Origin of the sequence: Streptomyces sp. NPDC005808 (genome assembly GCF_042871385.1) — a bacterium.
Classification (GTDB): Bacteria; Actinomycetota; Actinomycetes; order Streptomycetales; family Streptomycetaceae; genus Streptomyces.
The window spans coordinates 18116-74888 of sequence record NZ_JBIAIK010000004.1; the positions used below are offsets into that span (position 1 = coordinate 18116).

53 protein-coding genes and 1 pseudogene (1 of these 54 only partly in view) are annotated in these 56773 nt (G+C 70.1%); 24 read left to right on the forward strand and 30 right to left on the reverse strand.

The annotated features are described in order from the left end of the window. Positions 1–231: 231 nt before the first annotated feature. Entirely contained in the window at positions 232–1641 is a 1410-nt protein-coding gene (radA, locus tag ACFYPC_RS10400; protein WP_388673457.1) for a DNA repair protein RadA, read from the forward strand. Positions 1642–1709: 68 nt separating this feature from the next. Further along, positions 1710–2834 (forward strand): DNA integrity scanning diadenylate cyclase DisA, encoded by a 1125-nt coding sequence (gene disA / locus ACFYPC_RS10405; protein WP_388673459.1) that lies wholly within the window; start codon positions 1710–1712, stop codon positions 2832–2834. A gap of 192 nt (positions 2835–3026) precedes the next feature. Here disA and ACFYPC_RS10410 read toward each other — a convergent pair whose 3' ends face one another. Continuing rightward, positions 3027–3863 carry a hypothetical protein gene (locus ACFYPC_RS10410; RefSeq protein ID WP_388673461.1) on the reverse strand — a complete coding sequence of 279 codons (837 nt, stop codon included), beginning with the start codon at positions 3861–3863 and terminating at the stop codon, positions 3027–3029. Between the two features lie 346 nt (positions 3864–4209). Between ACFYPC_RS10410 and ACFYPC_RS10415 the strand changes: the two genes are divergently transcribed. The 5 genes from ACFYPC_RS10415 (at position 4210) to cseC (ending at position 8856) form a co-directional block, all read left to right on the forward strand. After that, complete coding sequence (locus ACFYPC_RS10415; protein ID WP_388673463.1) at positions 4210–5181, forward strand: A/G-specific adenine glycosylase; 972 nt, start codon at positions 4210–4212, stop codon at positions 5179–5181. A gap of 248 nt (positions 5182–5429) precedes the next feature. Further along, positions 5430–5981 carry a SigE family RNA polymerase sigma factor gene (locus ACFYPC_RS10420; RefSeq protein WP_388673465.1) on the forward strand — a complete coding sequence of 184 codons (552 nt, stop codon included), beginning with the start codon at positions 5430–5432 and terminating at the stop codon, positions 5979–5981. 86 nt (positions 5982–6067) lie between these two features. Then, positions 6068–6664, forward strand: a complete 597-nt coding sequence (locus tag ACFYPC_RS10425) for a hypothetical protein (RefSeq protein ID WP_388673467.1) — start codon at positions 6068–6070, stop codon at positions 6662–6664. A 108-nt stretch (positions 6665–6772) separates the two neighbouring features. Next, positions 6773–7489 carry a two-component system response regulator CseB gene (cseB, locus tag ACFYPC_RS10430; protein WP_388673469.1) on the forward strand — a complete coding sequence of 239 codons (717 nt, stop codon included), beginning with the start codon at positions 6773–6775 and terminating at the stop codon, positions 7487–7489. Between the two features lie 68 nt (positions 7490–7557). Next, positions 7558–8856: a two-component system sensor histidine kinase CseC gene (gene cseC, locus ACFYPC_RS10435; RefSeq protein WP_388673471.1), complete on the forward strand. Its 1299-nt coding sequence runs from the start codon at positions 7558–7560 to the stop codon at positions 8854–8856. A gap of 183 nt (positions 8857–9039) precedes the next feature. On the opposite strand, the gene ACFYPC_RS10440 is transcribed toward cseC, so the two are convergent. Then, entirely contained in the window at positions 9040–10629 is a 1590-nt protein-coding gene (locus tag ACFYPC_RS10440) for an MDR family MFS transporter (protein WP_388673473.1), read from the reverse strand. A 175-nt stretch (positions 10630–10804) separates the two neighbouring features. On the opposite strand from ACFYPC_RS10440, the gene ACFYPC_RS10445 reads away from it, so the two are divergent. Beyond that, the gene (locus tag ACFYPC_RS10445) at positions 10805–11401 is read left to right on the forward strand and encodes a TetR/AcrR family transcriptional regulator (protein WP_388673475.1); all 597 of its coding nucleotides are present in this window, start codon (positions 10805–10807) and stop codon (positions 11399–11401) included. 45 nt (positions 11402–11446) lie between these two features. On the opposite strand, the gene ACFYPC_RS10450 is transcribed toward ACFYPC_RS10445, so the two are convergent. Continuing rightward, positions 11447–12055, reverse strand: a complete 609-nt coding sequence (locus ACFYPC_RS10450; RefSeq protein WP_388673477.1) for a M23 family metallopeptidase — start codon at positions 12053–12055, stop codon at positions 11447–11449. A 542-nt stretch (positions 12056–12597) separates the two neighbouring features. Beyond that, positions 12598–15126 (reverse strand): ATP-dependent Clp protease ATP-binding subunit, encoded by a 2529-nt coding sequence (locus ACFYPC_RS10455; protein WP_385738223.1) that lies wholly within the window; start codon positions 15124–15126, stop codon positions 12598–12600. Between the two features lie 430 nt (positions 15127–15556). Between ACFYPC_RS10455 and ACFYPC_RS10460 the strand changes: the two genes are divergently transcribed. Continuing rightward, positions 15557–16312: an SCO3374 family protein gene (locus tag ACFYPC_RS10460; protein ID WP_388673479.1), complete on the forward strand. Its 756-nt coding sequence runs from the start codon at positions 15557–15559 to the stop codon at positions 16310–16312. On the opposite strand, the gene ACFYPC_RS10465 is transcribed toward ACFYPC_RS10460, so the two are convergent. From ACFYPC_RS10465 to ACFYPC_RS10510, 10 genes are all read right to left on the reverse strand, one after another. Next, the gene (locus ACFYPC_RS10465; protein ID WP_365429573.1) at positions 16291–16626 is read right to left on the reverse strand and encodes an Lsr2 family protein; all 336 of its coding nucleotides are present in this window, start codon (positions 16624–16626) and stop codon (positions 16291–16293) included. The genes ACFYPC_RS10460 and ACFYPC_RS10465 overlap by 22 nt on opposite strands. A gap of 227 nt (positions 16627–16853) precedes the next feature. Further along, positions 16854–17429: an amino-acid N-acetyltransferase gene (locus ACFYPC_RS10470; protein WP_388673481.1), complete on the reverse strand. Its 576-nt coding sequence runs from the start codon at positions 17427–17429 to the stop codon at positions 16854–16856. A gap of 9 nt (positions 17430–17438) precedes the next feature. After that, on the reverse strand, positions 17439–17831 hold the full coding sequence (locus tag ACFYPC_RS10475) for a BlaI/MecI/CopY family transcriptional regulator (protein WP_388674297.1): 393 nt from the start codon (positions 17829–17831) through the stop codon (positions 17439–17441). Positions 17832–17975: 144 nt separating this feature from the next. Continuing rightward, positions 17976–18155, reverse strand: a complete 180-nt coding sequence (locus ACFYPC_RS10480; protein WP_388673483.1) for a hypothetical protein — start codon at positions 18153–18155, stop codon at positions 17976–17978. 139 nt (positions 18156–18294) lie between these two features. Then, positions 18295–18894: a hypothetical protein gene (locus tag ACFYPC_RS10485; protein WP_388674299.1), complete on the reverse strand. Its 600-nt coding sequence runs from the start codon at positions 18892–18894 to the stop codon at positions 18295–18297. Positions 18895–19274: 380 nt separating this feature from the next. After that, positions 19275–20072, reverse strand: coding sequence for a type III pantothenate kinase (locus tag ACFYPC_RS10490; protein WP_385738217.1), 798 nt, complete (start codon positions 20070–20072; stop codon positions 19275–19277). Between the two features lie 5 nt (positions 20073–20077). Continuing rightward, on the reverse strand, positions 20078–21070 hold the full coding sequence (gene nadC / locus ACFYPC_RS10495; RefSeq protein WP_388674301.1) for a carboxylating nicotinate-nucleotide diphosphorylase: 993 nt from the start codon (positions 21068–21070) through the stop codon (positions 20078–20080). Between the two features lie 5 nt (positions 21071–21075). Beyond that, entirely contained in the window at positions 21076–22878 is a 1803-nt protein-coding gene (locus ACFYPC_RS10500) for an L-aspartate oxidase (protein ID WP_388673485.1), read from the reverse strand. Further along, positions 22875–23867: a pantoate--beta-alanine ligase gene (gene panC / locus ACFYPC_RS10505; protein WP_388673487.1), complete on the reverse strand. Its 993-nt coding sequence runs from the start codon at positions 23865–23867 to the stop codon at positions 22875–22877. The genes ACFYPC_RS10500 and panC overlap by 4 nt, the downstream gene beginning before the upstream one ends. 169 nt (positions 23868–24036) lie before the next feature. Then, positions 24037–24969: a Rossmann-like and DUF2520 domain-containing protein gene (locus ACFYPC_RS10510; protein WP_388673489.1), complete on the reverse strand. Its 933-nt coding sequence runs from the start codon at positions 24967–24969 to the stop codon at positions 24037–24039. A 185-nt stretch (positions 24970–25154) separates the two neighbouring features. Here ACFYPC_RS10510 and ACFYPC_RS10515 point away from each other — a divergent pair, with 185 nt between their 5' ends. After that, positions 25155–26414, forward strand: a complete 1260-nt coding sequence (locus ACFYPC_RS10515) for a threonine aldolase family protein (RefSeq protein ID WP_388673491.1) — start codon at positions 25155–25157, stop codon at positions 26412–26414. Positions 26415–26422: 8 nt separating this feature from the next. Here the strand turns inward: ACFYPC_RS10515 and ACFYPC_RS10520 are convergent, their stop codons facing one another. Further along, on the reverse strand, positions 26423–26626 hold the full coding sequence (locus tag ACFYPC_RS10520; RefSeq protein WP_388673493.1) for a hypothetical protein: 204 nt from the start codon (positions 26624–26626) through the stop codon (positions 26423–26425). Positions 26627–26845: 219 nt separating this feature from the next. Between ACFYPC_RS10520 and ACFYPC_RS10525 the strand changes: the two are divergent. Continuing rightward, positions 26846–26992: pseudogene (locus ACFYPC_RS10525) on the forward strand (ArsR/SmtB family transcription factor); the annotation flags it as partial. A gap of 93 nt (positions 26993–27085) precedes the next feature. Here the strand turns inward: ACFYPC_RS10525 and ACFYPC_RS10530 are convergent. From ACFYPC_RS10530 to ACFYPC_RS10540, 3 genes are all read right to left on the reverse strand, one after another. Further along, positions 27086–27718, reverse strand: coding sequence for an AAA family ATPase (locus tag ACFYPC_RS10530; protein ID WP_388673495.1), 633 nt, complete (start codon positions 27716–27718; stop codon positions 27086–27088). Between the two features lie 102 nt (positions 27719–27820). Then, positions 27821–28492 carry a response regulator transcription factor gene (locus ACFYPC_RS10535; protein WP_365429598.1) on the reverse strand — a complete coding sequence of 224 codons (672 nt, stop codon included), beginning with the start codon at positions 28490–28492 and terminating at the stop codon, positions 27821–27823. Positions 28493–28635: 143 nt separating this feature from the next. Further along, entirely contained in the window at positions 28636–29844 is a 1209-nt protein-coding gene (locus ACFYPC_RS10540) for a sensor histidine kinase (RefSeq protein ID WP_388673497.1), read from the reverse strand. A gap of 142 nt (positions 29845–29986) precedes the next feature. Here ACFYPC_RS10540 and ACFYPC_RS10545 point away from each other — a divergent pair, with 142 nt between their 5' ends. Continuing rightward, positions 29987–31114 carry an SAM-dependent methyltransferase gene (locus ACFYPC_RS10545; RefSeq protein ID WP_388673499.1) on the forward strand — a complete coding sequence of 376 codons (1128 nt, stop codon included), beginning with the start codon at positions 29987–29989 and terminating at the stop codon, positions 31112–31114. A gap of 57 nt (positions 31115–31171) precedes the next feature. On the opposite strand, the gene ACFYPC_RS10550 is transcribed toward ACFYPC_RS10545, so the two are convergent. Further along, positions 31172–32323: an NADH-quinone oxidoreductase subunit D gene (locus ACFYPC_RS10550; RefSeq protein ID WP_388673501.1), complete on the reverse strand. Its 1152-nt coding sequence runs from the start codon at positions 32321–32323 to the stop codon at positions 31172–31174. A gap of 31 nt (positions 32324–32354) precedes the next feature. On the opposite strand from ACFYPC_RS10550, the gene ACFYPC_RS10555 reads away from it, so the two are divergent. After that, positions 32355–32858: a PH domain-containing protein gene (locus ACFYPC_RS10555; protein WP_388673503.1), complete on the forward strand. Its 504-nt coding sequence runs from the start codon at positions 32355–32357 to the stop codon at positions 32856–32858. Positions 32859–32896: 38 nt separating this feature from the next. Further along, positions 32897–34195, forward strand: a complete 1299-nt coding sequence (locus ACFYPC_RS10560) for a PH domain-containing protein (RefSeq protein ID WP_388674303.1) — start codon at positions 32897–32899, stop codon at positions 34193–34195. 127 nt (positions 34196–34322) lie between these two features. Here ACFYPC_RS10560 and ACFYPC_RS10565 read toward each other — a convergent pair whose 3' ends face one another. Beyond that, positions 34323–35924 (reverse strand): hypothetical protein, encoded by a 1602-nt coding sequence (locus ACFYPC_RS10565; protein WP_388673505.1) that lies wholly within the window; start codon positions 35922–35924, stop codon positions 34323–34325. A 100-nt stretch (positions 35925–36024) separates the two neighbouring features. Then, the gene (locus ACFYPC_RS10570) at positions 36025–36153 is read right to left on the reverse strand and encodes a hypothetical protein (protein WP_388673507.1); all 129 of its coding nucleotides are present in this window, start codon (positions 36151–36153) and stop codon (positions 36025–36027) included. A gap of 182 nt (positions 36154–36335) precedes the next feature. On the opposite strand from ACFYPC_RS10570, the gene ACFYPC_RS10575 reads away from it, so the two are divergent. From ACFYPC_RS10575 to ACFYPC_RS10600, 6 genes are all read left to right on the forward strand, one after another. Beyond that, complete coding sequence (locus ACFYPC_RS10575; protein ID WP_388674305.1) at positions 36336–38336, forward strand: phosphatidylglycerol lysyltransferase domain-containing protein; 2001 nt, start codon at positions 36336–36338, stop codon at positions 38334–38336. 206 nt (positions 38337–38542) lie between these two features. Continuing rightward, the gene (folP, locus tag ACFYPC_RS10580) at positions 38543–39403 is read left to right on the forward strand and encodes a dihydropteroate synthase (protein WP_388673509.1); all 861 of its coding nucleotides are present in this window, start codon (positions 38543–38545) and stop codon (positions 39401–39403) included. Further along, on the forward strand, positions 39400–39906 hold the full coding sequence (locus ACFYPC_RS10585; protein WP_388673511.1) for a nuclear transport factor 2 family protein: 507 nt from the start codon (positions 39400–39402) through the stop codon (positions 39904–39906). Before folP ends, ACFYPC_RS10585 begins: the two co-directional genes overlap by 4 nt. A 396-nt stretch (positions 39907–40302) precedes the next feature. Continuing rightward, the gene (folB, locus tag ACFYPC_RS10590; protein WP_385738188.1) at positions 40303–40662 is read left to right on the forward strand and encodes a dihydroneopterin aldolase; all 360 of its coding nucleotides are present in this window, start codon (positions 40303–40305) and stop codon (positions 40660–40662) included. Further along, positions 40659–41270: a 2-amino-4-hydroxy-6-hydroxymethyldihydropteridine diphosphokinase gene (gene folK, locus ACFYPC_RS10595; protein WP_388673513.1), complete on the forward strand. Its 612-nt coding sequence runs from the start codon at positions 40659–40661 to the stop codon at positions 41268–41270. The genes folB and folK overlap by 4 nt, the downstream gene beginning before the upstream one ends. Before the next feature lie 129 nt (positions 41271–41399). Then, positions 41400–41885, forward strand: a complete 486-nt coding sequence (locus tag ACFYPC_RS10600; RefSeq protein WP_388673515.1) for a DUF3180 domain-containing protein — start codon at positions 41400–41402, stop codon at positions 41883–41885. A gap of 343 nt (positions 41886–42228) precedes the next feature. On the opposite strand, the gene folE is transcribed toward ACFYPC_RS10600, so the two are convergent. The 6 genes from folE to dacB form a co-directional block, all read right to left on the reverse strand. After that, entirely contained in the window at positions 42229–42834 is a 606-nt protein-coding gene (gene folE, locus ACFYPC_RS10605; RefSeq protein WP_388673517.1) for a GTP cyclohydrolase I FolE, read from the reverse strand. Between the two features lie 145 nt (positions 42835–42979). After that, positions 42980–45007 (reverse strand): ATP-dependent zinc metalloprotease FtsH, encoded by a 2028-nt coding sequence (gene ftsH, locus ACFYPC_RS10610; RefSeq protein WP_388674307.1) that lies wholly within the window; start codon positions 45005–45007, stop codon positions 42980–42982. Positions 45008–45194: 187 nt separating this feature from the next. Beyond that, positions 45195–45755 carry a hypoxanthine phosphoribosyltransferase gene (hpt, locus tag ACFYPC_RS10615; RefSeq protein WP_388673519.1) on the reverse strand — a complete coding sequence of 187 codons (561 nt, stop codon included), beginning with the start codon at positions 45753–45755 and terminating at the stop codon, positions 45195–45197. Positions 45756–45864: 109 nt separating this feature from the next. After that, positions 45865–47016 (reverse strand): tRNA lysidine(34) synthetase TilS, encoded by a 1152-nt coding sequence (tilS, locus tag ACFYPC_RS10620; RefSeq protein WP_388673521.1) that lies wholly within the window; start codon positions 47014–47016, stop codon positions 45865–45867. Between the two features lie 191 nt (positions 47017–47207). After that, a complete protein-coding gene (locus ACFYPC_RS10625; RefSeq protein ID WP_388673523.1) occupies positions 47208–48347 on the reverse strand; it encodes a zinc-dependent metalloprotease in 1140 nt (379 codons plus the stop codon). Between the two features lie 248 nt (positions 48348–48595). Continuing rightward, positions 48596–50158: a D-alanyl-D-alanine carboxypeptidase/D-alanyl-D-alanine-endopeptidase gene (gene dacB, locus ACFYPC_RS10630; RefSeq protein ID WP_388673525.1), complete on the reverse strand. Its 1563-nt coding sequence runs from the start codon at positions 50156–50158 to the stop codon at positions 48596–48598. Between the two features lie 79 nt (positions 50159–50237). On the opposite strand from dacB, the gene ACFYPC_RS10635 reads away from it, so the two are divergent. After that, complete coding sequence (locus tag ACFYPC_RS10635) at positions 50238–50729, forward strand: inorganic diphosphatase (protein WP_168529311.1); 492 nt, start codon at positions 50238–50240, stop codon at positions 50727–50729. 198 nt (positions 50730–50927) lie between these two features. Then, on the forward strand, positions 50928–52580 hold the full coding sequence (locus tag ACFYPC_RS10640) for a threonine/serine exporter family protein (RefSeq protein ID WP_388673527.1): 1653 nt from the start codon (positions 50928–50930) through the stop codon (positions 52578–52580). A 50-nt stretch (positions 52581–52630) separates the two neighbouring features. Here ACFYPC_RS10640 and ACFYPC_RS10645 read toward each other — a convergent pair whose 3' ends face one another. Beyond that, complete coding sequence (locus tag ACFYPC_RS10645; protein WP_388673529.1) at positions 52631–53431, reverse strand: DedA family protein; 801 nt, start codon at positions 53429–53431, stop codon at positions 52631–52633. A 158-nt stretch (positions 53432–53589) separates the two neighbouring features. On the opposite strand from ACFYPC_RS10645, the gene ACFYPC_RS10650 reads away from it, so the two are divergent. Next, positions 53590–53955, forward strand: a complete 366-nt coding sequence (locus ACFYPC_RS10650; protein WP_388673531.1) for a YbjQ family protein — start codon at positions 53590–53592, stop codon at positions 53953–53955. A gap of 88 nt (positions 53956–54043) precedes the next feature. Here ACFYPC_RS10650 and ACFYPC_RS10655 read toward each other — a convergent pair whose 3' ends face one another. Further along, a complete protein-coding gene (locus tag ACFYPC_RS10655; protein WP_388673533.1) occupies positions 54044–54811 on the reverse strand; it encodes a MerR family transcriptional regulator in 768 nt (255 codons plus the stop codon). Positions 54812–55160: 349 nt separating this feature from the next. Here ACFYPC_RS10655 and ACFYPC_RS10660 point away from each other — a divergent pair, with 349 nt between their 5' ends. Further along, on the forward strand, positions 55161–56567 hold the full coding sequence (locus ACFYPC_RS10660) for a glutamate decarboxylase (RefSeq protein WP_388673535.1): 1407 nt from the start codon (positions 55161–55163) through the stop codon (positions 56565–56567). Between the two features lie 23 nt (positions 56568–56590). On the opposite strand, the gene ACFYPC_RS10665 is transcribed toward ACFYPC_RS10660, so the two are convergent. Further along, positions 56591–56773, reverse strand: partial view of a WD40/YVTN/BNR-like repeat-containing protein gene (locus ACFYPC_RS10665; protein ID WP_388673537.1) — the end only. 1014 nt of this gene lie beyond the right edge of the window; 183 of the gene's 1197 nt are visible here — the last part of the coding sequence; the start codon falls outside the window, past its right edge; its stop codon occupies positions 56591–56593.

Consider the following 56773-nt stretch of genomic DNA (forward strand, 5'->3'; position numbering starts at 1 on the left):
CCCGGCGGGGGGGGGGGGGGGGGGGCGGGCGGGGGGGGGGGGGGGGGGGGGGGGGGGGGGGGCCCCCGCGGGCCCCCCCCCCGGGCCGGGCTAGACCGGGCTAGACCGGGCTAGACCGGGGACGGGGACCAAGGCGCCGGGCGAGACCCGGACGGGCACCGGGCACGTATCCAAGTACCCCTGTGCACAGCGCCGACCACGCTGTCAGTGGGCTCGGCTACGGTTCGGTGCATGGCTGCCCGTACGAAATCCGCGAAGGACCGGCCGTCCTACCGCTGCACCGAGTGCGGCTGGCAGACGGCCAAGTGGCTCGGCCGTTGCTCCGAGTGCCAGGCGTGGGGGACGGTCGAGGAGTACGGCGCGCCTCCCGTCCGTACGACGGCCCCGGGCCGGGTCACCACGTCCGCGGTGCCCATCGGACAGGTCGACGGCCGCCAGGCCACCGCGCGCAGCACCGGTGTCCCCGAGCTGGACCGTGTCCTCGGCGGCGGTCTGGTCCCCGGCGCGGTCGTCCTCATCGCGGGTGAGCCGGGCGTCGGCAAGTCCACGCTGCTGCTGGACGTGGCGGCGAAGGCGGCGAGCGACGAGCACCGCACGCTGTATGTGACGGGCGAGGAGTCGGCCGGTCAGGTGCGGCTCCGCGCCGACCGGATCAAGGCGATCGACGACCACCTGTACCTGGCCGCCGAGACCGATCTGGCCGCCGTGCTCGGTCACTTGGACGCGGTGAAGCCGTCCCTGCTCATCCTGGACTCCGTACAGACCGTCGCCTCCCCGGAGATCGACGGCGCACCGGGCGGCATGGCCCAGGTCAGGGAGGTCGCCGGCGCGCTCATCCGCGTCTCCAAGGAACGCGGCATGTCCACCCTCCTGGTCGGCCATGTCACCAAGGACGGCGCGATCGCGGGCCCCCGTCTCCTCGAACACCTCGTGGACGTCGTCCTGAGCTTCGAGGGCGACCGGCACGCGCGCCTCAGGCTCGTCCGAGGGGTCAAGAACCGATACGGGACGACGGACGAGGTCGGCTGCTTCGAGCTGCACGACGAGGGCATCACAGGCCTCGCCGACCCGAGCGGCCTCTTCCTGACCCGTCGCGCCGAGGCGGTCCCCGGCACCTGTCTGACGGTCACTCTGGAAGGCCGCCGCCCCTTGGTGGCCGAAGTGCAGGCGCTCACTGTCGACTCACAGATCCCCTCCCCCCGTCGTACCACCTCCGGTCTGGAGACCTCCCGTGTCTCGATGATGCTCGCCGTCCTGGAGCAGCGCGGCCGGATCACCGCCCTCGGGAAGCGGGACATCTACTCGGCGACGGTCGGCGGCGTGAAGCTCTCCGAGCCCGCCGCGGACCTCGCGATCGCGCTCGCCCTCGCCTCCGCGGCGAGCGACACCCCGCTCCCGAAGAACCTCGTGGCGATCGGCGAAGTAGGGCTCGCGGGCGAGGTCAGACGGGTCACGGGCGTGCAGCGCCGGCTCGCGGAAGCCCACCGGCTGGGCTTCACGCACGCCCTCGTCCCGACCGACCCCGGCAAGATCCCTCCCGGCATGAAGGTCCTGGAAGTCGCCGACATGGGGGCCGCGCTGAGCGTCCTCCCGCGCTCTCGTCGTCGAGAGGCCCCACGGGAGGAGGAAGCGCGCCGGTAGACTTTGCCCTGGTCCTGCCCGTCGTGAAGAACTGAGGGCGACCCGAAACCCGCGACCGGAGGAGTGCAGTGGCAGCCAACGACCGGGCGGCAGCTCCCGGAAAGTCCGGTGGGAGCTCCGGTGCCGATGGCCTGATGCGCGCCGCCCTGAGCGCCGTGGCACCCGGCACGGCGCTGCGTGACGGGCTCGAGCGGATCCTCCGCGGCAACACGGGCGGCCTCATCGTGCTCGGCTGGGACAAAACCGTCGAATCGATGTGTACCGGCGGATTCGTCCTGGATGTCGAGTTCACCTCGACACGACTGCGCGAGCTGTGCAAGCTCGACGGCGGCATCGTCATCGACAAGGACATCACCAAGATCCTTCGGGCGGGCGTCCAGCTGGTGCCCGACCCGACGATCCCCACGGAGGAGACGGGCACGCGGCACCGCACCGCGGACCGGGTGAGCAAGCAGGTCGACTACCCCATCGTCTCGGTCTCCCAGTCGATGCGTCTGATCGCCCTCTACGTGGACGGCCAGCGCCGCGTCCTGGAGGACTCCGCGGCGATCCTCTCCCGCGCCAACCAGGCCCTCGCGACCCTGGAGCGCTACAAGCTCCGCCTCGACGAGGTCGCGGGCACCCTGTCGGCCCTGGAGATCGAGGACCTGGTGACGGTCCGCGATGTCTCGGCGGTGGCCCAGCGGCTGGAGATGGTGCGCCGGATCGCCACCGAGATCGCCGAGTACGTGGTCGAGCTGGGCACCGACGGGCGCCTTCTCGCCCTCCAGCTCGACGAGTTGATCGCCGGCGTCGAGCCCGAGCGTGAACTCGTCGTACGGGACTACGTGCCCGAGCCGACCGCCAAGCGCTCCCGCACGGTCGACGAGGCCCTCTTCGAGCTCAACGCGCTCAGTCACGCCGAGCTGCTCGAACTCTCCACCGTGGCGCGGGCGTTGGGCTACACCGGCTCCCCCGAGGCGCTGGACTCGGCCGTCTCCCCGCGCGGTTACCGTCTGCTCGCCAAGGTGCCCCGTCTGCCCGGCGCGATCATCGACCGCCTGGTGGAGCACTTCGGAGGCCTGCAGAAGCTTCTCGCCGCCAGCGTCGACGACCTTCAGACGGTCGACGGTGTGGGTGAGGCGCGGGCGCGCAGTGTCCGGGAAGGTCTCTCCCGGCTGGCGGAGTCGTCGATTCTGGAGCGGTACGTCTGACGAGGCCGGGCCGGGCCTGAGCACCGAGCCGGACCTGAGCACCGAGCCGGACCTGAGCACCGAGCCGGACCTGAGCACCGGGCCGGGCCGGCCGGCTGCCCAGGGGCCGCGCCCGCCCCGCCCTGAGGTGACTTCAGCTCCAGCTGGGCTCTGCGTTCAATCCTTGGAAAGTGTTCAGTCCCTGGAAAGCGTTCAGTCCTTGGAAAGCACGAACGACGTCTGCGCCTTCGTCAGTCCCGGCGCCTGCGCCTCCACCAAGTAGGTGCCCGCGGTCGCCGAAATCGCGGGCGGCGTGGCGCACTCGGGGGCGCTGGCCTTGCGGTCCCACTCCACCGTGTAGGTCACCTGCCCGTTGGCCGAGACACGGAAGAGGAGGCTGCCGGAACCTGTCGGGCAGTCGCCGGAGGACCAGATGTCGTCGTCACTTCCGGCCTGGGTGATCGTCAGGACGGTGCCCTTCGGGCCGAGGTCGACCTTGCAGTCGCTGCCGGACGAGTTCGTGGCGGTGAGCTCGAACGTGGGCTTCTCGCCGGGTGCGTAGCTGTTGCGCACGCTGCTCAGCGTCAACTTGACGGCGCTCGCGGTGCAGTTGGGGAGAGAGGAACCGGCCGGAAGCTGATCTGCCGATCCTCCGGCGCCGTTGGAGCCGTTGGAGCCGTCGTCGGTACCGGTACCGCCGCTTCCACTTGAGTCCCCGGAACCGGCGGTGGACCCGGCGCCGGCGCCGGAACCGGACCCGTCATCGGACCCGTCGTCGGAGCCGCTGCCACCCGTTCCGGCCGTCGACTCCTCGCGCCCGCCCGGGTTTTCACTGATCGCGGGACCTGAACCGGACGGCCCTGGGGTGATCGTCGAGGGCACGGGGTTCTTCCCGTTGGACCCGTCCCCGTTGTTCGACCCGCCCCCGCCGGAGCCGACCACCCACACGATCAGCAGCGCCAACAGGGCAACCAGAGACAGCAGAACGGCCCTCCGACGCCAGTAGATGGTGGAGGGAAGCGGCCCGACCGGATTGCGCAGTGATCCCACGGCGCAAACTGTACGAGAGATCCGCGTCGTCGCTTGCCCCCACCCGCCGCCCTGGGCCAGCTTTTTCCGGATCATCATTCCGGGCTACGTGCTTATGGGGACCGGGGATTGGGCTTTTTCGCCCCCTCCGCCCCTACCCGTCCCGTACCTGGGGGCTGCGCCCCCAGACCCCCGCTTCGGCCTGAACGGCCTTGTCCTCAAACGCCGGACGGGCTGAAACGGGGCGTAGCCCCGCAAGGAAGGGGACGGGAAGGGGCGAAGGGGCGAAGGGGCGAAGAAACCACCCCATCCGACCGGCACCAGCAGACAACCCCGGCCACCCCCACATGGCAGGATCGACCCCGTCATGACTGCACCCACCAAACCCACGCCCCAGTCCGCCACAGCCACCACGGCCGCCACCGGTGCCGGCACCGGCACCGGCACCGGCACCGGCACCGGCACCGGCGAGACCCTGCACACCCCCGTCATCGCCTGGTTCGACGCGCACGCCCGTGACCTTCCGTGGCGCCGTCCGGAGGCCGGGCCCTGGGGAGTGATGGTCAGCGAGTTCATGCTGCAGCAGACTCCGGTGAACCGTGTGCTGCCCGTGTACGAGCAGTGGCTGTCCCGCTGGCCCCGGCCCGCCGACCTGGCCAAGGAGCCGCCGGGCGAAGCGGTTCGCGCCTGGGGCCGCCTCGGCTATCCCCGCCGCGCACTGCGTCTGCACGGCGCCGCGGTGGCCATAACGGAACGGCACGGTGGCGACGTACCGGCGGAGCACGCGCAACTGCTCGCGCTGCCCGGTATCGGGGAGTACACGGCGGCGGCGGTGGCCTCGTTCGCGTACGGCCGGCGTCACGCCGTACTGGACACGAACGTACGGCGGGTCTTCGCGCGCGCGGTCACCGGTGTGCGGTACCCCCCGAACGCGACGACGGCGGCCGAGCGCAAGCTCGCCCGGGCGCTGCTGCCCGACAGTGAGCGGACCGCCTCCCGCTGGGCCGCCGCCTCCATGGAGCTGGGCGCGCTCGTCTGCACGGCGAAGAACGAGACGTGTGACCGCTGCCCGATCGCGGCGCGTTGCGCGTGGCGCCTGGCCGGGAAGCCCGAGCACGAAGGGCCGCCGCGGCGCGGCCAGACGTACGCCGGTACCGACCGCCAGGTCCGCGGCAAGCTTCTCGCCGTACTCAGGGAGGCCGTCACCCCGGTCCCGCAGGCCGCCCTGGACCGCGTATGGGCCGAACCGGTACAGCGGGCCCGCGCCCTCGACGGCCTCGTCGCCGACGGGCTCGTGGAGCCTCTCCCTGGCGGTCTGTACCAGCTCCCCTTGACGTAACCCGCGTTACCCGCGTTACCCGCGGAACCGGCGCGACCAGCACGTCAAAACAGCCTCAACCTGGATATAACAGCACCCCGCCTTACCCATGCCCTACATCCGTTACACAACCGACGGACAGCCGCGCGTTCTCCGCATGCTGGCTCGGACAGGCCCGTGACAACCCTTCCGTAGCTTCTTCTCAGGCAACGGACAACCGGCGCCGGCGACAGCCGGCAGGCCGGAAACGGGGATGGAGGCGGTTGATCATGGCGCACGGCGAGGTGCTCGAATTCGAGGAGTACGTCCGCACCCGGCAGGACGCGCTGCTGCGCAGTGCCCGCCGCCTGGTCCCCGACCCCGTCGACGCCCAGGACCTGCTGCAGACCGCGCTCGTGCGGACGTACGGCCGCTGGGACGGCATCGCGGACAAGCGGCTGGCCGATGCCTACCTGCGGCGCGTGATGATCAACACGCGGACCGAGTGGTGGCGGGCCCGGAAGCTCGAAGAGGTACCGACCGAGCAGCTTCCGGACGCCTGCGTCGAGGACTCCACCGAGCAGCACGCGGACCGCGCCCTGCTGATGGACATCATGAAGGTGCTGGCTCCCAAGCAGCGCAGTGTCGTGGTGCTGCGACACTGGGAGCAGATGTCCACGGAGGAGACGGCCGCCGCCCTCGGCATGTCGGCCGGTACGGTCAAGAGCACGCTGCACCGGGCCCTGGCCAGGCTCCGCGAGGAGCTGGAGAACCGGGACTACGAGGAGCGCGGCGCACGCGCGCTCGAAGCGAGTGAGGGGCGGGAGCGTTGCGCGGCGTAGAAGACGGGGCCAGGCAGGTCGGACGGGCCGGCTCGGTCCGGTCCTCCCGGTCGGCCCGGCGGGCTTTGAAGGCGGGGAGTGCGGCGGTGGCCGAACTCGCCGCCCTCGGCCTTTTCCTGACCGCCTGCGCGACGGGCGGCACAGGAGCCCGTGACGAGGGTCCCGCGGGCAGCGAAGCCGTCGTGCCCAGCACCGCGCAGACACCCGCCGCTTCCGCGACCAAGGCACCCCAGCGCGTGGACGCGGTCAAGCTCGTCAAGAACGATCCGGAGGTCAGCCCGACGGTCAAGAGCGCCCTAAAGCCCTGCGTCGCCGACGAGTACCCGGTCGACGTGTCGTACGGGAAACTGACCGGCGGAACCTCGAACGACGTCGTGGTCAACGTGATGACCTGCGCCGATGCCGTCGGCGTCGGCTCGTATGTGTACCGCGAGAAGGACGGCAGGTACCAGAACGTCTTCAAGGCCGAGGAGCCTCCGGTCTACGCCGAGATCGACCGGGGTGATCTGGTGGTCACTCAGCAGCTGTACGCGAAGGGCGACCCGATGTCGTATCCCTCCAGCGAAGAAGTGATCACCTACGCCTGGTCCGCGAACCACTTCGCGGAGGAGTCCCGGATCCACAACGACTACAGCAAAGCAGTGGGCGGCTCGGAAGCGCCCACCCCCGCGGCGGACAACTGAGAACGACAACTGAGATCGACAGCTCAGAACGACAACGCAGATCAAGGGATGGCAGAGCCTCGGATGGCAGAACACCGGATGTCGGAGCATCGGATGCCGGAGAATCGGTTGACAGAGCAGACCCACGTCCTGTTCGTCGAGGACGACGACGTCATCCGCGAGGCCACACAGCTCGCGCTGGAGCGGGACGGCTTCGCGGTCACCGCGATGCCCGACGGACTGTCGGGCCTGGAGGCGTTCCGCGCGAACCGCCCCGACATCGCGCTCCTGGACGTCATGGTGCCCGGTCTTGACGGCGTCAGTCTGTGCCGCCGTATCCGCGACGAGTCGACCGTCCCCGTGATCATGCTGTCCGCGCGCGCCGACTCGATCGACGTCGTCCTGGGGCTGGAGGCGGGCGCGGACGACTACGTGACCAAACCGTTCGACGGCGCCGTCCTGGTCGCGCGCATCCGCGCGGTGCTGCGCCGCTTCGGGCACGCGAGCGGTCCGTCGAACAGCGCGGGCACGGAGGGGCACTCATCGGCCGCCGGCAGTGTGCTCTCCTTCGGCCACGGCGATCTGGAGATCGACACCGAGGGCATGGAGGTCCGCAGGGGCGGTACGCCGGTGGCACTGACGCCCACCGAGATGCGGCTGCTCCTGGAGTTCTCGTCGGCGCCGGGCACGGTCCTGAGCCGCGACAAGCTGCTCGAACGCGTGTGGGACTACGGCTGGGGTGGTGACACCCGCGTCGTCGACGTCCATGTGCAGCGGCTGCGTACGAAGATCGGCCAGGACCGCATCGAGACGGTCCGCGGCTTCGGCTACAAGTTGAAGGCCTGAGCAGGGGTATGCGGGGGATATTCAGCCGCCGGGTGCGGGAGAGAGCAGCCCGGGCGACGAGCAACGGGATGGGCGTCCGGACCGGCATCCGATGGAAACTCAGCGCCGCGATCGCCCTCGTCGGCGCGTTGGTCGCGATCGCGCTGAGCCTGGTCGTGCACAACGCCGCGCAGGTGTCGATGCTCGACAACTCGCGTGATCTGGCGGATGAGCGCCTCCAGGTCGCGCAGCGCATGTACGAGTCGGGGCGGACGCTGGCCTTCGGGGTCGAGGTCGACGACCCGTCCATCCCGGCGGACCTGCTGGCGAAGGTCGCACAGGGGCGACGGGCGACCTACGTGTCCGACGGCCCGAGCGGCGTGCCGGACATCTGGGCCGCCGTGCCGCTCAAGGACGGCCGCGTCCTCTCGCTCCACACGGGTTTCACGGACCGCAACAGCGACGTGATGACCGACCTCGACAAGGCGCTGCTCATCGGCTCGATCGCGGTCGTCTTCGGCGGCAGCGCACTCGGCGTGCTCATCGGCGGCCAGTTGTCGCACCGGCTGCGCAAGGCCGCCGCCGCGGCGAACCAGGTCGCCTCGGGAGGGACAGAGGTCCGGGTGCGGGACTCCATCGGCGGGTTCCTGCGCGACGAGACCGACGACCTGGCACGGGCGGTGGACGCGATGGCGGACACGCTCCAGCAGCGCATCGAGGCCGAGCGCCGGGTGACCGCCGACATCGCGCACGAGCTGCGTACGCCGGTGACGGGCTTGCTGACGGCGGCGGAACTGCTGCCCCCCGGCCGGCCGACCGAGCTCGTCCGCGACCGCGCCCAGGCCATGCGCACCCTCGTCGAGGACGTCCTGGAGGTCGCGCGGCTGGACGGCGCCTCCGAGCGGGCCGAGCTGCAGGACCTCCTGCTCGGCGAGTTCGTGTCGCGGCGGGTGACGGCCAAGGACGCGGACATCGACGTACGTGTCGTGCACGAGTCGGAGGTCACCACGGACCCGCGCCGCCTGGAGCGCGTGCTGTTCAACCTCCTCGCCAACGCGGCACGGCACGGCAAGCCGCCGGTCCAGGTGACGGTCGAGGGCCGTGTCATCCGCGTACGGGATCACGGTCCCGGCTTCCCGGCGGCGCTCCTCGTCGACGGCCCGCGCCGCTTCCGCACCGGCAGCCCCGACCGAGCCGGCCACGGCCACGGTCTCGGCCTCACCATCGCCGCGGGCCAGGCCCGAGTCCTCGGCGCCCGGCTGACCTTCCGCAACGTCCTGCCCCCCGGCGCCCCGGACGACGTCCCCGCCGAGGGCGCGGTCGCCGTCCTGTGGCTACCGGAACACGCCCCGACGAACACGGGAAGCTACCCGATGCTGCCGGACTAGCACCTTTCAGTCCGCCCGCGGCTGGATACCTCCAGCCCCGGGCGGCGTTCGACGACCAGAACGGGACGGGCAAGGGCGGAGGGGGCGAAGAGACCCGCGACCCCAGCCCCGTACACGAAAAAGCGAAGACCCCCGGGGCGGACAACGCCGGGGGTCTTCGGGCCGAGAAGGAGTGAACGCGCCTCAGACGGCCTCTGCAACCGTCTGCTTCACCCCGGCGGCGTCCCCAGCCGCACCATCCTCGACCGGCTTCGGCGCCCCCGCCCCCTTCAGCGGGACCTCCTTCACGAACAGCGCCGCCAGCAGCGCGACCACGGCCACCGCCGCCCCCAGCAGGAACGCGGAGTGCGTCCCGGAGGACACCGCGTACTGGTACGCCTCCCGTGCCGGCGCCGGCAGCTTCGCCAGGCTCGCCGCGTCGAGCTGTGCGGACTGCTCGGTCACCTGGGACCCGAGCGCCCCGGCCCGCTCGGCCATCACGTCCGTCACCCGCTGGTTGAACAGCGCACCCATGATCGCGACGCCGAAGGAGGAGCCGAGCGTACGGGCGAGGGTGCTCGTCGAGGACGCGACGCCCATGTCCTTCATCTCGACGCTGTTCTGCGCGACCAGCATGGTGATCTGCATCAGGCAGCCCATGCCGGCGCCGACCACGGCCATGTACAGCCCGGACGTCAGCCGGGTCGTCTCGGTGTCCATCTGCGAGAGCAGAAACAGGCCGACCGTCATGAGCGCACCGCCGACGAGCGGAAAGACCTTGTACCGGCCGGTGTTGGTGGTGACCCGTCCGGCCACCATCGAGGTGACGAGCATCGCGCCGAGCATCGGAAGGAGCAGCAGCCCGGAGTTGGTCGCGGACGCACCCTGCACCGACTGCTGGTAGAGCGGAAGGAAGAGCGTCGCACCGAACATCACGAAACCGGTGATGAAGGCGATGACCGACATGAGGGTGAAGTTGCGGCTGCGGAAGATGTGCAGCGGTACGACCGGCGCGACGGCCTTGGTCTGCACGAAGACGAACCCGACGAGCGCGACGACACCGATGGCGATGAGTTCCATGATGCGGGCGGAGCCCCAGGCGTACTCGCTGCCGCCCCAGGTGGTGACGAGCACGATGGACGTGATGCCCAGGGTGAGCAGCCCGGCGCCCAGATAGTCGATCCGTCCCTCCACCCGCTTCTTCGGCAGGTGCAGTACGGCACTGACCGCGAGGAGCGCGACGATGCCGAGCGGCAGGTTGATGTAGAAGGACCAGCGCCAGCCCCAGTGGTCGGTGATGGTGCCGCCGACCAGCGGCCCGGCGATCATGGCAAGCGCCATCACGCCGGCCATCATGCCCTGGTACTTGCCCCGCTCACGCGGCGGAATGAGGTCCCCGATGATCGCCATGACGCCGACCATCAGACCGCCTGCGCCCAGCCCCTGAATCGCCCGGAACCCGATCAGCTGTTCCATGTCCTGCGCCATGCCGCTCAGCGCGGACCCGATCAGGAAGATCACGATCGAGGTCATGAAGGCGCCCTTGCGCCCGTACATGTCGCCGAGCTTGCCCCAGATGGGGGTGGAGGCCGCGGTCGCGAGGGTGTACGCCGTCACCACCCACGACAGGTGTGCAAGTCCCCCCAGGTCGCCCACGATCGTCGGCATCGCGGTGCCCACGATCATGTTGTCGAGCATCGCCAGCATCATCGCGACCATCAGCGCGAACAGGACCACGCGCACGCTGCGTGGCTGCTTCTCGGGTTCTGCCACCACTCCGGCGTTGTCCGCCATCGTTCCCACTCCCCTGTGTCCAGCTACCGCCGGCCGACTACTTACTTGCCGACCGGCAAGTGTTGACTACACTCGGGAAAGTAGACCGCCAACTAGCCGGGCGTCAAGCAAGTTTTGCCGCGCTTTACCAGCCGGGCGACAGGTAAGTTTCCAAGGGAGCGCGAGGAGCACGAGAATGGGCGGCACCATGGATGGCACCAAGCGACAGCGCCGCGGGGACACCCGCCAGCGCATCCAGGACGTGGCCCTCGAACTCTTCTCGGAGCAGGGCTACGAGAAGACCTCGCTGCGCGAGATCGCCGAGCACCTCGACGTCACGAAGGCCGCGCTCTACTACCACTTCAAGACCAAGGAAGAGATCCTCATCAGTCTCTTCCAGGACCTGACGCGCCCTCTCGACGAGCTGATCGAGTGGGGCAGGCGGCAGCCACACACCCTGGACACCAAGAAAGAGGTCCTGCGCCAGTACAGCGAGGCCCTCACCGGCGCCGCCCCGCTCTTCCGCTTCATGCAGGAGAACCAGGCGACGGTACGAGAGCTCAGCATCGGCGAGACGTTCAAGGACCGCATGCTCAGCATGCTCGACATCATCAAGGAGCCCGAGTCGCCGCTGACCGACCAGGTCCGCTGCATCAGCGCGCTCTTCACGATGCACGCCGGGATGTTCGTCCTCAGAGACGTCGAAGGCGACCCCGAGGAGAAGCGCAAGGCAGTCCTGGAGGTCGCTGTCGACCTGGTGACGCAGGCACACGGAGGCGCCGCCACTTCCTGACGGCCTGGCGCTCCCTGACGTTTCCTGGCGCTTGCTGGCGCTCCCTTAGACGGTCACGCCCTTGGAGCGCAGGAAGGCGACGGGGTCGACGGCGGACCCGTAGTTGGCGGTCGTACGGATCTCGAAGTGCAGGTGGGGCCCGCTGGAGTTGCCGGTGTTGCCGGACAGCGCGATGCGCTGACCCGTCTTGACGACCTGGCCGGCCTTCACCTTGACCTTCGATAGGTGGGCGTACTGCGAGTACGTGCCGTTGCCGTGCTTGATGACGATGGCATTGCCGTACGCGGGCCCGTCACCGGCGCCGTTCGGACCGGCCTTGACGACGGTGCCGCCGTGCGCGGCGACGACCGGGGTCCCGGTGACCACCGCGAAGTCCTGCCCGGAATGGGTCGACGACCACATGGTGCCGGCCTGGGCAAAGCTGGCGGACAAGGTGTACTTCTTCACCGGGTCGACCCAGGCGGCCTTGGTGGCTGCCTTGGTAGCGGCCTTCGCCTGCGTGGCGCTCGCGGCGGTGACGGTTCCGCTGCTGTTTGCGGCGGCCGCGACCCCGGCGCCCAGCACGACCGAGGCGCCGAGGCCGACGGCCAGGACAGCCGCCCGCGTGCGGATCAGGGACGTACGGGAGTGACGGGACGTGACGCGCTTCGACATGGGGACCTCACGGAGACGGGGACGGAAAGCCCACCCGACGAAGGGACACCCGCCGGATGGACCACCCCTTGGTAACCCGCACACCCACAGACCCCCAAACACGCCATCTACGATGAAAGGCCGTACTTGACCACAAAACTTACGTGACCTTGACAGACGCCCCACCTCGTACGGAATCTTCCGGATTCTTTCCCTGAAGGGTGGTTTAACCCCACTTCGAGCCGTCGCATCCCAAGGGACTGACCGCGCCCGCCCGCACCCGCCGGGGGCGCCGGACACTTCACTCGACCGCCAACCCAAAGGTCCGTTTTATCCATATAGGGCTTTCCACTATTCCGCCTAGTACCGGACAAAACGCCTGTGTGTCATATCACCGGCTGCCGCGATCCGGGCCCGCGGAAATGTGACGGGGCCTACGCTCGGGTCGAGCCTGATCGGCAACCCCCCGGGCCTACGCGCCGTACGAGACACCGCATGAAAAGGGGCCGCCCCAGGACCGAAGTCCCGGGGCAGCCCCTCCGTTCAGGCGAGCGCCGTAGCGCCTACGCCTCCTTGCTCAGGTTGGGACCCGCCCCACCCGCGGCCTGCTCGATCGGCGGGACGTCGGGGAGAGCGGACTTCTCCTCGCCGCGGAAGGTGAACTTCTTCGCGTCACCCTCGCCCTCCGTGTCGACGACCACGATCTGGCCGGGGCGCAGCTCGCCGAAGAGGATCTTCTCGGAGAGCAGGTCCTCGATCTCTCGCTGGATCGTCCGGCGCAGCGGCCGGGCGCCCATGACGGGGTCGTAACCCTTCTTGGCGAGGAGCGACTTGGCGGTCGGGCTGAGCTCGAGGCCCATGTCCCGGTCCTTCAGCCGCTCGTCCACCTTGGCGATCATGAGGTCGACGATCTGGATGATGTCTTCCTCGGTGAGCTGGTGGAAGACCACCGTGTCGTCGACACGGTTCAGGAACTCGGGGCGGAAGTGCTGCTTCAGCTCCTCGTTGACCTTGACCTTCATGCGCTCGTAGTTGCTCTTGACGTCACCCGAGGCGGCGAAGCCGAGGTTGAAGCCCTTGGAGATGTCCCGGGTGCCGAGGTTGGTCGTCATGATGATGACCGTGTTCTTGAAGTCCACGACCCGGCCCTGGGAGTCGGTCAGACGACCGTCCTCCAGGATCTGGAGAAGCGAGTTGAAGATGTCCGGGTGAGCCTTTTCGACCTCGTCGAAGAGAACCACCGAGAACGGCTTCCGACGGACCTTCTCCGTCAGCTGGCCACCCTCTTCGTAACCCACGTAACCGGGGGGCGAACCGAAGAGACGCGACACCGTGTGCTTCTCGCTGAACTCCGACATGTCGAGGGAGATCAGCGCGTCCTCGTCGCCGAAGAGGAACTCCGCGAGGGTCTTCGACAGCTCGGTCTTACCGACACCCGAGGGGCCGGCGAAGATGAACGAACCACCGGGACGCTTCGGGTCCTTCAGACCCGCTCGCGTACGACGGATCGCCTGCGAGAGCGCCTTGATGGCGTCCTTCTGGCCGATGACCCGCTTGTGGAGCTCGTCCTCCATGCGCAGCAGACGCGAGGACTCCTCCTCGGTGAGCTTGAAGACCGGGATGCCCGTGGCCGTCGCCAGGACCTCGGCGATCAGCTCGCCGTCGACCTCGGCGACGACGTCCATGTCGCCGGCCTTCCACTCCTTCTCCCGCTTGGCCTTGGCGGCCAGGAGCTGCTTCTCCTTGTCGCGGAGGGAGGCGGCCTTCTCGAAGTCCTGCGAGTCGATCGCGGACTCCTTGTCGCGGCGCACGCCCGCGATCTTCTCGTCGAACTCGCGGAGGTCCGGCGGAGCGGTCATCCGGCGGATGCGCATCCGGGAGCCGGCCTCGTCGATCAGGTCGATCGCCTTGTCGGGGAGGAACCGGTCCGAGATGTAACGGTCCGCGAGCGTCGCGGCCTGCACCAGAGCCTCGTCCGTGATGGAGACGCGGTGGTGGGCCTCGTAGCGGTCCCGCAGGCCCTTGAGGATCTCGATCGTGTGGGGGAGGGAAGGCTCCGCCACCTGGATCGGCTGGAAGCGGCGCTCAAGGGCCGCGTCCTTCTCGAGGTGCTTGCGGTACTCGTCCAGAGTCGTCGCACCGATGGTCTGCAGCTCGCCGCGGGCCAGCATCGGCTTCAGGATCGAAGCCGCGTCGATGGCGCCCTCGGCGGCACCCGCACCGACCAGCGTGTGCAGCTCGTCGATGAACAGGATGATGTCGCCGCGGGTGCGGATCTCCTTGAGCACCTTCTTGAGGCGCTCCTCGAAGTCACCGCGGTAGCGGGAGCCGGCGACCAGTGCGCCGAGGTCCAGGGTGTAGAGGTGCTTGTCCTTGAGGGTCTCGGGCACCTCGCCCTTGACGATGGCCTGGGCGAGGCCCTCGACGACGGCGGTCTTGCCGACGCCGGGCTCACCGATCAGGACCGGGTTGTTCTTCGTACGACGGGACAGCACCTGCATGACCCGCTCGATCTCCTTCTCGCGCCCGATGACCGGGTCGAGCTTGGACTCACGAGCGGCCTGGGTGAGGTTCCGGCCGAACTGGTCGAGGACCAGGGACGTCGAGGGAGTGCCCTCGGCGGGACCGCCACTGGCGCCGGCGGTCTCCTTGCCCTGGTAGCCGGAGAGCAACTGGATGACCTGCTGCCGCACCCGGTTGAGGTCTGCGCCCAGCTTGACCAGGACCTGGGCGGCGACGCCCTCGCCCTCACGGATCAGGCCGAGCAGGATGTGCTCCGTGCCGATGTAGTTGTGGCCCAGCTGAAGGGCCTCGCGGAGCGAAAGCTCCAGGACCTTCTTGGCACGGGGGGTGAAGGGAATGTGCCCGGACGGGGCCTGCTGACCCTGCCCGATGATCTCCTCCACCTGCTGGCGGACCGCCTCGAGCGAAATCCCGAGGCTCTCCAGGGCCTTAGCGGCGACACCCTCACCCTCATGGATCAGGCCCAGGAGGATGTGCTCGGTGCCGATGTAGTTGTGGTTGAGCATCCGGGCTTCTTCCTGAGCCAGGACGACAACCCGCCGCGCGCGGTCGGTGAACCTCTCGAACATCGTTAATCGCTCCTCAGAGCGGTCAGGCAGTAAGGGGACGCTCCCCTCCCTGTCCTTCCGCAGCTTAGTCCCGCAAGCAGGGACCGCTCATTCCAACTGCCGACACCGTCCTTGGCCTCCTGACCCCGAACGCCGACATCTGCTCCAACCTGATGGTGCGAGACGATGTTCCCGCAGGCCAGGCAGATACCCTCTCCCGCTGTACGCCGATGGCGAACGTGAGATGCCCGAGCCATGCGTGTCGACCCTCCCACTAGGGATGTCTTACCCGCACGCACTGACACTCCATGCCGCGCGCGCCGGTTCCCTCCGCTACGGGCGAACATCCCTGCGCCGCCGATCACCCCCGCACGCCCCCATTTCCCGCACTCTGTGCGTTCATCGGAACACCCAGCGTAACTCCGGAGCCTTTCCGGCTGTTGCTCTTGGCATGATTCCCACCGTTCCCCACCCCCGCAGGCCGCTCGACCCGAGCGACCCCGTGCGGCAGTGGTACGAGAACGAACTCGGCTGGGCGACAGTGCCCGGGGTGCCGGTACGACTTGTCACGGGCCTGCGCTTCGACGTGCTGGACGTGCCGGCTGAGGCCGGATACGCGGCGCTGCGGCACCTGCGAGCGGGCACAGGGTCTCCGGTGGCACTTCACACGGGGCACGGAGCGCGGGGCGAGCGGATGCGGTTCCTGGTCGCCGCGGGGAGCGCGGACGAGCTGCCGGGGCTGCTCGACTGGCTGGAGTGGGGCGCCCTCACGCTGGACCTCGGGGCGATCGGCGCGGGCGGGAGCATCGAGGCTCCTTGGCCACCGGGGATGCCGGGGACGCCGGGCACCGCACAATTGCTGGGGCCGCAGATTTCAGCGCCGCCGGGGACGCCGCGGATTTCAGCGCCGCCGGGAATGCCGCGGGTTCCACCACCGCCGGGCCCGGCTTCCGCACAGGGGGCGGTCTCACCAGGGGCCGGTTCACCGGTGACCAGTCCACAGGGGGCCGCTGTCTGGCTGCGGCCCCCCGAGCCTGGGTGCGAGGTCGAGTCCTCGCTGCCGGCCATGTCGGCGCTGCCGGCACTTTCGGCCGTGGGGGGCGGTGGGGGCGCCCCCGATCTCGTACGACTCGTCGACACGATGGCGACGCAATGCCATCGGGTACGGCTGCGGCGCGCGTGCGCTCAGCCGTTGGCCTTCTCATAGGCCTCACGAATGGCCGCGGGAACCCGGCCACGGTCATTGACCTCGAAGCCGTTCTCCTTCGCCCACGCACGGATCTGCGCGGTGTCCTGGCTGCCACCGGAAGCGACGCGAGCCTTTCCGCGTGCACCCGAAGCGCGGCCCCCCGTACGGCGGCCACCCTTCACGTAGGCGTCGAGAAGGCCACGGAGCTTGTCCGCATTGGCAGTCGTGAGATCGATTTCGTACGTCTTGCCGTCCAACGCGAACGTCACGGTCTCGTCCGCCTCGCCACCGTCGAGGTCGTCGACAAGAAGGACCTGAACCTTCTGTGCCACCGGATTTCCTTTCATCGATAACTTCAGGGCCGCGGGACTACAGCGTCTGCCGCTGTTTCACGGCCCCTGTTATATGCAGTACTGCAGTACGTCGGAAAGCAAACCGCTTTTGCTGGAAAAACACAAACCCCTGGAGGAGACTCAGTGGGGACTGACAGACCGGAAACGTGCGCGTTTCGGACATAGGGAACCTGGGCAGGGCGTTCAACCGGAATAGTTGTCGGCGATCACAGATGCAGAAGCATCCGGCTGTTGCCCAAGGTGTTCGGTTTCACTCGTTCGAGACCGAGGAACTCCGCCACGCCCTCGTCATAGGAACGCAGGAGCTCGGCGTAGACATCGGTGTCAACGGGTGTCTCACCGATCTCCACGAAGCCGTGCTTCGCGAAGAAGTCGACTTCGAAGGTCAGACAGAAAACACGTCGAACGCCGAGCCAGCGCGCGGTCTGCAGCAACTTCTCCAGCAACTGATGACCGGCACCGACGCCCTTGACCGCCGGGTCCACGGCGAGAGTGCGGACTTCCGCGAGGTCTTCCCACATCACGTGCAACGCACCGCAGCCGACGACCTCGGAACTTGATCCGGCTCCCCGTTCCGCGACCCAGAACTCCTGGATGTCCTCGTAAAGCGTCACCGTCGCTTTGTCGAGCAGGATGCGCTGTCGGACGTTCGCGTCAAGGAGTCGGCGCACGGCCGCGACATCGCTGGTCCTGGCCCGCCGAACGGTGATGGCTTTTGCACTGGCTTCGGGACGCTCTGACGGAAGCTTCGCCGGAAGCTCCGCGGGATGCTCTGCTGGCATGACCGGACGCTATCGCCCGCCGTCGTCGCGGTCGGCGCCGGGGTTCTCGCCGGGCGGCTTCTCCGCCTCGGGGGTTTCCGGCCCTTGGACCATACGTACGGCATCGCGGAGCGCATGTCCCTGTTCCTCGCTCATCATGCCGAAGAACGCGACGAGAGCGGCGGCCGGGTTGTCGCTCTGTGACCAGGCCTCGTTCATGAGCGCGGCCGCGTAGGCGGCACGGGTGGAGACTGCCTCATATCGATAGGCACGGCCTTCGGCTTCCCGGCGCACCCAGCCCTTCTGATGGAGATTGTCCAAAACGGTCATCACCGTGGTGTAGGCGATGGACCGTTCCTGCTGAAGGTCTTCCAGGACTTCTCGAACGGTCACCGGGCGGTTCCACTTCCACACCCGCGTCATGACCGCGTCTTCGAGTTCTCCCAATGGGCGAGGCACAGCTCAGAACAATAGTGGGAGATCACCAACAAAAAGGGCGTACGACTCGAAAAACGTATGAGTCGTACGCCGATGAGTGCCCCGGGGAGGGCCGGAGGCTCCAGATGCTCAGCTCTCGGTGCCCCTTGAGTCCTGTCGGGCGCTCTCCGCGCGCGCGAGGGCGGCGTCGACGACCGCGTCCTCCTTGGCCTTGTTGGCCCCGCCCTGGCTCTTCACGATCGTCACGATCAGCCCGATGAAGAACACGGCCATCACTACCGGGGGAACGAGCGCGGAGACATAGTCCATGGGATCCAGAGTAGCCAGGGCCTCTCCGGCGGACCATGCCGGGGGCGCGGAGTCCGGCAGGTACTCCCCCACCGCCTCGAGGGCGTGGGGAACCCCAGAAGTCGTTGCGTGGAGCCGGTCCGGTCCGCCGAGAGGCGCCCTAACCTGCCGCGAGCTGTTGAGGCGGGTTCGCCGGTGGCGGGGCGGGCTTCCGCTTCGGGGGGAAGACCTCGCCCGGCGTCGGAATGGGGCGCTCCGGGCGCGGGGACTTGGCCGGAGGCCGTGACTGCGGCCGTGCGGCCGGTTTTTCCGCGGGCTTCTTGGCACTCTCGTCGGAGGCCAGACCGCCGGGGAGTGCGTGGAGGCGGATGCGGGACGACGGGACGGCCCGGTCGGCCGGGCGAGCGCGTACGTCCTGCTCGGCGAGCACCCGGCAGCGGTGCAGGAGGGCTGCGGCGGAGGGGTTGCCGCGCAGGGCACGGAGCGCGGCGAGGTCGTCCGGGTTCGGGCGGTAGCCGTTACCGAGCACCTCTTCCAGGAGCAGCAGATAGCCGGCCGCGGTGCCGGGCAGCGCGGCCCGGTAGCGGGCCAGGTCGGCCACAAGGAAGGCCCGGAGCCTGGCTCCCTCCTGGGCCGCCTCGTCGACGCGCTCGGCGAGGCGATAGCAGTCCTGGAGGTCCTCGGCCGAGACGGGGCTGGGGTGGAGGGCGAGGGCGAGAGCGCGACGGAGCACACGCAGCTCCTCCGCACCGAACGCCATGCCGCCGCGGGATCCGTATGGCGTGGGCATGCGCCGACGATACGCGCTAATCAGACAAAACGCGCATAAGGCGACCCCACGGCGCGCCTCCCTCCGGGGGCAATCTCCGTCCCGTCCGCCGCCTGAGGACGAGACGGTGCGGTCCCGATCCCCCACTCGCTCACGGGGGCCGCCGTTTCAGCCGTCCGGCGTTCGACGACCAGCCAGTGCCTTCCCGATCCCCCACCCACCCACGGAGGCGGCTGTTTCAGCCCGTCCGGCGTTTGAGGACGAGGCCGTTCGGGCCGAAGCGGGGGTCTGGGGGCGGCAGCCCCCAGGGCAAGGGAAGGGTAGGGGCGGAGGGGGCGAAGAAACCCCCTCCAGCGGCACAGCCGCAGGCACTACGTGCGGGACACGTTCCGCTCGTACACCAGCCGCAGCCCGATCAGCGTCAGCCACGGCTCGTGCTCGTCGATGACCGACGCCTCGCCGAGAACCATCGGCGCGAGACCACCCGTGGCGATGACGGTGACGTCGTCGGGATCGTCGGCGAGCTCGCGCGCCATCCGGTTGACGACACCGTCGACCTGGCCGGCGAACCCGTAGATGATGCCGGACTGCATGGCTTCGACGGTGTTCTTGCCGATGACCGTCCGCGGCCTGGCGATCTCGATCTTCCGGAGCTGGGCGCCCTTGACGCCGAGGGCCTCGACGGAGATCTCGATGCCCGGAGCGATCACCCCGCCCGCGTACTCCCCGCGCGCGGACACCGCGTCGAACGTCGTCGCCGTACCGAAGTCCACGACGATCGCCGGCCCCCCGTAGAGCTCGACCGCCGCCACCGCGTTGATGATGCGGTCGGCGCCGACCTCCTTGGGGTTGTCCATCAGGATCGGCACGCCGGTCTTGATGCCGGGCTCGACCAGCACGGCGGGCACGTCCCCGTAGTAGCGGCGTGTCACCTCGCGCAGCTCGTGCAGCACGGACGGGACCGTGGAGCAGATGGCGATGCCGTCGATGCCGTCGCCGAGTTCGTCGCCCAGGAGCGGGTGCATGCCCATCAGGCCCTGGAGGAGCACGGCGAGCTCGTCGGCGGTGCGGCGGGCGTCCGTGGAGATGCGCCAGTGCTCGACGATCTCCTCCCCGTCGAAGAGGCCGAGGACAGTGTGCGTGTTACCGACGTCGATCGTGAGCAGCATGGGTCCTACGCCGCCTCGTCCGTCGACGCCTCGCGCAGGTCGAGGCCGATGTCCAGGATCGGCGAGGAGTGCGTGAGCGCGCCCACCGCCAGGAAATCGACGCCCGTCCTCGCGTACGCCTCGGCGTTGTCGAGGGTGAGGCGGCCCGAAGCCTCCAGGAGCGCGCGGCCGTCGACGAGGGCGACGGCCTCCTGGCACTGGCCGGGCGTGAAGTTGTCCAGAAGGATCAGGTCGGCGCCCTCGTCGAGGACCTCCCGCAGCTGGTGCAGGGTGTCGACCTCGACCTCGATCGGCACGTCCGGGAAGGCCTCGCGTACGGCCTTGAATGCCTGGGCCACGCCGCCCGCGGAGACCACGTGGTTGTCCTTGACCAGCGCCGCGTCCGAGAGGGACATGCGGTGGTTGACGCCCCCGCCGCAGCGCACCGCGAACTTCTCCAGGGAGCGCAGGCCCGGCGTCGTCTTGCGGGTGTCACGTACGCGGGTCGTGGTGCCCTCCAGGGCGTCCGCCCACGCGCGCGTGGCGGTCGCGATGCCGGAGAGGCGGCACAGCAGGTTCAGCGCGCTGCGCTCGGCCGTCAGGAGGTCACGGGTGAGCGTGGTGACGGACAGGAGCTTCTGGCCGGCCTCCACCCGGTCACCGTCCTCGACGTGCCGCTCGACCGCGAACTCGTCCGTGCAGACCACGGAGATGACCGCCTCGGCCACCCGCAGCCCCGCGACAACACCGGCGTCACGGGCGACGAAGTCGGCGGTGGAGACGGCGTCCTCGGGGATGGTCGCGACGGTCGTCACGTCCACGCCGTGGCCGAGGTCCTCCTGGATGGCCACGTTCGCGATGTCCTCGACCTCCAGCGGGTCGAGTCCCGCATCGGCGAGGAGCTGCGCGAGCGCGGGGTCGAGGCCACACTCCAGGTACGTCTCGTCCGCTTCGGCGCCACAGCCGCAGCCGTCGCCGCAGCCGCCGCTCTGGACGAGGGGAAGGTCGGGGGTGCTCACTTCGGTCACTGCTCCTGAGGGCGGGGCGTCGGCTGGGGCTGGGTTACCGGCTGGGAGCCGGGTACCGGCTGAGGCTGCCGGGTCGGGGGGAAGTCTGCTGTGTCGGTGGTGTGTACCGCGAGCGTCCGGTCGGGATTCAGCCGTACGACGATGTGGCGGCGCCAGTCCGTGTCGTCCCGGTCCCCGTGGTCCTCGCGCCAGTGGCAGCCGCGGGTCTCCGCGCGGAGGCGGGCGGCGGCGACCAGGACCCGGGCCACACACAGGAGGTTGGTGGCCTCCCAGGTGTCGACGCCGGGTTCGGCGGTCTTGCCGTTCTCGTCGAGAGCGTCTCGGGCGTCGGCGTGCAGCCGCTGGAGGCGGTCGGCCGCGGCGGCGAGTGAGGCGGCCGAGCGCAGCACGCCGGCGCCGTCCGTCATGATCCGCTGGATCGCGAACCGGGCCTCCGGGGCGAGCAGCGGGTGCGCGGGCCTGTCGGGGTGCGGGACCGGCTCGGGCACGCGCGCGTGGAGGCGGTTCTCCTCGTGCCGGGTCGCGATGTCCGCGGCGATGCGCTCGGCGTAGACCAGGCCCTCCAGGAGCGAGTTGGAGGCGAGCCGGTTGGCGCCGTGCACGCCGGTGCAGGCGACCTCGCCGCACGCGTACAGGCCCGGCACCGTGGTGCGGCCCAGGGCGTCCGTGCGGACGCCTCCGGAGGCGTAGTGGGCGGCCGGGGCGACCGGGACGGGCTCGGTCACCGGGTCGATGCCGTGGGCGCGGCAGGCGGCCAGGATCGTCGGGAAGCGGTGCTCCCACATGTCGGCGCCGAAGTGCCGGGCGTCGAGGAACATGTGCTCGGCGCCCTGCTCCTGCATCCGGCGCATGATCCCCTTGGCGACGATGTCCCGGGGCGCCAGTTCCGCCAGCTCGTGTTGGCCCACCATGAAGCGCACGCCGTCCGCGTCGACCAGGTGGGCGCCCTCGCCGCGTACCGCCTCGGAGACGAGCGGCTGCTGCCCCTCGGCGTCCGCTCCGAGGAAGAGCACGGTCGGATGGAACTGCACGAATTCGAGGTCGGAGACCTCGGCGCCCGCGCGCAGGGCGAGCGCCACGCCGTCGCCCGTCGACACCGAGGGGTTGGTCGTGGCGGAGAAGACCTGGCCCATGCCGCCGGTGGCGAGGACCACGGCGGGGGCGTGCACGGCTCCCACGCCGTCGTGCTGGCCCTCGCCCATGACATGCAGGGTCACGCCCGCGGTGCGGCCGTCGGCGTCCGTGAGGAGGTCCAGGACGAGCGCGTTCTCGACCGTACGCAGTCCACGCGCGCGTACCGCCTCGACGAGCGCCCGGGAGATCTCGGCGCCGGTCGCGTCGCCGCCCGCGTGTGCGATGCGGCGGCGGTGGTGGCCGCCCTCGCGGGTCAGCTCCAGGGCGCCCTCGGCGGACTCGTCGAAATGAGCACCGGTCTCGATGAGGCGGTGTACGGCGTCGGGGCCCTCGGTGACAAGGATGCGTACGGCCTCCTCGTCGCACAGACCCGCGCCCGCCACCAGGGTGTCGTCGAGGTGCTGCTCGGGGGTGTCGCCCTCGCCGAGGGCCGCGGCGATGCCGCCCTGTGCCCAGCGCGTGGAGCCGTCGTCCAGACGGGCCTTGGTGACGACGACGGTTCGCAGGCCCGCGGCCTCGCAGCGGAGGGCCGCGGTGAGGCCCGCGACGCCGGAGCCGACGACCACGACGTCGGCGGTGAGAGCCCAGCCGGGGGCGGGCGCGTGCAGTCGTATGCCGGTACCAGTGCTCTTACCGGTACCCGTACCTGTGCCTTGGCCGGTCACGAGGCCGCTCCGAAGGTGAGGGGGATGTTGTCGATCAGGCGGGTCGTACCGACCCGGGCGGCGACGGCGAGGACCGCCTCGCCGGTGAAGTCCTCGCCGATCTCGGTGAAGTCGGCCGGATCGACCAGCGCCAGGTAGTCCAGGACCAGTGGCGGCTGCAGACGGGCCGCGTCGTCGAGGACCAGGCGGGCAGCCCCGCGGACACCGGAGGGAACGCCGGGGGCGGCCTTGGCGACGGCGTGCGCGTCGGCCGCCGCGCGGGACTCGCCGATCGCGCTGAGAGCCTCGGCACGCGCGCGCGTGGCGGGCACTTCACGGGCACGCGCGCGCAGGGCCTCCTGGGCGGCGTGCCGGTCACGGCCCGCGAACAGGGCCCCCGAGAGGGCGAGCGCGGTACGCCGCTCCTGGGGCGAGAGGTAACGGTTGCGGCTGGAGAGGGCGAGGCCGTCCTCCTCCCTCACGGTGGGTACGCCGACGATCTCCACGCCGAAGTTCAGGTCGCGCGCCATACGCCGGATCAGGGCCAGCTGCTGGGCGTCCTTCTGCCCGAAGAGGGCGACGTCGGGCCGGGTGAGGTGCAGCAGCTTGGCGACGACGGTGAGCACCCCGTCGAAGTGCCCCGGGCGGGTGGCTCCTTCGAGGAGCTCACCCATGGGGCCCGCGCTGACGCGTACCTGGGGTTCGCCGCCCGGATAGACCTCGTCCACGGAAGGGGCGAACACGGCGTCCGCGCCCGCCTCTTCGGCGACCTTGAGGTCGGCGTCGAGGGTGCGCGGGTAGCGGTCGAGGTCCTCGCCCTTGCCGAACTGGAGGGGGTTCACGAAGACCGTGACGACCACTTCGCCCTCCTCGCCGGCGATCTCACGAGCGCTGCGGATCAGTGTGGCGTGGCCCTCGTGCAGGGCGCCCATGGTCATGACGACGGCTCGACGGCCGCCGCGCACGCGCGCGTGCAGCTCGCCGGCGGTGCGCAGGAGGGCGGTGGTCATCGGGAACTCCCGTCGTTGCGCAGAAGAGCGGCCGTCATCGAAAGCCCCCGCGGTCGGGCAAGGGGACTCCCCTCGTTGCGCCGAAGAGCGGCCATCACCGAAAATCCCCGCCGTCGGGCAGCAGAACGCCGGTCATCGAACGCCCCGTCGCCGGACAGGGACGCACCGGTCATCGGTCGCTCCCGTCGTCGGGCAGGGACGCGCCGTTGGCGAGTACGCCCAGGAGGTCCTCGGCGAGTTCCGGTTTGAGCAGCCCGTGGGCGAGCGCACGGTCGGCGGTCGCGCGGGCCATCGCCAGATAGCCGGGGACCGTCCCCGGGGCGTGTTTGCGCAGCTCCGCGACGTGCGCGGCGACCGTGCCCGCGTCGCCGCGTGCTACGGGCCCGGTGAGGGCCGCGTCGCCCGACCGCAGTGCGTTGTCCAGGGCGGCGCCGAGGAGCGGGCCCAGCATCCGGTCGGGGGCTTCCACGCCCGCGGCGCGCAACAGCTCCATGGACTCGGCGACCAGGGTCACCAGATGGTTGGCGCCGAGCGCGAGAGCCGCGTGGTAGAGCGGCCGGTTCTCCTCGGCGATCCACTCCGGCTCGCCGCCCATCTCGATCACCAGGGCCTCGGCGGCCAGTCGCAGCTCCTGGGGCGCGGTGACCCCGAAGGAACATCCGACGAGCCGCTGTACGTCCACCGCGGTGCCCGTGAACGTCATCGCGGGGTGCAGGGCGAGTGGCAGCGCGCCCGCCCTGAGCGCCGGGTCGAGCACGTGCGCGCCGTACCGCCCCGAGGTGTGTACGAGCAGCTGGCCGGGCCGCACGGCGCCGGTCTCCGCGAGTCCCTCCACGAGCCCCGGCAGGGCGTCGTCGGGGACGGTCAGCAGCACCAGATCCGCCCGCGCCATGACCTGCGCCGGGGTCACCAGCGGCACGTCGGGCAGTAGTTGCGCGGCCCGCCGTACGGAGGCGTCGGAGACTCCGGAGACGGCCACCGGGCGGTGCCCGGCGAGCTGGAGGGCGGCCGCCAGGGTGGGGCCCACCCGTCCGGCGCCGACGACGCCGACGGTGAGCCGCGCGGGGCGGTCCCTGGGGTCTGGCTGTTGGAATGTGCTCACTCGACGACGGCCTTCCCGTTCCAGTCCGCTCGGGGTACCGGACGATGTACCGGACGATTTCTCGTCATGTTAACGCGATTGCTTCGAGGGTCGTTTTCGTTGTCCACAGGCTGTGGGTTTCCGCAGGTCGCGGGGGTGCGGAAATCGGGGTGCCGCAGCGGCCTCGCACGCGGCATCATCCGGGGATGAGCGATACGGCGGGCGATACGGCGCGCGATACGGCGGCAGAAGCGGTGGAACAGGCCGCGGACGAGACGGTGGACGAAACGGCCGAGGAGACGGCCGACGAGACGGCCGACGAGACGGCCGAGGAGGCGGCCGAGCGGAAGCGGGAGCGCCGTGTCGCCGCCTGGCGGGCCGCTCGGCGGGTGCTGTGGCACCCCAGCTACCAGAGCACGGTCCGGGACCGGCTGGCGTGGCTGAACGACGGGGCCGAGGGCGTGTACGACCTCGACCAGCCGGTCGACATGTACGGCGACCGGCTCGTCGAGACCCTGGAGGAGCGGGTCGCGGGCCTGCTCGGCAAGGAGGCCGCCGCCTTCTTCCCCACCGGCACCATGGCCCAGCAGATCGCCCTGCGCTGCTGGGCGGGCCGCACCGGGAACCCGGCCGTCGCGCTGCATGAGCTGAGCCACCCGGAGGTGCATGAGCGGCATGCGTTCAGCCAGGTCAGCGGCCTGCGCCCGGTGCATGTGACGTACGCGCCCCGGCTGTCGACCGCCGAGGAGATACAGGAGGTCGCGGAGCCCTTCGGCACCTTGATGCTCGAACTGCCGCTCAGGGAGGCCGGTTTCGTGCTGCCGTCCTGGGAGGAGCTTTCCGCGGTCGTCGAGGCCGCACGGGAACGTGACGCGGTGGTGCACTTCGACGGGGCCCGCCTGTGGGAGTGCACCGCGCACTTCGGTCGCCCTCTGGAGGAGATCGCGGGCCTCGCGGACAGCGTCTACGTGTCCTTCTACAAGTCTCTCGACGGACTCGGCGGGGCGGCGATCGCGGGCCCGCAGACGCTGATCGACGAGGCGAAGACCTGGCGGCACCGGTACGGCGGCATGGTGCTCCAGCAGTTCCCGACCGCCCTGGCCGCGCTCATCGGTCTGGAGCGTGAACTGCCCCGGCTGCCGGAATACGTGGCCCACGCGCGCGTGGTCGCCGCCGCCCTGCGCGAGGGATTCATGGAGGCCGGGGTCCCCTGGGTACGCGTGCACCCCGAGGAACCGCACACCCACCAGTTCCAGATCTGGCTGCCGTACGAATCCGATGTCCTCGGGGACGCGGGGCTGCGGCAGACGGAGGAGACGAAGACCGGCCTCTTCGCGCAGGGCTGGGTGCGGGGCGGCCCGGGACTCGCGTACACCGAGGTCACGGTGGCGGCGCCCGGCCTGGAGTGGACGGCGCAGGACGTCAAGGCGGCCGTACGCGACTTCGTGGAGCGGCTGCCCCGCTGACCACCGGCTCACGGGCCGGCGCGCAGCCACCGGCGCAGAGCTTCCCGTATCCGCCCATGGGCGGGGCGGCCGGCCAGCACCGCGCGGAACCGCCGGTGGTCGCGCAGCTCGCGCACGGCCTCCCAGTCGTGCCTGCCGGGTGCCGGAGGGGCGGGCTCGCCGTGCTGCCGGGCCCGGTAGGTGTCGAGGAGGTACTGCTGGGTGATGCTCATGGCGGAGGTCGCCTCTCCGGACGGGGAAGGGGATCCGTGGGCCCCGCGCGGTGTGCCCCGGTACTCCCAGCCTGCGCCTGCTCAGGCCGTACGTCGCCTCGATTGACGACCGCGGTCAATCGGCAGCGGCGTTGTCAGTGGCGGGGTGCACCATGAGGTCATGAGCGTGCACATCGGCATCACCGGGCTGTGGGGGGAGGACATCGCCGTCGTGCCGTCACCGCGTCCCGGCACCTGAGCGTGCTCAAGAAGGCGGGCCTGATCACCACACGGCGCCGGGGCCGGTATGTGCTGCACCAGCTGGACGTCACTGTCGTGGCCCGGCTGGGGAGCGACTTCCTGGAGGTGGAGGGGATCCTGCGCTGAGAGCTTCCGCTGGAGCCGGAGGGGCGGCGTCTGCCGGTTCGTCGTGGTTGGTCGCGCAGTTCCTCGCGCCCTGTGGAGCGCCGCCGCTCCGGCTCAGTCGAGCCGGATGTGCCGCGCGCCCGTCCAAGCCCGCCGCAGCCGCCCCCGCACGAGCCCGTCCCGGTTCGGTGTGAGGGTGAGGCCGGCCAGCACCGCGATCCGGTCCGCCGTCTTGGCGACCGACGTGTGGTCGGTCCACAGGTGCTCGGCGAACTCCGGCTCGCGCAGCCGCTCCAGGCAGTGGTCGAGCTCTCGCACGGCCCAACTCTCGCGGCGCGGCGGGGCGTCCTTGCCGGCGACGTACTGCAGGAGGTGACCGAGGCCGCGTTCGTGGAGCCGCTTCAGCACGGTCTCGCGCTCGGCGAGGAGCGTGAAGTGACGTACGTCGTGGCCCAGTTCACGCAGCCGCCCGACCGTCTCCCCGAAGTAGCGGGGATCCGTGACCGTCATGGGGGCGATGACCACGCCGTCGTGCTTGCCGAGGGCGAGGTCGAGCACCTCGACCACGCCCTGCCGCCAGGACGCCAAGTCCTGGAAGTCTTCCCGCAGTTCCGGCGGCAGCATGCGGCGCAGACCGAACCCGGCGTGTTCCGGATCGCAGACGACGCTGTCCGGCAGCCGCCGCCGGATCTCGTGTGCGGTCTGTGTCTTGCCGCCCCCGAAGGGGCCGTTGATCCACAGGAGCATGCGCAGACCCTAGTCGGCTCCGGTCACGCCCTGGTCACGCCCCCCGTCGTCCACGCCGTCAGCCAGTCAGTCGTGTCAGCCTTGTCAGACCTGTCAGCCCTGTCAGCCCTGCCCACCCGCCCGTACCAGCCCCGTCTCGTACGCGAGGACGACCACCTGCACCCTGTCGCGCAACCCCAGCTTCGTCAGGATGCGCCCCACGTGCGTCTTCACGGTCGCCTCGGAGAGCACGAGGCGGGCCGCGATCTCCCCGTTCGAGAGGCCCTGCGCGACCAGGATCATGACCTCGCGCTCGCGGCCGGTGAGCCGCTCCAGCTCCTTGTGCTGGGGCTCCTTGCCTGCGTGCGGCAGCAGTGGCGCGAACCGGTCGAGCAGACGCCGGGTGGTGGAGGGCGCGACCACGGCGTCGCCGCTGTGCACAGAGCGGATGGCGGTGAGGAGTTCGCCGGGCGGCACGTCCTTGAGCATGAAGCCGGAGGCGCCGGCCTTCAGCCCGGAGAAGGCGTACTCGTCCAGGTCGAAGGTGGTGAGGATCAGCACCTTGGGCGGGTTGGGATCGGAGCAGATGCGGCGGGTCGCCTCGACGCCGTCCAGCTTCGGCATGCGTACGTCCATCAGCACCACGTCGACCTCGGTCGCGCGCAGCACCTGGAGGGCCTCGACGCCGTCGCCCGCCTCGGCCACGACCTCCATGTCCGGCTGAGCGTCAAGCACCATCCGGAACCCGGTGCGCAGCAACACCTGGTCATCGACGAGCATCACGCGGATCGCCATCGGGGGCCTCTTCCGTTTCGGTCAAAAAGTCAAAATCAAAGCCGAGGACAAAATCAAAGCCGACATCGAGATCGACATCGAGGTCGAGGTCGAGGTCGAGGTCAGAAGTGGTGGGCCGCTGAGGGGGCGGGCGGCTACAGGTGTCAGTTCGCGGGCTTGAGCGGGAGCAGGGCACTGATGCGGAAGCCGCCGCCGGGACGCGGCCCCGCGTCCAGGGTGCCGCCGACCATACCGACGCGCTCCCGCATACCGATCAGGCCGTGCCCCTGGCCGTCGGCGCCACCCTCCTCGTACAGCTCGTGGGGTGCGCCTTTGCCGTCGTCCTCGACAAGCAGGCCGAGGCCGTCGTCGAAGTAGACCAGGCGCACGCTCGCGCCCGTGTTCGGGCCGCCGTGCTTGCGCGTGTTGGTGAGCGCCTCCTGGACGATGCGGTACGCCGTGAGTTCCACGCCGCTGGGGAGGGGGCGCGGGGTGCCCTCCACCTTGAAGTCGACGGGAAGGCCCGAGGTACGGCACTGCGCGATGAGGTCGTCGAGCTGCTCGACGTCGGGCTGCGGCACGTACTCGCCGCTTTCCTGGTGCTCTCCGGTGCGCAGCACGCCCAGCAGGCGGCGCATCTCGGCGAGGGCCTGACGGCCGGTTCCGGAAATGGTCTCCAGGGCCTTCCTGGCCTGGTCCGGGGCGGTGTCCATGACGTACGCGGCGCCGTCGGCCTGGACCACCATCACCGAGACGTTGTGCGCGACGACGTCGTGCAGTTCGCGGGCGATCCGGGCCCGCTCGGCGGCGACCGCGACCTTGGACTGCGCCTCGCGCTCCTTCTCCAGGCGGGCTGCGCGCTCCTCGAGCTGGGCGAGGTAGGCGCGGCGGGTGCGGATGGAGTCGCCGAGCACCCAGGCGAGCGCGAAGGGCACCGTCTGGAAGACGGCTATCAGGACGACGCCCAGTGCGCTCGTGTCCGGCTGGGGCCAGCGGATCTGCGAGATGGTTCCCGCGGCCAGACCGCCGCTCAGCGCGAAGCGGGAGGCCCAGCGGGCGCCGTCCGCGGCGACCGTGTAGATGATCACCAGTATCGCGAAGTCGGCCGCCATCACCTCTACGTCGACCGCGAGCTGCACGACGCCCGTCGCGGCGACCAGGAGCAGCATCTTCTCGGGCATCCGGCGGCGCAGCGCGACGGTCAGGCACAGGACGACGGCGATCGGGAGGGCTGCCTCGGGCGACCCGTGGTGGTTCTCCCGGGCCCACTCGATACTGCTGAGATTCACGCCGGTGATCCCGAGCAGGACGACAGCCCAGAAGCTGTCGACCCACGTCGGGTGCCTGCGGAGAAAATCATAGAGGCGCTGCACGTAACCCAGAGTAGGGAAGCGTGCAGTGTGCAGGGGTCAACCGGAGGATCGATCCGCAACCGCCGGGTGTACTCCCCAAGGTGGAGGCACGGGGGTCCCCTCCGCTTAGCCTGACCCAGTGAGACGTGAGGAACCTGACCCAGTGAGACGTGAGGAAACGGACGACTTCCGGGGCTGGCGCGAGGCGACGGAGGAGGCGCTGTACGGGCCCTGCGGCTTCTACCGCAGGGCCGAGGGACCGGCCGCCCACTTCCGCACCTCGGTGCACGCCTCGCCCCTCTTCGCGCGCGCCGTGGCCCGGCTGCTGTGCCACGTCGACGAAGCGCTGGACCGCCCCTCCCCGCTCGCCTTCGTCGACATGGCGGCGGGCCGCGGCGAGCTCGTGACCGCCGTCCTCGCCGCACTCCCCGCCGAGGTGGCCTCCCGCGCGCGCGGGTACGCCGTCGAACGCGCAGACCGCCCCGCCGGTCTTGATCACCGGATCGAGTGGCTCGCGGAGCCCCCGAAGGGCGTCTGCGGCCTGCTGTTCGCCAACGAGTGGCTGGACAACGTGCCGGTCGAGGTCGCCGAAGTGGACTCGGAGGGCGTGGCGCGCGTGGTTCTCGTACGCCGCGACGGGACCGAACGCCTCGGGGTGCCGGTGGGGGGACCGAAAACAGGCACACGCACAGGCACGGGTACAGGCACAGACACAGACGCGGGCACGCGCGCAGGCACGGGCACGGGCACGGCAGCGGAATGGCTGCGGAAGTGGTGGCCGCTGTCCTCCGAAGGAGCCCGCGCCGAAATCGGGCTCCCCAGGGATGTCGCCTGGGCCTCCGCCGTCGCTTCCCTGGGACGCGGTCTCGCCGTGGCCGTCGACTACGCCCACACGCTCGGCGCGCGGCCGCCGTTCGGGACCCTCACCGGCTTCCGGGAGGGGCGGGAGACGGTGCCCGTCCCGGACGGCTCGTGCGACATCACCGCGCACGTGGCGCTCGACGCGTGCGCGCTGCCCGGGGGGCGCGTGATGACCCAGCGGGATGCGCTGCGTGCGCTGGGCGTGAGCGGCGCACGCCCGGCGCTCGCTCTCGCGTCCACGGACCCCGCCGCGTACGTACGCGCCCTCGCGAGCGCGGGCGCGGCGGCCGAACTGACCGCGCCCGGCGGCCTGGGCGACTTCGGCTGGCTGCTTCAGCCGGTTGGAATTCGGGACTTGCCAGGCAGCGACCTACTTGTCGGTGACCCACCCGACGGTGGCCTCCTTACCGGTGACCCACCCGACAACTGACTCCTTACCGGTGACCCACCCGACAGTGGCCATGTCGGGGACCCGCCTCTCGGCGACCTACTTGTCGATGTCCCCGACCACGAAGAACAGTGACCCCAGGATCGCCACCATGTCCGCGACCAGCGTGCCCGGCAGCAGTTCGGTGAGCGCCTGGATGTTGTTGAACGAGGCCGAGCGCAGCTTCAGCCGGTACGGGGTCTTCTCGCCCTTGCTCACCAGGTAGTAGCCGTTGATGCCGAGGGGGTTCTCGGTCCAGGCGTAGGTGTGGCCCTCGGGCGCCTTCAGGACCTTGGGCAGCCGCTGGTTGATCGGGCCCGGCGGAAGGTCCGCGAGCCGGTCGAGACAGGCGTCCGCGAGGTCGAGCGCGTTGTGGGTCTGGTCCAGGAGGCACTCGAAGCGGGCCAGGCAGTCGCCCTCCTGGCGCGTGACCACCTTCAGGGTGTCCTGGAGTTCCCCGTACGCGAGGTACGGCTCGTCCCGGCGGAGGTCGAAGTCGACCCCGGAGGCGCGCGCGATCGGCCCGCTCACGCCGTACGCATGCACGGCCGCCGGCGTCAGCGCCCCCACGCCCCGCGTACGCCCCCTGAAGATCTCGTTGCCGAGCACCAGGTCGTCGAACCGGTCCATACGGGAGCGCAGGGAGGCGACGGAGGCACGCGCGCGCGTGGTCCATCCGGCAGGCAGGTCCTCCTTGAGGCCGCCGACCCGGTTGAACATGTAGTGCATGCGCCCCCCGGAGACCTCCTCCATGACGTGCTGGAGTTCCTCGCGCTCCGTGAAGGCGTAGAAGATCGGCGTGATTCCGCCCAGCTCCAGGGGGTACGAGCCCAGGAACATCAGGTGGTTCAGGACGCGGTTCAGCTCGGCGAGCAGGGTGCGGGTCCACACCGCGCGCTGGGGGACCTCCATGCCGAGCATCCGCTCGACGGCGAGGACGACGCCCAGTTCGTTCGCGAAGGCGGACAGCCAGTCGTGGCGGTTGGCGAGCATGATGATCTGGCGGTAGTCGCGCGCCTCGAAGAGCTTCTCGGCGCCGCGGTGCATATAGCCGATGACCGGTTCCGCGTGCTGGATCCGCTCGCCGTCCAGGACGAGCTTCAACCGCAGCACGCCGTGCGTGGACGGGTGCTGGGGCCCGATGTTGAGCACCATGTCCGTGCTCTCCGCGGCGCCGCCGATGCCGACCATGGTCTCCGTCGTGGGAGTCATGGGCACAGTGTCTCGTACGTACGCTTGCCACATGGAGACGGGGAGCATGGAGACCACCGGGAACACGGCGACCGAGCCGGTCTGGAACGGGCTGCCCCGCGGGCTGCTGCGGATGCGGCGCCTGCTGCTGGTGGTGTGGCTGGGGCTGCTGACCATCGCGGTCGGGCTGCTGCTCTGGACGATCGCCGGGCCCCTCTGGGCCGCCTTCGCCCTGCTGCCGCTGACCCTGCTCGCGTGGGGCTGGCGGATGCTGGGGCGCAACTGGCAGTCCTGGCGGTACGCCGAGCGCGTGGACGACCTGCTGATCAGCAAGGGCGTGCTGTGGCGCGAGGAGACCGTGGTGCCGTACGGGCGGATGCAGTTGGTCGAGGTGACCTCCGGGCCGGTCGAGCGACACTTCGGGCTCGCGAGCGTGCAACTGCACACGGCCGCCGCGGCGACCGACGCGCGCATTCCCGGTCTCGATCCGGCCGAGGCCGAGCGGCTGCGCGACCGGCTCACCGAGCTGGGCGAGGCCCGATCGGCAGGGCTGTGACGACGCCGCCCGCGGCGCCTCTGGACGCCGGCGAGGAGATGGGGGACGGGAAACCGCTCATCGAGCGGCGCCTGCACCCTGTGACGCCCCTGCGACGCGCGTGGGCGCCGATCGCGCTGGTCGCCGGATGGGCCGTGCACGACCCCAACCAGGCACAGGAACAGCTCACCAAACTCGCCACCACCACACTCCTCCTCGGGTTCGCCGCGGCCATCCTGGGCGGCACCCTCTACGGCTTCCTGACCTGGTGGTTCACCCACTTCGCGGTGACCGACACCGAACTGCGCATCCGAACCGGCCTGTTGTTCCGGCGCACCGCGCACATCCGGCTCGACCGGCTCCAGGCCGTCGACGTCACCCAGCCGCTGCTCGCGCGCGTCGCGGGCGTCACCAAGCTCAAACTCGACGTCATCGGGACGGACAAGAAGGACGAACTGGCCTATCTGGGCGAGGGGGACGCCCGTGCCCTGCGCGCCGAACTGCTCGCCCGCGCGGCCGGTTTCGCCCCGGAGACCGCGCACGAGGTCGGCGAGGCGCCCGTACGGCAACTGCTGCACGTACCGGCGGGCAAACTCGCCGTCTCCCTGCTGCTCACCGGCGCCACCTGGGGGACGCTGGCCGCCGCGCTCCTCGTACCGTCGCTGCTGTGGCTGGCCACCCACAGCCTGTGGACGGTCCTCGCGACCGCGGTGCCACTGCTCGGCGCGGCGGGTGCGAGCAGCCTGGGGCGGTTCGTCAGCGAGTACGACTGGACGGTGGGCGAGTCGCCGGACGGGCTCCGGATCGACCACGGGCTCCTGGACCGTACGCACGAGACGGTGCCGCCGGGGCGCGTGCAGACCGTACGGATCGTCGAACCCCTGCTGTGGCGGCGGCGCGACTGGGTGCGGGTGGAACTGGACGTGGCCGGGTCCTCGAACTCCGTGCTGGTGCCGGTCGCCCCGCGCGAGGTCGCCGAGGCGATGATCGCGCGGGTGCTGCCGGGGGTGACGGTGCCGGCCCTGGTACGGCCGCCGCGCCGGGCCGGATGGTGCGTGCCGTTCTGGTGGCGGGGGTACGGACTCGCGGTCACCGACACGGTCTTCGTGGCCCGTCACGGGCTGCTGCGCCGCAGCCTCGCGCTCGTGCCGCACGCGAAGGTCCAGAGCGTACGTCTGGAGCAGGGGCCCTGGGCGCGCCTCAAAGGGCTCGCCGACGTCCATGTGGACACCGGGGCCAACAAGACGGTGACGGCGCGGCTGCGGGACGCCTCCGAGGCGGCGGAACTGCTTCAGTCGCAGGCCGACCGGTCACGCACGGGGCGGCGGGAGGCCCGGCCGGACCGGTGGATGGCGTGATCGGTTTGAACGGTTTGAACGGTTTGAACGGTTTGAACGGTTGTCCTACGACGTGGGGGGGGGGGGGGGGGGGGGGGGGCCCCCCCCCCCCCCCCCCCCACGTCGTAGGACAACCTTCGTCGGGACGTCAGGAAACCGCGCTCCGCAGCTCTCCCATGTCGATCCGCTCGGTCTCGTCATGGACGGTCAGGTCGATCACCTGGCCGACGCCGCGGGACTCCTCGTCCGCGGGCTTGAAGCCGGCCTCGGCCTCGGCCTTGTGCAGGGCGAGCGCCTCCTCGCCGACCACGTCCGCGAGGTCCTCGTTCTGCACGGTCTCCAGCGTGTCCTGGGACTCCTTCTGCGTACCGAAGAAGTCGAAGCCGCCCTCGACCGACGGACGCCTCACGGGCGCGGCCGGTACGACGGCCACCGCGGTCGGCACGGTGAAGTGCCCGGCGGACGGGGCGGGCCTCACGGGCCTGACCGGCTTGAACGGCTTCGGCGGGGCCGGGAGGTCTAGGGGACTCGACGGATGCGCGTGGCCCGCCGGACCGACGGGATCGGCGCTCTGGGGCGACGCCGAGGAAGGGGCTTCCTGCACGGGCGACGTCGGGGAGGGTTTTGCCTCGGCGGCCGGGTCCTCATGCCCGTCGACATGCCCGTCGACATGCCCGTCGACATGTCCGGCGGCCGCCTCGGGCTTCCCCGCTGCCTCACCCTCCTCCGCCGCGGCGGTGTCGTCGGACGCACTCGCCCCGGTCGTCCCGGCACGGGTCCCGGCACCGCCGGTCCTCGTTTCGGCCTTCGTGTCGGTCTTGGCCTCGGTCTTCGTGTCGGTCTTGGCCTCGGTCTTCGCCTCAGTGGAACCGTCGTGCACCGGCTCGGTCGGGTGCGGTGTGTTCTCCGGGTCCGTCCCGGGGTCCGTCCCCAGGTCCATCTCCGGGTCCGTCCCCAGGTCCATCTCGGGTTCCGTCTCGGGGCCGCCGTTCGCGATCCGGTTCAGCGCCGCGTTGGCCCGCAGGAAGAGCGACGAGCCGGTCGGTGAGAAGACCTCGGGGAGCTCCGGCGCACCGGCCTCGTCCTGAGGCCCGGCGCCAAGGTCCTCGGCTGTCGTGTCGTCGGCGTCAGCCGCCTCGACGGTCCCGTCGGCGTCCGGTACGGCGGTGACCGCCTCGGAACCCTCAGCCGCCTCGGGACCCTCGATCACCTCGGGTGAATCGACCACCTCGGGAACCCCCGGCTCCCCCGAAACCCCCAGCTCCCCCGAAGCCGTCGGCTGGGGAGTCGACTCGGCCGTCTCTATCTCGAGCAGCCGGCGCCCCTCCAGGGCGGTGGCCCGCTCCGACTCCGCCGTGGCGTACCGCCTGAGCAGCGCCGCGTGTTCGTTACGCAGGCCCGCCAACTCGGTCCGCTTGGCACGCAGCTTGTGCTCCAGCTTGACCCGCAGCTCGCGCGACTCGTCGAGGTCCGTCTCCAGTTCGGCGACGCGCTCCTCGAAACGCCACTCGTCGCTCACTCGCGCGCGCTCGAGGTCAGCTACCTGTTTGCCCGCGGACCAGTCCCAACGGCGCATGACGACCGCACCGAGGACCGCCGTCAGCGCGGCACCCCCGGCCAGCCCGCGGAGCACCATCGGCTCCGTGAACAGCCAGGGCCCCACGGCGCAGACGAGCGAGACGGCCGCGATCGCCGACGGAGGCAGCAGCCTGTGCAGAGGCGGGGAATGACGGTGACGTCCACGTGGCATGGCCAGAAACTTACCGCGCGTAGGCGAATCCTGGTGCCCCGCCCGGTAAAAACACAACCAGCTCGCAGCCTTCACAGGACTCCTCAGCCCCTGGAAAGGATCAGCCGCCCGCGCCGTCGCGGTCGACGACCAGGCCCGTGCCGTTCTCCTTGCCGAAGAGGCCGGCCCAGCCGGCGTAGCAGCCGAACTCCTGGTCGGCGCAGAGACTGACCGAGGAAAAGACCACCACCTTCGCGAGCGCTTACCCGGCGCTTTCCCAGACCTTTGGACCGCCTTTCCCGCAATGAGTGAACCTGCTTCCCCAAGACACCGTCCTAGAGGGCGCAATGTCGCCGGATGCCGGAATGGCCCCGGAAACCAAGGTCTCTCGCAGAACCACAGGGTGCGATGTCTGTCAGGGTAGAGAGTGAAATGCCGGGCGGGGTTCCAGGCCGAATGGAGCACGCGCGGCGCATGATCCATGGCTCGCTGGTCCGTGGTCCGCGTCCCGACGCCGTGCCCTCCCTGATCGCAACGGCCTGCACGCTCGTGGGGCTCCTGGACATCGCCGCCGGAGTCTTCCCGCGCTTCAGGCACAGCCGTATGCACACCGTCGCCGAGGTACTGCCGGGCGCGCTCGGCCCGTTCGCCGCCGCGCTGTCACTCAGCGCCGGCGTACTCCTGCTGCTGCTCGCCCACGGGCTGCGCCGCCGCAAGCGCCGGGCGTGGCGGGCTGCCGTCATCCTGCTCCCGGCGGGCGCGGTCGCGCAGTTCGCGTACCGGCACTCGCTCATCGGCGTCGCCATCTCGCTGGCGCTGCTCGCGCCGCTGCTGCGCCACCGTGCCGAGTTCGCCGCCCTGCCGGATCCGCGCAGCCGCTGGCGCGCGCTCGCCAACTTCGTTCTCATGGGCGCCGGTTCGCTCATCCTCGGACTGGTCATCGTCAGTGTCCACGCGAGCCGGATGATCGGCGACCCGAGCCTGGCCGACCGTATCGCCCACGTCCTGTACGGCCTGTTCGGCGTCGAAGGGCCCCTCACCTACACGGGCCCCACCTCCTGGACGGTCGCCGTCTCGCTCGGCACCCTCGGTCTGCTGACGGCCATCACCACGATCTACCTCGCCCTCCGCCCCGAACACCCGGCCGCCCGGCTCACCGAGGACGACGAGACACGGCTGCGTGCCCTCTTGGAGAAGCACGGCGGCCGTGACTCGCTCGGCCACTTCGCGCTCCGCCGTGACAAGGCGGTCGTCTTCTCGCCGAGCGGCAAGGCAGCGGTGACGTATCGCGTCGTGTCGGGAGTGATGCTGGCGAGCGGCGACCCCGTCGGCGACGTGGAGGCCTGGCCGGGCGCCATCGAGCGGTTCATGGACGAGGCCAAGGCGCACTCCTGGACACCCGCCGTCATGGGCTGCTCCGAGACCGGCGGCGAGGTGTGGACCCGCGAGACCGGTCTCGACGCCCTGGAACTGGGTGACGAGGCGGTGGTGGACGTCGCGGATTTCTCCCTGGCCGGGCGCGCGATGCGGAACGTGCGCCAGATGGTGAAACGCATCGAAAGGGCCGGCTACGAGACCCGGGTACGGCGCGTTCGCGACCTGAGCGAGGGTGAGCTGGAGCGGATCCGGCGCGCCACGGAGGACTGGCGCGGCACGGACACCGAACGCGGCTTCTCCATGGCACTGGGCCGCGTCGGCGACCCGGCCGACGGGGACTGCCTGATCGCCACCGCCCACAAGGCCGACGGGCCGGACACCGGCGCGGCGCCCGGCCCGTACGGCGAACCGGGCCCGTACGACACATCGGGCCGGTACGGCGACCCCCGCCCGTGTGGCACATCCGGCCCGTACGGCGATCCCGGCCCGTACGGCGATCCCGGTGCCTACGGCACATCCGGCCCGTACGGCGAACCAGGCCCGTACGGCGGCGCATCCGGCCCGTACGGTGATCTGAAAGCCGTTCTGCACTTCGTCCCGTGGGGCACCGACGGCGTGTCACTGGACCTCATGCGCCGCGACCGCTCCGCCGACCCCGGCATGAACGAACTCCTCATCGTGGCCGCGCTCCAGGCGGCCCCCGGCCTCGGAATCAAGCGTGTCTCGCTGAACTTCGCGATGTTCCGCGCGGCGCTCGCGCGGGGCGAGAAGATCGGCGCGGGCCCCGTGCTGCGCGTCTGGCGAAGCCTGTTGGTCTTCCTCTCCCGTTGGTTCCAGATCGAGTCCCTGTACAAGTTCAACGCCAAGTTCCACCCGTGCTGGGAGCCCCGCTTCGTCGTGTACGGCTCCTCCCGCGACCTCCCCCGCATCGGCCTCGCCGCCATGCAGGCGGAGGGCTTCGTCAGCCTCGCCCTGCCACGCCTGCTGCGCCGCCGGAGGGCGGCTCCGCGTCCCTGCGCGCACGCGGTGGCGGAGCGCGGGGTCCGGGCGGCCTAGGACGGGCCCTATGACCTGGGCGGGCGGGGGGAGGGACAGGCTCGGGCAGAGGAGAGACAGGCTGCGGAGCGGCCAAAAGGCCCCTGCCCTCGGCGGCCCGCACCCGCCGACCGGAAGGAGCCCTTGTCGACACCTTGTCGACACCTTGTCCGCACCTTGTCCACAGAGGATGAAGCCGCCCCCTGCCAGAGGCCTAGGCTGGACGTATGAGCATCGAGCGCGGGCGCGGCCAAGTCGCGGGACTGCCGACGTGGGACCGCTGCGCGGTCATGGGAGTCGTGAACGTGACCCCCGATTCCTTCTCCGACGGAGGCCGCTGGTTCGACACCACGGCCGCCGTCAAACACGGCCTCGGCCTGGTCACCGAGGGCGCCGACCTGGTGGACGTCGGCGGGGAGTCCACCCGCCCCGGCGCCAGCCGGGTCGACGAGGCGGAGGAGCTCAAGCGTGTCATCCCGGTCGTCCGGGAACTGGCCTCCGAGGGCGTCACCGTCTCCGTGGACACCATGCGCGCCAGCGTCGCCGAGCAGTCGCTCGCCGCGGGTGCCGCCCTTGTCAACGACGTCAGCGGCGGCCTCGCCGACCCCGCGATGATCCCGGTCGTCGCGGCGGCGGGCGCCCCCTTCGTGGTCATGCACTGGCGCGGTTTCCTGGCCGGCGGAAACGTGAAGGGGGTGTACGGGGACGTCGTCTCCGAGGTCGTCGACGAGTTGCACGCACGCGTGGAGTCCGTGCTGGCCGGCGGCATCGCCCCCGACAAGATCGTCGTCGACCCGGGCCTCGGCTTCTCCAAGGACTCCGAGCACGACCTGCTGCTCCTGGCCCATCTCGACCGCCTGCGCGAACTGGGCCACCCCTTGCTGGTCGCCGCGTCCCGCAAGCGTTTCCTGGGCCGTGTACTGGCGGGCCCGGAAGGCTCTCCGCCGCCCGCGCGCGAACGCGATGCCGCCACCGCCGCCGTCTCCGCCCTCGCCGCCTACCAGGGCGCGTGGGCCGTCCGTGTCCACGAGGTCCGGGCCACCGCCGACGCCGTACGCGTCGCGAGGGCCGTAGAAGGAGCCCGGTGAGCGCCCCCCGTACCGACGTCGAGCAGGTCGAGCTCGCCAACACCGCCTTCTACGAGGCTCTGGAGCGGGGCGACTTCGAGGAACTGTCGTCGCTCTGGCTGGCCCCGCTGGACACGGCCGACGAGGTGGTCGAGGGCGGGCCCGAGGACGAGGGCCCGGGGGTCTCCTGCGTCCACCCCGGCTGGCCCGTCCTCAACGGCCGCGGCGAGGTGCTGCGCTCCTACGCGCTGATCATGGCGAACACCGAGTACATCCAGTTCTTCCTCACCGACGTGCACGTCTCCGTCGTCGGCGACACGGCGCTGGTCACCTGCACGGAGAACATCCTCAGCGGCGGACCCGCCCCCGACGACAGCGACGAGCTCGGCCCGCTCGTCGGTCAGCTCGTCGTCGCCACGAACGTGTTCCGCCGCACCGCATACGGCTGGAAGCTCTGGTCGCACCACGCCTCCCCCGTTCTCGCCGAGTCGGGCGAGGAGGAGGACGAGGACACCCCCGGTTGAGACGAGGACAGCAGAGGGCAGCCCGGACGGGACGAGGACACTCCGGTCGAGGCGAGGGCAGCCCGGACGGGACGGGGACACCCCCGGACGGGACGGGACACTCCGGACGGGACGGGACACCCCGGATGGGACGCGACACCCCCGTCGAGTGGGGTGGGCGGTCCGTGAGCACCAAGGCGTGGTTGGAATCACGTACCCCTGGGTAGGGGCGGCTACCAACCCGTGAGCCGCCGTGTTCCCCAAGGGAAACACCCGATGAAGCCTTTGACCGCCGACCGGCCGGGCGGCCCCACGGACGAGGACTGTCAGTGCCCGCAGGTAGATTCGTTTGAGGCCGGTGTACCGACCGCACTCGGCATCTACCTGCCCCTACCGACGATTGCAGGAGTGATTCGCGTGGATCGTGTCGCGCTGCGCGGCCTCAAGGCCCGCGGGCACCATGGCGTCTTCGCCAGGGAGCGAGAAGAGGGCCAGACCTTCATCGTGGACCTGACGCTGGGCCTGGACACCCGAGCGGCCGCGGCCGACGACGACCTGGCGAAGACCGTGCACTACGGCGTCGTGGCGGAGGAGGTCGTGGCCGTCGTCGCGGGCGAGCCCGTCGACCTCATCGAGACGCTGGCCGAGCGCATCGCCCAGACGTGCCTGAAGCACGACGGGGTCCAGGAGGTCGAGGTCTGCGTCCACAAACCGGACGCGCCCATCACGGTGCCCTTCGACGACGTGACCGTCACCATCATCCGGAGCCGAGTATGACCGCCTTCTTCACCGAGGGTCAGAGCGACCCGACCGTACAACCGGTGCCCGCCTCCGTGACGCAGCAGGTGGACGCCGCCGACACGACGCTGCAGAACCCGAGGCGAGCGGTGATCTCCCTCGGTTCGAACCTGGGCAACCGCCTGGAGACCCTCCAGGGAGCCATCGACGCCCTGGAGGACACCCCCGGCGTCCGCATCAAAGCGGTCTCCCCCGTCTATGAGACAGAGCCCTGGGGCGTCGCCCCGGACAGCCAGCCGACGTACTTCAACGCAGTGGTGGTCCTCAGGACGACCTTGCCCCCGTCGTCCCTGCTGGAGCGGGCCCACGCGGTCGAGGAGGCCTTCGACCGGGTGCGCGCGGACCGCTGGGCCCCGCGCACGATCGACGTGGACATCGTGGCGTACGCCGATCTGGTCTCCGACGACCCGGTCCTGACCCTTCCTCACCCGCGCGCCCACGAGCGGGCCTTCGTCCTCGCTCCCTGGCACGACGTGGAACCCGAGGCCCAGCTCCCCGGCCACGGCCCCGTGACCCAGCTCCTCGCGACGGTCACCCGGGACGGAGTCGCGCCCCGCGCGGACCTGGAACTCCGGCTGCCCGAGTAGTCGTTAAGGTCAGGACGACCATTGGGCGGTTGACCGAAGGGGCATTGTGGCTGCGTCTTCCCGGGGGACACCCCGGGCGCCCGGCCGGCACGTGTGGCAACCGGGATATGTAATCGCGAGGGGAACTGAGTGAAAGAGCTGCGCATCAGGACGCTGGCCGCGGTGTTCGTCATCGCCGGAGCGCTGTCCTGGGCAGGTGCCCGCCTGTGGAACTCGGTGGGCACGCTCCCCTCGGTCCCGCTGGCCGCCCCCATCGTCCTGGCCCTGATCGCGGTCGTCCTGCTGGCCACGGCGCTCTCACTGCGCGCCCGCCTCAAGGCCCAGCGCGAGCGCCGCCCCGGCGCCAAGGGAGTCGACCCCCTGATGGCGGCCCGCGCCGTCGTCTTCGGCCAGGCCAGCGCCCTCGTCGCCGCGCTGGTCGCCGGGATGTACGGCGGCACGGGCGTGTTCCTGCTCGCATCCCTGGACATCCCCGCCCGCCGCGACCAGGCCATCTACGCCGGCTTCTCGGTCCTCGCCGGAATCGCCGTCATAGCGGCCGCCTTCTTCCTCGAGCGCGTCTGCAAACTCCCGGAGGACGACGACGAGAACGGCGGCACGGCCCCGGCACTGTGACCGCGAAGCGAGGAGACACTGGCGTCCGCGCACGTCCCGGCACGGGCAACCGCAAGGCGGCGAGACGGCGCGGCGGCGAGACGCCCAGGGTCCAGGCACGGCACCGGCGACCGTGAAGCGGTGAGACGGCGAGACGGCGAGACGGCCGAGGGTCCACGCGCCGGACATGACCGGCGCCGAGCACGGCCGACAAGTCCCGGTGCGGTTCAGCGCCCCACAGGCGCGCGGAGAACTGCGCGACCGGCCACGACGCCCCCGCAGGCACCGCACGGTCAGGCACCACACCCGCAGCCACCGTACCCGGCCCCCGGCCCCCGGCCCCCGGCCCCCGGCGGAGCGTCGGCTAGCGCGCCATGATCAGGCTCATCGCCTCATTGCGCGTAGCTGCATCCCGCAGCTGCCCCCGCACCGCCGACGTGATCGTCTTCGCGCCGGGCTTGCGGATGCCGCGCATCGACATGCACATGTGCTCGCACTCGACGACCACGATCACGCCGCGCGGCTCCAGGATCTCCATCAGGGAGTCGGCGATCTGCGTCGTCAGCCGCTCCTGCACCTGCGGCCGCCGGGCATAGACGTCCACCAGCCGCGCCAGCTTGGACAGACCTGTGATCTTGCCACTGGTGGCCGGAATGTAGCCCACGTGCGCAACACCCCGGAACGGCACCAGGTGGTGTTCACACGTGCTGAACACCTCGATGTCCTTCACGAGGACCATTTCGTCGTGCCCAAGGTCGAACGTCGTCGTCAGGACATCCCCCGGCTGCTGCCACAGGCCCGCGAATATCTCCCGATACGCCCGCGCCACCCGCCCCGGGGTCTCCCTCAGGCCCTCGCGGTCCGGGTCCTCGCCGACCGCGATGAGGAGCTCTCGTATCGCGTTCTCGGCTCGCTTCTCGTCGAACTCGCCGATCACACCCTCGCCGTCCAGCGTCACTGGGTCGGTCATGTAGGTCCTCGTTCCTGTGCCTCTCAAGCGCGCGGGTCGACGCGTCAAACGTACGGGCATACGAAAATGCCGCGCCCCCCAGGCTAGAACCTGGGGGGCGCGGCATCCATTCCGGGCCTGGTGGGGCCACCGGGAGCCGTGGAGGTCAGCTCTCGGGACGCTCCTCCGGGACTGCTTCCGTCGCCGGGACGGACTCCGTCACGTTGGCGATGGCCGGCGTAGCGCCGTTCGCCCCGTTCGTCAGTGACAGCTCCTTGGGGGAGAGCACCGGCGGGCGGGTGGACGGAGTGCGCCGGGAGGAGCCGGTCCACGCGGGACGGGCCGGACGCTTCACGAGGGGAGCGAAGATCTCGGCGATCTGCTCCTTGCTCAGCGTCTCCTTCTCCAGCAGCTGGAGCACCAGGTTGTCGAGGACGTCGCGGTTCTCGACCAGGATCTCCCAGGCCTCGTTGTGCGCGTTCTCGATGAGCTTCTTGACCTCTTCGTCGACGAGCGCGGCTACCTCTTCCGAGTAGTCACGCGGGTGCGACATCTCCCGGCCCAGGAAGGGCTCGGTGTTGTCGCCGCCGAACTTGATCGCGCCAAGACGCTCGGTCATGCCGTACTGCGTGACCATCGCGCGGGCCGTGGCCGTGGCCTTCTCGATGTCGTTCGCAGCGCCCGTGGTCGGGTCGTGGAAGACGAGCTCCTCGGCCGCACGCCCGCCCAGCATGTATGCCAGCTGGTCGAGCATCTCGTTGCGGGTCGTGGAGTACCTGTCCTCGTCCGGCAGGACCATCGTGTAGCCGAGGGCACGGCCACGCGACAGGATCGTGATCTTGTGGACCGGGTCGGAGTTCGGAGACGCCGCCGCGACCAGGGCGTGGCCGCCCTCGTGGTACGCGGTGATCTTCTTCTCCTTGTCCGACATGATCCGGGTCCGCTTCTGCGGGCCCGCGACCACACGGTCGATCGCCTCGTCCAGCATGTCGTTGTCGATCAGCTTCCCGTTGTTGCGCGCGGTGAGCAGCGCAGCTTCGTTCAGCACGTTCGACAGGTCCGCGCCGGTGAAGCCCGGTGTACGCCGGGCGACCGCACCGAGGTCGACGCCGGGAGCGACCGGCTTGCCCTTCTGGTGAACCTTGAGGATCTCCAGACGGCCCTGCATGTCCGGGCGGTCGACCGCGATCTGGCGGTCGAAGCGGCCGGGGCGCAGGAGGGCCGGGTCGAGGATGTCGGGCCGGTTCGTGGCGGCGATCAGGATGACGCCGCCCTTCACGTCGAAGCCGTCCATCTCGACGAGCAGCTGGTTGAGCGTCTGCTCGCGCTCGTCGTGACCGCCTCCGAGGCCGGCGCCGCGATGACGGCCGACCGCGTCGATCTCGTCGACGAAGACGATCGCCGGAGCGTTCGCCTTGGCCTGCTCGAACAGGTCACGGACTCGGGAGGCACCGACACCGACGAACATCTCGACGAAGTCGGAACCCGAGATCGAGTAGAAGGGGACGCCTGCCTCACCCGCGACAGCACGCGCGAGCAGCGTCTTACCGGTTCCAGGAGGCCCGTAGAGCAGCACACCCTTGGGGATCTTCGCCCCGACGGCCTGGAACTTCGCCGGCTCCTGGAGGAACTCCTTGATCTCGTGGAGTTCCTCGACCGCCTCGTCCGAGCCCGCCACATCGGCGAACGTCGTCTTCGGGGTGTCCTTGGTGATGAGCTTCGCCTTGGACTTCCCGAAGTTCATGACCCGGGAGCCGCCGCCCTGCATCTGGTTCATCAGGAACAGGAAGACGACGACGATGAGGACGAAGGGCAGCAGAGAAAGCAGGATGCCCAGGAAGGGGTTCTGCTTGGACGGCGACACTGTGTAGCCGTCCGGGATCTGCTTGTTCTGGAACTTGTTCTGGAGAGTGTCCGCCAGGGTCACGCCCTGGTTGCCGATGTAGCTCGCCTGAATCTGGGAGCTGCCCTCGACCTTCACGCCATCTTTGAGAGAGACCTTGATGATCTGCTCGTCGCCGGTGGTGATCTTGGCCGACTCGACCTTGTTGTCATTGATCGCCTGGACGACCTGGCCGGTGTCCACTGTCTTGTAGCCGCCGGACGAGCCGACGACCTGCATCAACACGACCACGGCAAGGACGGCCAGCACGATCCACATGACCGGCCCACGGAAGTATCGCTTCACGTCCATCCATACGGAGCGGTGACGCCCCGTCCCTCCTGCCATAGTGAGATTGATAAAGACTTTTAAAGACTGTTCTGCGGACGGTACCCCAGCATTGTCACCCGAAGCCGCAGTGGACTGCCGACAATCCCGTCTACGCATGCTCCAACGGCGGGAAGCCCGCTGGGGTTCCCGGTTGTCCTACACGGCTGTGCTAACCGCCGTACACGTGAGGCGCGAGCGTACCGACGAACGGGAGGTTGCGGTACTTCTCCGCGTAGTCGAGGCCGTAGCCGATGACGAACTCGTTCGGGATGTCGAAGCCGACCCACTCCACGTCGATCGCGACCTTGGCCGCGTCCGGCTTGCGCAGCAGGGTGCACACCTTGAGGGAGGCGGGCTCGCGGGAGCCGAGGTTGGAGATCAGCCAGGACAGGGTCAGCCCCGAGTCGATGATGTCCTCGACGATCAGGACGTGCTTGCCCTTGATGTCGGTGTCGAGGTCCTTGAGGATCCGCACCACACCGGAGGACTGGGTGCCCGCGCCGTACGAGGACACCGCCATCCAGTCCATGGTGACGGGGGTGGACAGCGCGCGCGCCAGGTCCGCCATGACCATCACGGCGCCCTTGAGGACACCGACGATCAGCAGGTCCTTGTCCGCGTACTCCGCGTCGATCTTCGCGGCCAGCTCAACCAGCTTGGCGTCGATCTCTTCCTTGGTGATGAGCACCGACTTGAGGTCGGTGCCCATGTCTTTCGCGTCCACCCGCATCACTTTCGGTCGTCCGTCCGAACCTTTTCGGCGGCCGCTCGAACCGCTCGCCACCCGCGTGAGAGGGCCCCCGGGAACCGCGTGGGCGGTCCCGGTGGAGGGTCCGGATTCAGCCTTGCCGAATCACCAGTCTGCCACCCTGGCGCTGGGCGACGACCTTGCCCGGGAGATTGATGGCTCCCTGGCCGCGCCAGCCGGTGATCAGCCGGTCGACTTCCTCGATGTGCCGGGCGAAGAGCGAACCGGCCGGGGCGCCCGCCTCGATGGCGGCACGGCGCAGGATGCGGCGGCGTACGGCCGGCGGCAGGGCATAGAGCTTGGCGCACTCCAGGAGGCCCGCTGCGTCCCGTACGGAGGCCTCTGCCTGGCTGGCCCAGGCGTCGAGGGCGTCGGCGTCGTCGCGGGAGAGCTGAGCGGTACGGGCGAGTGCCTCGACGACTCCCTTGCCGAGCGCCTTCTCCAGGGCGGGCAGGCCCTCGTGGCGCAGCCGGGAGCGGGTGTAGGCCGGGTCGGCGTTGTGCGGGTCGTCCCAGACGGGCAGCGACTGGACCATGCAGGCCTTGCGGGCGGTCTGCCGGTCCAGGAAGAGGAACGGGCGGCGGTAACGGCGGGCGGCCCCCGGACCCCCGGAAACAGCCGCCATTCCGGACAGGGAGCGGATACCGGAGCCGCGGGCGAGACCGAGCAGGACGGTTTCGGCTTGGTCGTCGCGGGTGTGGCCGAGCAGGATCGCGGTGGCGCCGTGGCGTTCGGCGGCGGCGTCCAGGGCGGAGTACCGGGCGTCGCGGGCGGCGGCCTCGGGCCCGCCTTCGCGGCCCACGGTGACGGCGATGGACTCGGCCGGGTTCAGTCCCAGCTCGGTGAGGCGCAGCACGACCTCGTCGGCGCGCAGGTCGGAGCCGGGTTGCAGACCGTGGTCGACGGTGATCCCGCCGGCGCGGATGCCGAGCTTGGGGGCTTCGAAGGCGAGGGCGGAGGCGAGCGCCATCGAGTCGGCGCCACCGGAGCACGCGACGAGCACCAGCGGTGTCGGCTGGTGCGGGGCTGCCGGGGGGATGTCGGGGGCGGTCGAGCGCCTGGTACCCGGGGCGGGTACGCGCTCGGCGGCGGGCGGCCGCGCGGCGTCGGAGGCGGACGTGCGCCTGGTGTCGGGAGCGGGCGTGCGCCTGGTGTCGGAGGCGGGCGTGTGCTCGGTGAGGATGTCGTGGAGTACGCGGCGAACCGCCAGGCGTATCGCCGCGACCGCAGGATGGGGACCCATGTCCGGTTCCCTTCATGAAGTTTTCGGGGGGTTAACCCGGTATCGGTCACTCAGAGTGTGTAGATGGTGACAGAACCGGGCCGTTCCCCGAGCATTGCACGCCTACCGATGGCTCACGGTCCCTCGGACGGGTGATTGAAGGGGCGTTTGCCTGCCGTCGGCCGGATTCCCTTCACGACCCCCACGCGGGTTCACGACTCCGACTTGCGATGCACCCGCGTGATCCAGTCCGCCGGTTTGGCGATCTCCGTCTTGGTCGGCAGAGTGTTCGGAGAAGTCCAGACGCGGTTGAACCCGTCCATGCCGACCTCCTCGACGACGGACCGCACGAATCGCTCGCCGTCCTTGTACTGCCTCAGTTTGGCATCCAGACCGAGCAGCTTGCGCAGGGCAAGGTCCAGTCGGGAGGCCCCCTTGGCACGGCGTTGCTGGAACTTCTCGCGGATCTCGGCGACGGACGGCACGACGTCGGGACCGACGCCGTCCATCACGAAGTCCGCATGGCCCTCCAGGAGCGACATCACGGCGGTCAGCCGGCCGAGGATCTCCCGCTGGGCGGGCGTCTGCACGATCTCGACGAGCGAGCGGCCGCCGTCGTCCTCCTCGCCCTCGGGCCGTCCGCCCGCCAGCGACTGGGCGGCTTCGCGGATACGTTCGAGGACGGTCATGGGATCGACCTCGGTCTCCCCCAGGAACGACTGGATTTCGCCCTCCAGGTGGGCCCGCAGCCACGGCACGGCCGTGAACTGGGTGCGGTGCGTCTCCTCGTGCAGACAGACCCAGAGCCGGAAGTCGTGGGGCTGTACGTCGAGTTCGCGCTCCACGTGCACGATGTTCGGCGCGACCAGGAGGAGCCTGCCGCCGCCACTCGGTGAATCAGAGGGGCCGCCCGCGGGCAGCTCGCGCGTCGCCGGAGCGAACGTCTCGTACTGGCCCAGGACCCGCGACGACAGGAACGACAGCAGCATGCCCAGCTCCACGCCGGTGACCTTGCCGCCGACGGCGCCGAGGACGGCTCCGCCCGGGGTGCTCGCCCGCCGCTCCTGCATCTTGTCCAGCAGGGGCTTGAGCACCTCCCTGAACCCGGCGACGTTCGCCCGCACCCAGCCGGGGCGGTCCACGACGAGGATGGGGGTGTCGTGGGTGTCCTCCGTGCCCATCCGAGTGAAGGCCCGGACGTGCAGCTCCGAGGCTTTCGCGTGTCGCCTCAGCTCCGCGACGACCTCTCTGGCCTCGTCTCGGCTCACCTCGGGGCCCGGACGTACGAGCCGTGTCGCGGTTGCCACCGCGAGATTCCAGTCGACCATCTCGGCACCACCGATGCTCGTCATGCGTCAACCGTACGTGAGCGTGTCCGACTGCGGTGAGAGGTACGAGGTCCTGGTCGCCCTCCGCCTTGGGGCGGGCGGTACGCCGGGTGCCCTCCGGGTCGGCAGGGGCGGGGGTCTGTTCGATCCGTGCCCGGCGCTGTCAGCTGACGCCCGCCCTCCCACTCCCGGCTTCGCCCGAGGGGGGACCCCCATCGCCCTCCGGGACGACTGCCCAGAGCGGCAGCGGCAGCGAACGCGCGGAAGGACGACTACCTGCAGCCGCACCCCGCCAACGCCGTAGCGGTGCGGTCCAGGGCTGCCTGGGCCGCTTCCTTCTGCGGTGGGCTGGCCTCGTCGGAGGTCAGGAAGGCGAAGGCGAGGAGGCGGCCGTCGGTGTCGACGACCGTGCCCGCCAGGGTGTTGACGCCCGTCAGGGTGCCGGTCTTGGCGCGTACGACGCCGGTGGCGGAGACATCGGTGTCGTAGCGGTCGGTGAGGGTGCCGGTGAAGCCGGCGACGGGGAGGCCGGTCAGGACGGGGCGGAGTTCGGGGTGGGCGGGATCGCCGGCCTTCGCCAGCAGCGCGGTGAGCAGGCCGGCCGTCAGCTTGTCGGCGCGGTTCAGACCGCTGCCGTCAGCGAACTCCACGCCGGACAGGGGGAATCCGAGCTTCTTCAACTGCAGGCCGATCGCCCTCCCGCCGCCCTCGAAACTCGCCTGCTCGCCCGCCGCGAGAGCGACCTGGCGGGCCAGCGCCTCCGCGATGTCGTTGTCGCTGTTCGTCAGCATCCGCTCGACGAGGGCGGACATGGGCGGTGAGGAGACCGAGGCGAGGGCCTGCGAACGGCCCGTCGCCTTCGAGAGGCCGGGCGATGTCGTCTTGATGCCCTTGGCCTGGAGCAGCTTCTCGAACTCCCTGGCCGCATCCCCTGCCGGGTCCTGGCTGCGCGTGGCCGTGCCGCTGTCCGAGTCGTCGGTGCGGGCTTCGTCGACCATCAGGGCGGTGACCGGTGCGAGGTTGGGGTTGTCGCCGATGGGGTGCACGGTGGCACCCGAGTACAGCGAGGTGTCGTACGAGAGCGTCACCTGGGACAGGTGACGCTCCTTCAGGGCGGTTGCCGTCTCGTCGGCCAGGGTGCGCAGGCTCGCACAGCCCTTCGCGTCCTCGCGGGCGGTCAGGGTCGGGTCGCCGGCGCCGACGAGGACGACCTCGTTGGTGTCAGGCTCCAGGACCGCGCGCGTGGTGATGCGGTGGTCGGGGCCCGCCGCCGAGAGCGCGGCGACGGCGGTGGCGATCTTCGTGGTGGAGGCCGGCGTCCGGGACTCGCCCGCACCCTTGTCGTACAGCCGCTTTCCGGTCGCCACGTCGACGACCGCGGCGCTCCGCTCCGCGCCCAGGGCGGGATCGTTCAGGAGCGGGTCGAGGACATCCGCGAGTGCCTTCTGAGCGGGTGCGGGCACCCGACCCGTGGCGGTGGAGCCGCCGAGTCCGGTCAGCACGGAGCCGGCGCTGGGCGCGGGGCGGGGCGCCGTCGCGGACGTACCGGAGGTAAGGGCGTGATCTGTGCCACCCTCGCCCACCCGTGATGCCGCCCAGTCGCGCTCCGCCGTACGCTGACCGGAGGAGTCCCAGGGACCGGCCGCGGCCACCGCCCCGGCCGCGAGCACCAGGCCCACGGCGGCTGCGACGACTGTGAGCTGCGGGGTCGTGAACTTGACGGGACGCGGCCGCACGGCTTGGGTGATCCGCGCCACGTGCGGTTTCACCGAACCCGCGATCCGCACCACATGCGGTCTCGCGGCCCGCCAAGCCCTCACCTCTGGCACGACCACCAGCCCCTTTCGCGATCACACACCTGCGTGAGGGACACTTAACCACCAGAACTATGTGCTGATCATGGAGGAGCCACCGGTGGAGTTCGACGTCACGATCGAGATTCCGAAGGGTTCGCGGAACAAGTACGAGGTGGACCACGAGACCGGTCGGATCCGCTTGGACCGTCGACTCTTCACCTCGACCAGTTACCCGGCCGACTACGGATTCGTCGAGAACACCCTCGGCGAGGACGGCGACCCGCTGGACGCGCTGGTCATCCTGGACGAGCCGACCTTCCCCGGGTGCCTCATCCAGTGCCGCACGATCGGCATGTTCCGTATGACGGACGAGGCCGGCGGCGACGACAAGCTGCTGTGCGTCCCGGCGCACGACCCCCGGGTGGAGCACCTGCGCGACATCCACCACGTGTCGGAGTTCGACCGCCTGGAGATCCAGCACTTCTTCGAGGTCTACAAGGACCTGGAGCCCGGCAAGTCCGTCGAGGGCGCCAACTGGGTGGGCCGCACGGAGGCCGAGGCCGAGATCGAGCGCTCGTACAAGCGACTCAAGGAGCAGGGCGGCCACTGAGCACGCCCCTTTTTGCGCCTAAACCGGCGCCGCTCTCGCGGAGCTGGTTGCTCGCCATCGTGGTTGCTCAATTGATGGCTGCGGCGCGTGCGTCATGACAACAGCAGGCCGCGCGGTCCCGTACGGGCCGGGCGGCCTGCTTGTGTGTGCCTGTGCGCATACTGAGGCATTACGGGGAAAGCGAGCCGGGAGTTTTTGGTGACGGAGGCGGAAGACCGCAAACCGCAGTCGGACGAGGCGAGGAGTGCTTTCTCCCAGCCGGCCGGTGTGGCACCGCCGCAGTCACCGGCGGTCGATGACGAGTCGTCGACGACGTCCGAGTTCGCGCTCCCGAAGGGGCTGGGCGTGGCCCAGCCGTCCGCGGCCGACGCCGAGGGTTCGGCGTTCAGTACGCCGGCTTCGTACAGCGCGCCGACCGCCTGGCCCGCGTTCACGCCTCCGACGGGCATTCCCAAGGTCAAGCTGACCAAGGACGTGCCCTGGCAGGACCGGATGCGCGAGATGCTGCGCATGCCGGTGACCGAGCGGCCCGCGCCCGAACCGGTCCACAAGGAGGACGAGTCGGGGCCCGCCGTCCCGCGCGTGCTCGACCTGACCCTGCGTATCGGCGAACTGCTGCTCGCGGGCGGTGAGGGCGCCGAGGACGTGGAGGCGGCGATGTTCGCGGTGTGCCGCAGCTACGGCCTGGACCGCTGCGAGCCGACCGTCACCTTCACGCTGTTGTCCATCTCGCACCAGCCGTCCCTGGTGGAGGACCCGGTGACGGCGTCGCGGACCGTACGCCGCCGGGGCACCGACTACACACGCCTCGCGGCCGTCTTCCGGCTCGTGGACGACCTGAGCGACCCGGAGACCGCGATCTCCCTGGAGGAGGCTTACGGGCGGCTCGCCGAGATGCGGCGGAACCGGCACCCGTATCCCGGCTGGGTGCTGACCTCGGCGACCGGGTTGCTGGCCGGCGCGGCCTCGGTACTCGTCGGCGGTGACGCCCTGGTGTTCGTCGCCGCCGCGCTCGGCGCGATGCTGGGCGACCGGCTGGCGTGGCTGTGCGCGGGGCGCGGGCTTCCGGAGTTCTACCAGTTCACGGTCGCAGCGATGCCGCCCGCCGCGATCGGTGTCGCGATCCAGCTTGCGCACATGGACGTGAAGGCGTCCGCGGTGATCACCGGTGGGCTGTTCGCGCTGCTGCCCGGGCGGGCGCTCGTCGCGGGCGTCCAGGACGGGCTGACGGGCTTCTACATCACCGCGTCCGCACGTCTGCTGGAAGTCATGTACTTGTTCGTGGGCATCGTCGTAGGCGTACTTCTTGTGCTCTATTTCGGCGTGAAGCTGGGCGCGGAACTCAATCCGGACCAGGCCCTGAGCATCTCCGAGCGGCCTCTGCTGCAGATCGCCGCTTCCATGCTGCTGTCGCTCACCTTTGCGATCCTGCTCCAGCAGGAACGGTCCACCGTTCTCGCGGTGACCCTCAACGGAGGCGTCGCCTGGTCGGTGTACGGGGCGATGCACTACGCGGGCGGCATCTCACCGGTCGCCTCCACGGCCGCGGCGGCTGGTCTGGTCGGCCTGTTCGGGCAGTTGCTGTCCCGCTACCGGTTCGCGTCCGCGCTCCCGTACACGACGGCCGCGATCGGACCACTGCTGCCGGGTTCGGCCACCTACTTCGGCCTGCTCTCCATCGCCCAGAACGAGCTCGACAAGGGGCTCGTGTCCCTGACCAAGGCCGCCGCCCTCGCGATGGCCATCGCCATCGGCGTGAACCTGGGCTCCGAGATCTCCCGGCTGTTCCTGCGGGTGCCGGGCGGGAGCGCCGAGGGCCGCCGCGCGGCCAAGCGGACGCGCGGCTTCTAGGACAGGTCCTAGCAGTCGTACGAGGGCTTCAGACGGAGCTACGCCTACGGCTACCGCTTGGCGTGACGGCCGCCGCGCGGCGGCTGGTTCGGGTCCTGGTACGAGTCCGGGTTCTGGTTCTGGTTCTGACTCTGGTTCTGGTAGTGCTGGAGCGGGGGCACCCGGAGCTGCGCGGTCGCGTCGTGGGCCGGTCCGCTGGGAGCCGGCTCGGGAGCCCGGGCGGCTTCCTTCTTGGACTTGCCGCGCGCCCGGAGGTACTCGATGACGATCGGGATCACCGAGATCAGGACGATCAGGATCAGGATCGCCTCGATGTTCTTGTGCACGAACTCGATGTTGCCGAGCCAGGCGCCGAGCGCCGTGACTCCGGCACCCCAGAGGATGCCACCGATGACGTTGTACGTGATGAACGAGCGGTACCGCATGCCGCTGACGCCGGCGATGATCGGCGTGAACGTGCGCACGATGGGCACGAAGCGGGCCAGGACCAGGGACTTGGGCCCGTGCTTCTCGAAGAACTCGTGGGCCTTGACCACGTTCTCCTGTTTGAAGAGACGGGAGTCCGGGCGGGTGAAGAGCGAGGGTCCGACCTTCTTGCCGAACAGGTAGCCCGCCTGGTCACCGAGGATCGCCGCGACACAGATCAGCGCGATCGCCGCCCACAGCGGGAAGTCCAGCGTGCCCGCGGTGATCAGCAGTCCGGCGGTGAACAGCAGCGAGTCGCCCGGCAGGAAGAAGCCGATGAGAAGGCCGGACTCGGCGAAGACGATGAGCAGCAGGCCCCAGATACCGAAGTTGTCCAGGAGCGTGTTCGGATCCAGCCAGCTTGGTCCGAGGGCAAGCGTCGTCACGGTTCCGGGCTCCTGAGGGGTGAAGGAAGGGACGGCGGTCCAGATGCGGCCGACCAAAGCTATCAACGCATTGCGTCGCACCCAGGTTCCACCGACACCTACAGGATGCACTGTGCCCCGACTGGTACAAAGCTGTGAGCCGTACAAAGCTGTACGTCATGGGCATAGAAGAGTACGGCGGCGGTCAGGGACCCCACTCGGACGTTCTGGTCGTGACGACGAACGACGCACCCGGTCACCGAGTCCAGGAAGTCATCGGCGAGGTCTTCGGCCTCACCGTGCGCTCCCGGCACCTGGGCAGTCAGATCGGCGCCGGTCTGAAGTCGATGATCGGCGGTGAGCTCAAGGGGCTCACCAAGACGCTCGTGGAGACCCGCAACCAGGCCATGGAACGGCTCATCGAACAGGCACGCGCGCGTGGCGCCAACGGGGTGCTGATGTTCCGCTTCGACGTGACGGAGGCGGCGGACGTGGGCACAGAGGTGTGCGCGTACGGGACAGCGGTCGTGCTGGTCAAGGAGTAGGGAAACACGCCGGCCGGAAGCAACAGGGCCGACCGCGGAGAAGCGCGCGGCGGTAAGGGGCGTCCGCGATTGGCGGCGCCCCTTACCGTCAGGCTCCCTGGGCGTGCCGGGCCGCGTTCGCCCCGATCGCGTCCCTCAGGTGCTCGGCGAGCCCCGGGCGCATGGAGTCGTAGAACTCCTTGAAGCGCTCGTCGGAGACGTACATCCCGGCGAGCCCTTGGTGGATCTCGTACGAGCATGCGTAGAACCATGTGGTGATGTGCTGCCGGTGTTTCTCGGCCAGGTCCATGGCGCGCTCGCCGGTCGGCGGCTCACCGGCCTCCATCAGGGCGTCGTAACGCTCGCCCCAGGAAGCCACTTCGGCCTGCATGCGCTGCCAGTCGTCCTTGGTGTATCCGGCGGCACGGCGCTGCGACTCGGCGTACGCCTCCGTGCCGCCCCAGCGCCGCTCGGCCTCTTCGGCGTGCGCTTCCGGATCCTTGTCCCCGAAGACCTCGAACTTCTCCTCGGGAGTGAGGTTGATGCCCATCGTGCGTGCCTCCATGGCGTGTTCCACGGCCGCCGCCATCTTCTGCAGCTTCTCGATCCGGGCGGTCAGCAGCTCGTGCTGCCGGCGCAGATGCGCGCGCGGGTCCGCGGCCGGGTCGTCGAGCAGGGCGGCGACCTCGTCGAGGGGGAAGCCGAGTTCGCGGTAGAACAGGATCTGCTGCAGGCGGTCGAGGTCGGCGTCGCTGTAACGCCGGTGGCCCGCGTGGCTGCGGCCGCTCGGTACGAGCAGGCCGATCTCGTCGTAGTGGTGCAGCGTGCGCACCGTGACTCCGGCGAAACCGGCGACCTGGCCCACTGGATAGCTCACTTCCACTCCCTTCTCCGTACGCCTCCCAGGCTGCGGCCTCACGTGACGTGAGGTGCAAGCCCTTAAATCGCGGCGGGGCCGGGCTCCCGGCACGCTGGGGTTCCAGGGGACGGGCTATCGGCAGCCTGGGATCCCAGGAGCCTGAGGTCCCGGCAGCCTGGGTCTCGGCAGCCTGGGCCTCGGCAGCCTGGGTCCCGGCGCACACGCGCCTCATGCGCCTGGGAGCCGAGAGCCTGGGCGGCGGAGCGGACCTCCCGGGGCCCGGCACAGGACCCCTGGGGTGTTATGTCAGTTTCGCCCACTTAGGGTGTGCGCGTGAACGCAACCCCGATCCGCTAGGAGTTATGTCATGCCGCTCCACCAAGGCCCCGAGAAGCGCGACGAGCGTCCTCTGTCCGTGAACCCCTTCTTCGGGGAGGCGAATCCGATCGGCGGTATGACCGAGGCCCCGCCCAAGCACCGGCTCCCGGACGGGCCGCTGCCGCCGACGACGGCGTATCAACTCGTCCATGACGAGCTGATGCTGGACGGCAACTCGCGGCTGAACCTCGCCACCTTCGTCACCACCTGGATGGAGCCGCAGGCCGGGTTGCTGATGACCGAGTGCCGGGACAAGAACATGATCGACAAGGACGAGTACCCGCGCACCGCCGAGCTGGAGCGGCGCTGTGTGGCGATGCTCGCCGACCTGTGGAACGCGCCTGACCCGGCGGCAGCCGTGGGCTGTTCGACGACCGGCTCCAGCGAGGCTTGCATGCTCGCCGGGATGGCCCTCAAGCGCCGCTGGGCCCAGCGGAACGCCGACCGCTATCCCGGGGCGCGCCCGAATCTCGTCATGGGTGTCAACGTCCAGGTCTGCTGGGACAAGTTCTGCAACTTCTGGGAGGTCGAGGCGCGTCAGGTCCCCATGGAGGGCGACCGGTTCCACCTCGACCCCCAGGCGGCCGCCGAGCTGTGCGACGAGAACACCATCGGGGTCGTCGGCATCCTCGGGTCCACCTTCGACGGGTCCTACGAGCCGGTCGCCGAGCTGTGTGCGGCCCTGGACGCCCTTCAGGAGCGGACCGGGCTCGACATCCCTGTGCATGTGGACGGCGCGTCCGGCGCCATGGTCGCCCCCTTCCTCGACGAGGACCTGGTCTGGGACTTCCGGCTGCCCAGGGTGTCGTCCATCAACACCTCGGGGCACAAGTACGGCCTCGTCTATCCCGGCGTCGGCTGGGCGCTGTGGCGGTCGGCGGTCGAGCTGCCGGAGGAACTCGTCTTCCGGGTCAACTACCTGGGCGGCGACATGCCGACCTTCGCGCTCAACTTCTCCCGGCCCGGCGCCCAGGTCGTGGCGCAGTACTACACGTTCCTGCGGCTGGGCCGCGAGGGCTACCGGGCCGTGCAGCAGACGACCCGGGACGTGGCGCTCGGGCTCTCCGAACGCGTCGAAGCGCTGGGCGATTTCCAACTCCTCACCCGAGGCGACGAGTTGCCGGTATTCGCCTTCACGACGAAGCCCGAGGTGACCGCGTACGACGTCTTCGACGTGTCCCGGCGGATGCGCGAGCGGGGCTGGCTGGTGCCCGCCTACACCTTCCCGGCCAACCGCGAGGACCTGTCCGTGCTGCGGGTGGTGTGCCGCAACGGCTTCTCGGAGGACCTCGCCGAGCTGTTCGTGGAGGACCTCGGGCGGCTGCTGCCGGAACTGCGCCGGCAGCCGCATCCGTTGACACGCGACAAGGACGCGGCGACCGGCTTCCACCACTGAACCGCCACTGCGGCCGGCCCTCGTCAGTCTCCGTCGCCCAGCACGAAACTGTGCCAGTGGATCCCGTCGGCGGATATGCGGTAGCTCCCGATGCCGAAGCTGTCGCCCGCCAGGAAGCCGAGCGGTGTCACGATCACCGAGCCCCCCAAGGCGTATGAGCCCCTGGCCTCCGCGAAGGAACGGCCACCGTCGGTGCTGCGCCAGAC

Bases quoted from the DNA above. Each gene is read 5' to 3' on its own strand.
- ACFYPC_RS10460 (WP_388673479.1), top strand. From the start codon at position 15,557: ATGATTCCCACCGTTCCCCACCCCCGCAGGCCGCTCGACCCGAGCGAC.
- ACFYPC_RS10535 (WP_365429598.1), bottom strand. From the start codon at position 28,492: ATGGCGATCCGCGTGATGCTCGTCGATGACCAGGTGTTGCTGCGCACC.
- ACFYPC_RS10625 (WP_388673523.1), bottom strand. From the start codon at position 48,347: ATGACGAGCATCGGTGGTGCCGAGATGGTCGACTGGAATCTCGCGGTG.
- folP (WP_388673509.1), top strand. From the start codon at position 38,543: ATGAGCATCGAGCGCGGGCGCGGCCAAGTCGCGGGACTGCCGACGTGG.
- radA (WP_388673457.1), top strand. From the start codon at position 232: ATGGCTGCCCGTACGAAATCCGCGAAGGACCGGCCGTCCTACCGCTGC.
- ACFYPC_RS10565 (WP_388673505.1), bottom strand. From the start codon at position 35,924: ATGCCACGTGGACGTCACCGTCATTCCCCGCCTCTGCACAGGCTGCTG.
- ACFYPC_RS10440 (WP_388673473.1), bottom strand. From the start codon at position 10,629: ATGGCGGACAACGCCGGAGTGGTGGCAGAACCCGAGAAGCAGCCACGC.
- panC (WP_388673487.1), bottom strand. From the start codon at position 23,867: ATGACCACCGCCCTCCTGCGCACCGCCGGCGAGCTGCACGCGCGCGTG.
- ACFYPC_RS10520 (WP_388673493.1), bottom strand. From the start codon at position 26,626: ATGAGCATCACCCAGCAGTACCTCCTCGACACCTACCGGGCCCGGCAG.
- ACFYPC_RS10445 (WP_388673475.1), top strand. From the start codon at position 10,805: ATGGGCGGCACCATGGATGGCACCAAGCGACAGCGCCGCGGGGACACC.
- ACFYPC_RS10555 (WP_388673503.1), top strand. From the start codon at position 32,355: ATGGAGACGGGGAGCATGGAGACCACCGGGAACACGGCGACCGAGCCG.
- ACFYPC_RS10650 (WP_388673531.1), top strand. From the start codon at position 53,590: ATGGGCATAGAAGAGTACGGCGGCGGTCAGGGACCCCACTCGGACGTT.
- hpt (WP_388673519.1), bottom strand. From the start codon at position 45,755: ATGCGGGTGGACGCGAAAGACATGGGCACCGACCTCAAGTCGGTGCTC.
- ACFYPC_RS10415 (WP_388673463.1), top strand. From the start codon at position 4,210: ATGACTGCACCCACCAAACCCACGCCCCAGTCCGCCACAGCCACCACG.
- ACFYPC_RS10530 (WP_388673495.1), bottom strand. From the start codon at position 27,718: ATGCTCCTGTGGATCAACGGCCCCTTCGGGGGCGGCAAGACACAGACC.
- ACFYPC_RS10515 (WP_388673491.1), top strand. From the start codon at position 25,155: ATGAGCGATACGGCGGGCGATACGGCGCGCGATACGGCGGCAGAAGCG.
- folK (WP_388673513.1), top strand. From the start codon at position 40,659: ATGACCGCCTTCTTCACCGAGGGTCAGAGCGACCCGACCGTACAACCG.
- ACFYPC_RS10490 (WP_385738217.1), bottom strand. From the start codon at position 20,072: ATGCTGCTCACGATCGACGTCGGTAACACGCACACTGTCCTCGGCCTC.
- ACFYPC_RS10660 (WP_388673535.1), top strand. From the start codon at position 55,161: ATGCCGCTCCACCAAGGCCCCGAGAAGCGCGACGAGCGTCCTCTGTCC.
- ACFYPC_RS10575 (WP_388674305.1), top strand. From the start codon at position 36,336: ATGCCGGGCGGGGTTCCAGGCCGAATGGAGCACGCGCGGCGCATGATC.
- ACFYPC_RS10550 (WP_388673501.1), bottom strand. From the start codon at position 32,323: ATGACTCCCACGACGGAGACCATGGTCGGCATCGGCGGCGCCGCGGAG.
- ACFYPC_RS10560 (WP_388674303.1), top strand. From the start codon at position 32,897: ATGGGGGACGGGAAACCGCTCATCGAGCGGCGCCTGCACCCTGTGACG.
- ACFYPC_RS10475 (WP_388674297.1), bottom strand. From the start codon at position 17,831: ATGACGCGGGTGTGGAAGTGGAACCGCCCGGTGACCGTTCGAGAAGTC.
- ftsH (WP_388674307.1), bottom strand. From the start codon at position 45,007: ATGGACGTGAAGCGATACTTCCGTGGGCCGGTCATGTGGATCGTGCTG.
- ACFYPC_RS10480 (WP_388673483.1), bottom strand. From the start codon at position 18,155: ATGGACTATGTCTCCGCGCTCGTTCCCCCGGTAGTGATGGCCGTGTTC.
- folE (WP_388673517.1), bottom strand. From the start codon at position 42,834: ATGACCGACCCAGTGACGCTGGACGGCGAGGGTGTGATCGGCGAGTTC.
- tilS (WP_388673521.1), bottom strand. From the start codon at position 47,016: ATGGGTCCCCATCCTGCGGTCGCGGCGATACGCCTGGCGGTTCGCCGC.
- ACFYPC_RS10485 (WP_388674299.1), bottom strand. From the start codon at position 18,894: ATGGCGTTCGGTGCGGAGGAGCTGCGTGTGCTCCGTCGCGCTCTCGCC.
- ACFYPC_RS10455 (WP_385738223.1), bottom strand. From the start codon at position 15,126: ATGTTCGAGAGGTTCACCGACCGCGCGCGGCGGGTTGTCGTCCTGGCT.
- ACFYPC_RS10450 (WP_388673477.1), bottom strand. From the start codon at position 12,055: ATGTCGAAGCGCGTCACGTCCCGTCACTCCCGTACGTCCCTGATCCGC.
- ACFYPC_RS10470 (WP_388673481.1), bottom strand. From the start codon at position 17,429: ATGCCAGCAGAGCATCCCGCGGAGCTTCCGGCGAAGCTTCCGTCAGAG.
- ACFYPC_RS10420 (WP_388673465.1), top strand. From the start codon at position 5,430: ATGGCGCACGGCGAGGTGCTCGAATTCGAGGAGTACGTCCGCACCCGG.
- cseC (WP_388673471.1), top strand. From the start codon at position 7,558: ATGGGCGTCCGGACCGGCATCCGATGGAAACTCAGCGCCGCGATCGCC.